The sequence below is a fragment of the Lacisediminihabitans profunda genome (genome assembly GCF_008040105.1).
Taxonomy (GTDB): Bacteria; Actinomycetota; Actinomycetes; order Actinomycetales; family Microbacteriaceae; genus Lacisediminihabitans; species Lacisediminihabitans profunda.
The window spans coordinates 334034-391704 of the sequence record NZ_VRMG01000009.1; the positions used below are offsets into that span (position 1 = coordinate 334034).

The following is a 57671-nucleotide window of genomic DNA, read 5'->3' on the forward strand; positions in this document are numbered from 1 at the left end:
TCTTGTCGTTCCCCGTCATCGTCACGCGGTCCTGTCTCCCTGATTTGCTGCCCGATCGCTCCGACACTGATCTGGGCGTCGGAGCGGTCCCGGCCTCTTCAGTGCTGGACGGTGAGTAGGTCGGCGAGGTCCATGCGGGTGAGGAACTCACGTCGGATCCGGTCGGCGACGTCGGAGACCTCTCCGGAGCCGTCGTTCGCAGGGTCGACGTGCACTCGGAACGGACGCCGCCCTGCAGGCAGCGCGACGATTCGGGCGATCTCCTCGGACACCATCGACGCGTCCGCTCCTTCCGGTGCAAGGGCGGCGAGCTTTCCGGCAACCTGCTCCATGAGGCCTGCATACCTCGCCTCGTACTCTGCTTCCACCGCAGTGTCTGCGGGGCGACCCGAGTGGGCGAAGTGGTTCGTGCCGGAGGTGAACGATCCGGGGACGACGATGGAGGTTTCGACGCCCCACCGGGCTAGTTCTGCGGCGTAGCTGACGGCAAGAGAGTCCATGCCGGCCTTCGCTGCGAAGTACGGGGAGAGGAAGGGCGGGGTGCCTCCCTTCACTGAGGTGCTGGACACCCAGAGCACCAGGCCCACTCCGCGGTGGCGCATTCCCGGGAGTACGGCACGGTTGACACGCTGAGTGGAGAGCACGTTGACGTTGTAGAGCTCGGCGAGTTGGTCCGGCGTGAATGCCTCAGTCGGACCGGTGACCATGTGCCCGGCGTTGTGGATGAGGACGTCGACACGGCCGTTCTCGGTTTCGATGTGCTTGATCGCGGTGTCGACGGACTCCTGCGAGTTCACATCCATCTCAATCGCGTGCAGTTCGACACTGTGCTCGGTTGCGTAGTCCGCTGCGGCCTGGACCTGGGGCGCGTTGCGGCTCTCTGTATCACGCATGCCGGCGTAGACGGTATTGCCGGTGTCGGCGAGGGCGCGGGCTGTGAGGGCGCCGAAACCGCTGGAGGCGCCGGTGATGACGATGACATAACTCATGGTTGTTCTCCTTCGAAGAGGGCGGGTGGGGACGAAGTCGCCGCCTAAGCGAGTCCGCCGTTGGTGAAGATGACCTGGCCGTTGACCCAGCGGGCGGGGCCGGCGAGGAACGCGACCGTCTCGGCGATGTCGTCGGGCTGGCCGAGCCGCTCGAGCGGGACCGCTTTGGAGAGGGTCGCGATGGTGGCCTCATCCTTGCCGTCGAGGAACAGGGCCGTCGCGGTGGGCCCGGGGGCAACGGCGTTGACGGTGATGTCCTTGCCACGCAGCTCGCGGGCGAGAATCAGGGTGATGCTCTCGACCGCTGCCTTGCTCGCCACGTATGCGCCATAGGTGGGGAACTGGGTGCGAGTGACGGAGGTGGAGAAGTTGATGATCGCCCCACCGTTACGCACCCGACGGGCGGCCTGCTGGGAGACCACGAAAGTGCCGCGGACGTTCGTGCGGTGCATCCGGTCGAGGTCGTCGAGGTTCAGCGTCGAGATCGGCGAGAGGATCATGATGCCCGCCGTGTTCACGACGATGTCGATCCCGCCGAACTCCGCCTCCACGGCGTCGAACGCTGCCGACATGGCCTGCTCGTCGGCGACGTCACCGCCGACGGCGATCGCACGACCGCCGTTCCCGATGACCGCGGCGACGGTCTCCGCGGCCTTCGCCTTGTTGCCGGCGTAGTGCACTCCTACGGCAATCCCGTCAGCTGCGAGGCGTTCGACAACGGCGCGGCCGATGCCGCCGGAGCCGCCGGTGACGAGAGCGACCCGTTGGGTCTGGGCGGTGGGATCGGTATCGATTGTGGTGCTCATGAGTGATTCTCTTTCCTGTGTGTTCTGTGTGCCCGCCCGTCGGGCGCGCCGGATAACGCCCCGCAGAGTGGGTGGCGAGCCTTGGTGGTGTGGCGTGTTTTAGTCGGAAGGCGGCTGAGACTGGATGCGTTCCAGCCATTCATCCAGTAGTCCGGCCTCGCGCTCGGAGAACAGAGCACCGGGCATCGCCGAAAGCACGGTGCGCAAGGTGATCGCCGCAATGCGGCCCGATTCGCCAGCATCAGACGCTGGCGCGGTGTCGGACACCAGCGTGCTGTGGACGATGTCGCGCATCATCGTTGACAACGACATATCGGGATAGAGAGCAGGGCGGAGAATCAGGGCGAGAGCGACCCCAGTGTTTGCCGCCATCACCACGCGTGCCGCGAGCTCCGGTGCGACGCGCAACCTCCCCTGCGCCGCCAGCCGTTCGAGCACCACACGCAGCAACCGCATCGCCTCGTCCGCGGACTCCGCTTTGTCGACTGCACCGGACCCGAACAGTAGCCGGTAGGCGTTCGGGTTGGCGATCGCGAACGCCGTGTGGCTGTCCCAGCCCGACCGCAAATCCTCCAAGGGATCGGCGGACTGCCGCGCGGAGCGCTTCATGCCCAGATATTCATCCCAGACATGATCCACCGTGGCCGCGAGCAGACCATCCTTGTCACCGAACAGGCGATAGATGACCGGCTGCTGCACTCCGGCCGCTTCGCACACCGATCGCGTCGAGATGTCCCCACTCGGCGACTGCGCCAACAATTCGGCCGTTGCGAGGATTAGCGTGGATCTGGTGCTCATGTGAGCAACGATAACACCTGATTGTTATCGTTGCAACCAAACAATGGAAAGCGTCGATAACAGCTTTCAGCGCAAATGCCTCGAGTCGTGGTTGGACCGATGACGGAACGGGGGACCCGCCATTCGGCCTGCTCCGGTTGGTCGGTTCTCGACCGAGTGGACAAGCGATCGAAATCAGCGACTGATTCTGGGGCCGTGGCCATTGCGCCATCGTGTGGTGGGCGCGGCTGTCACGGGAAGATCAACACGGGCTTGACGGCGTCCCCGGACAGTGAATCCGCGAGCGCCCGATTGATCTCCCCGAATGGATAGCGGGTGATCAGCTTGTCCACAGGGAGTGCGCCAGACGACATGAGTGCGGCCATCTGTGGGATGAGGAGTTGTGGATGCGCATCGCCCTCGAGAACCATTGACACTCGCCGCCCAGCGCCAAGCGATTGACTTAGATCAAGCGACACTTCTTGTCCGGGGATTGGTGCGCCCACTAACGCCCCATGCCCACGCACGGTCAGCGAATCAAGCATCGCTCGGAAGACCTCAGGTTTGCCGACCGCATCGATCGCAAAATCGACGCCCCGCCCCTGGGTGATCTCGCGGATCAACTCGACGGCATTCGCACCGCTACCGTCTACTGCATGCGAAGCGCCGAGGGCCAGCGACTTCGCCAATCGAGATTTCAGCACGTCGATGAGAATCATCGCGGAGCATCCGCTGAGGCGGGCTGCGAGCAACGCCGACAATCCGACGCCGCCGGCCCCGAAGATTGCAATCGTGGATCCTGGCTTGGGGCGCAGGACGTTGAAGACCGTGCCTACCCCAGTCATGACGCCGCAGCCCAGGGGAGCGAGTACGTCGAGTGCCAGGTCCTTCGGCACTTTCACCGCGAGGTGCTCTGAAACGTTGGTGTGCGTAGCGAACGACGATTGCCCAAAGAAGGAGCCGGCGATGGCTCCGTGGCCGTCGGAGAGAGGGCTCGAGCCGTCGGGTCGGAGTGCGCCGAAGTTGTACTGAGCGGTATGGATACAGTTACCGGGGAAGCCGGCCAGGCACGTTTCGCAGTGCTGGCAGTAGTTGAATCCGAGCACTACGTGGTCGCCCACTTGGAGCGTCGAGGATGAGTGCCCGACAGCCTCCACAATTCCCGCGCCTTCGTGGCCAAGAACGGCCGGAAGGGGGACTGGGTAGATCTGGTCCCGTGCGATGACGTCTGCATGGCAAATTCCCGTGGCAACAAGTCGAACTCGTACCTGGCCAGCGCGTGGTTCCTCGAGGAACAGTGATTCCAGCTCCAGCGGTGCTCCACTGTGTCGAGCTACGGCCGCGACTATCTCTGGCATCGTGCTACTTCAATATGGGCACAGCGAGTGATACTCCGTGCAGATAGAGGGTGCGCTGTTCGGTGAATGTGCGAATGGAGTCGATCCCGCCGAGCCGACCGAATCCTGACATGCCAACGCCACCGAAGGGAACGTGCGGTTCGTCTCCCACCGAGGGGCCGTTGACGTGCACGGCGCCCGCTCTTATCCGATTGGCGACGTTCCACGCGTGGCCGGCATCTCCCGACAGTACGCTGGCGATGAGCCCGAACTCCGTATCATTTGCCTGGCGTATCGCGTCATTCTCATCTATCGCACGCTGCACCGAGACGATTGGCGAGAACGCCTCCTCGTAGAACAACTGCGCCGTCTTGCTCAGGCCGGCGAGCATCACTGGCGTGGCGTAGAGGCCGTCGGTGTCTCCCGATCCGGTGAGCCTCACAGCGCCGGTTGACTCCGCGTCGCGAACAAGGTGCCTGAACTGGCTGGCGGCCCGCTCGTTGATGAGCGGTCCGAGGTCGGTGATCGTCTTGCGCGGATCGCCTACCACCAGACCGTTGGACCTGGCGACCAGTCGATGCACCAGTTCGTCGTAGATGCGCCCGGATGCGATGATTCGGTCGGTTGCCATGCAAACCTGACCGGAATTCGCGAAGCTGCTGAAGACCAGCTGATCGGCGGCGACGTCCAAGTCGGCGTCGTCGAGGACGATGGTCGGATTCTTGCCACCGAGTTCCATCACAGTCGGAGTGAGATGGTTTCCCGCCACTTCCGCGAGTTGTCTGCCAACGAGAGTCGAGCCGATGAAGACAACTCGCCGCACGTGGGGATGGGCAATGGCCGCCCGAATTACCTCCCGACCCTCGCCGGGAGCCGATGTCAGTACGTTGATCACTCCAGAGGGGATTCCCGCGTGCATTAGGGCATCCGCGAGCAGATGACCAGCCGCATTCGGGGATTCTTCACTCGGACGAAGCACCACCGTGTTACCCACCGCAAGTGCGATCGCGACGGATCGTGCGGCAAGCACGAGGGGCGCGTTCCACGGCACGATCGCAAGAACCACACCGGCAGGAACCCGGACGCTCAGATTGCTGGACGCCGGGTCGTGCGACGGAAGCAACTCGCCGGTCGACGTGCTGGTCAGCCCGGCGGCTTCGCGCAGCGTCGCGCAGGCTTCGGCCGTGTTCATCCCCGCCCAGCGGGCCGTCGACCCTGTCTCCGATGCCATTTCATCGGTGATCTCCCCCACGCGTGACTCCAGATAGTCGGCGGCGGTGAGAAGCACCCGGCGTCTTTCGGTGAAAGGCGTGCCACTCCACCTGTCGAAGGCGTCGCTGGCCGCGCGAATTGCATTCTCGACATCGACAAGAGAGGCTGCGGCGACGTCGGCGATGACATCGCCCGTCACAGGTGACAATTTCTGGAAGGTTCGGCCATTCGACGCATCGACGTATTGGCCGTCGACAAGTAGCTTCAGCGAGGCTGTCATTGGGTCACAATCTTGAAGGGCTAGAAAACAAGTACGGGCTTGATGGTGACACCGGCGGCGGCATCTGCGGCGGCGGCATTGATGTCAGCGAACGGGTAGACGCGCTCAAGGCGATCGATCGGGAACAAGCCACGACGGTAGGCATCTATCAACACCGGTATGAAGGTTTGTGGCTCGCTGTCACCAAGCGTGATGCCGCGAATGACACGCCCAGGGAGCATCCGGTTGACGTCGAAGGCCGCCGTCGACCCCGCGCGCGGCGCACCAATAAGCGCGCAAGTGCCGCCGACCGCCAATGAGAGGACGGATGCCTCGAGCACGCCCACGTTACCGGTCGTCTCTACGACGTAATCCACTCCGCGCCCGTCGGTGATGTCGAGAAGGCTGGAGGTCAGGTCATTGTCGGACGTGTCGATGACGTCGCTTGCGCCGAGTTGCTTCGCGAGTTCGAGCCTGGATTGCACGCGGTCGATCACGATAACTCGACTCGCCGGGGTCATGCGCGCGGCCATTGCAGCGGCCAAGCCCACAGCCCCTGCACCGGTCACCGCAATCGTCGAGCCCGGCTCTGGTCGCAGGACATTGAGCACAGCGCCGGCGCCGGTTTGAAACCCACAGCCGAGCGGCGCAAAAATGATGAGCTCATCGTTCGTCGTGTCGCTTGGCAACACGACTATGGATCGCTCGTCGACGACGGCAGTCTCGGAGAATGAGGACTGGCCGAAGAAGTGCGCGTTCAACTCGCCTGACGAATGTCTGAGCGTCGTCGTACCGTCCGCGCGCCGTCCGCCGAACAGATTGAGGATGAGGTGTGAGTCGCAGAGCGCAGGGTGGCCGTTTCGGCATCCGGCGCAGCGGCCGCAAGAGGTGAAACTGAGGAGAACACGGTCGCCCACCTTCGTGCGGGTCACACTCGTGCCGACGGCTTCCACGATTCCGGCGCCTTCGTGACCTAGAACACCAGGAAGCGGGAAGGGGGTACTGCCATTTGCGGCACTCAGGTCGGTATGGCACACGCCGGTCGCGACGAGATGAACGCGAACTTCATCGGAGCGAAGCTCATCGAGGTAAATCTCCTCGAGCGAAAAAGAATCGCCCTCTTTCCATACGATCGCCGCAGTAGGCACTGGCAGGTCCCTTCGTCGAGAGTGCATCATCGCGCGCTCATTCCCGTCACTATACCGAATGCATGTCCTGAATTACAGGTATGTCTTCCTGCATAATGGAGATACAATGAGTTTGCAGTGAAATGGTCTGGCTGTATTCCCGGCTGGATTTGAACTACGTGGTCAATGGAGACAAATATGAACGCCACCCCTCCCACCGAGCGTCCAGTACCGTACGCGCGGTTTCGTCATGGCCGATTCGAATGCACGGTGGTGAGCGACGGGGTGCTGGAAATGGGTCCGGCGCGAGTGAACTTTCCCACCGCAAGCCCGGCCGAAATCGACGAGCTTCTCACCACAAACTATCTTCCTACCGAGAACGTGCGGCTGAACGAGAACATCCTCGTTATCAACACCGGTGACAAGCTCGTGCAGTTCGATTCCGGGGTAGGAGTGGACCCGGCCTTGGGTCGAGGGTTCTTCGGCCCGAAGACCGGCCAGGCTCTCTTGAATCTTCGCGCCGCGGGCATCGATCCCGCTGACATCGACATCGTCGCCATCACCCACACGCATCCTGACCACGTGTGGGGGCTTGTCGACGCCGATGGCGTTCCTGTTTATCCGAACGCGACGATCGTGGTCAGCCGAGAAGACTTCGACTACTGGACGGACCTTTCGCGGGTCGAGACCGCACCCAACGAACACATGAAAGACCACTTCCGCGGGGCGCACAAGAATCTCATGCCCTACGCCGAACAGGGGAGGATCCAGTGGGCGGCCGACGGGGACGAGATCGTCCCCGGCATCACGGTCCTGGCTACCCCGGGTCACAGTCCGGGGCATGTCGTCTACCTCATCGAGAGCGACGGCGAGACCATGGTGTGTTGGGGCGACCTATGCCATCACCAGGTACTGCTGCTCCAGCGGCCCGACTGGGGTTTCCAGTTCGACTATGAGCAGCCCGCCGCGACCGCACAGCGCTGGCGTGTCTACGACATCGTCGAGCGCAATCGATACGCCGTGCTTGCCTATCACTTCCCCTTCCCTGGTCTTGGGCACCTCAAGAAAGACGGAACGGGCTACGCATGGTTGCCGAGCGAACTCGAACGGGAATTGCCCGTCGAGACGAAAGCACAGGTCGGCGCCTGAGCGCCGGCGACTTCGAGGAGGAGATCATGACAAACACGCGCATTGATGTACACGCTCATTTCGTACCCGAGCACTATCGGCATGCCCTGGCTGCGGCGGGCCACGACCACCCGGACGGGATCAAGGCAATCCCCGAGTGGTCACCGGAATTGGCACTTGCCGCAATGGACCGCCTCGGAGTCGCCACTTCGCTATTGTCCATCTCCTCGCCCGGCGTCCACTTTGGTGACGACGCCAAGGCCGCTGAACTCGCCCGCCTGGTGAACGAGGATGCGATGCGCCTGCGCGAGCAGCACCCCGAACGCTTCGGATTCTTCGCGAGCGTACCGCTCCCGGATGTGGATGCTTCGCTGTCGGAAATGAGGTTCGCACTCGACGATCTGGGTGCTGATGGCATCACCATCGAGACGAATCACCACGGCATGTACCTCGGTGACGAGCGGCTCGAACCGATATTCGCTGAAGCATCCGCTCGAGAGACCGTGATTTTCATACACCCCACCTCCCCCCATGGCGCGGGAGAGTTGGCGCTGGGCTACCCGAGGCCGATGCTTGAATTCATGTTTGACACGACCCGGTCGGTGACGAACTTGGTGCTCTCAGGGATGCTCCAGCGTCATCCGGGTGCCCGCGTCATCGTGCCGCACGCTGGAGCTGCACTCCCGGTGCTTGCGAACCGCATCGAGTTGCTTCTCCCGCTGCTCACTCCCGCCGGCGGCGCGACGCCCCCGAGCATTCGAAGTGCGCTTGCTCGATTGCACTTCGACCTGGCCGGTGCACCCGTGGACGAGTTACTGACTGCGCTGCTGTCGGTAGCCGACCCGACCCGGATTCATTACGGCAGCGACTATCCATTCACTCCTGCCGACGCGGCCGTTGGCCTCGCGGAGCGGCTTGAATCGACAACGTCAATCGACGATGACATGCGGCAATCGTTCTTTGTCGATAACGCCCTCGCCTTGTTCCCGCGGCTGGGCGTCCTCGCGTGAGCTCCTGATGGCTAGTCCGGGGATGAGCCGCCCTAAACTGGACGGCGTGGCTGAGACGACCGTTCCGAAGTTGCCCGACAAGCCCAGCGCGTACCGGGAGAGAAACAGTACTGCCGACCGCGCCCTCGACATCCTCGGTCTGTTCACAACTGAGCGCTTGCGGGTTTCCGCCGCCGACGTGGCGGCGGAATTGGGCGTTGCGCGCTCCACGGCCTATCGCTATCTCGTCACGCTTGGCGCTGCCGGCTACGTAGAGGAGGATCCCGGCGGGGGATTCAGGTTGGGCTTGAAGGTGTTTGAGTTGGCTCGCTTGGCCAGGACCTCCTACGGTCTGTCGACGGTCGCGCTCCCTGTTCTTGAGGAGTTGAGCCGCAGCACAGGGGAGACCGCTCTCTTGACGCGGCGTTCTGGGGCCCGCGCAGTCTGTCTTGAGAAGGAAGAGCCATCCGGCCAGGGTATGCGCGTGTCGTACGAGCGCGGAAGCGTCATGACTCTCAACGCAGGCGCCTCGGCCTGGGTGCTCTTGGCTTGGGAGGATCCTGCTGTTGTTCGTGCGCTGCTGCGCGCAGGAGAACTTCCACGATTCACAGATGCCTCCGTAACGTCTGAATCCGCGGTAGAGGCTCGCCTCGCCGGCATAAGGAGAGACGGATACGCAATCTCCTATGGCGAACTCGATCCGGACGCAGTGGGAATCGCTGCGCCTGTGCGGGACGATCAGGATCGCGTCGTCGCAGGCGTCAGCATTGTGGCAATGAGTCGCCGAGTACCGGCATCCCAGGTGAAGCAGCTTGTCGACGCTGTCATGGACGCATCGCGGAGGATCTCCGAAATGGTTGCACTCACCGCTCAGTAGCGGGGCATCTGAATCGCCCGACGCTCCTCGAGGTCGGGCGATTCTTTTTGCCCAAATTCTTGTCCTGTTTAACAGGATCAAAGTCCTCACAAATAGGATATGCTGCTCTACAGCGGACACAGAGGTCCGCAGGAATGGTGTCGATGTGGACAACGAAGCGAAACAATATGACGGCGATGTCATTGTCGTGGGCGCTGGTCCGGTCGGCATGACCGCAGCGATATTGCTCGCCAAGCTCGGGCTTTCAGTTGTCATTCTTGAGCAGCAGGAAACACCGAGTTCTGCCCCGAAGGCGATCAGCCTGGACGACGAATCGCTGCGGACCTATCAGGCCGCCGGTGTCGTGGATCGAGTGTTGTCGATTATCGTGCCCGGCACCGGGACCATGTATTACGGCGTCGACGGCGAGGTCCTCTTCCATGCTCGAGGCCCGGTTCCATATCGACTGGGGCATCCGTTCAAGAACCCATTTGCGCAACCAGACCTGGAGCGCGTGCTGCGCGACGTGATTCTTGAGCAGCCGGGAATTGACCTTCGCTACGGGTCGACCGTCTTCGAGCTGGACCAGGACATCGCCGGGGTCTCTATCGAGGTCGAAACGAGCGGTGGTGTGCGGTCCCTTCGCAGTAGATACCTCATCGGCGCAGACGGCGGACGTTCCACCATTCGCGAGAGTCTCGGGATCACGATGACGGGCAAGAGCCACCCCGAAACCTGGCTCGTGATCGACACTCTCGAAGACGAGCACCAAGAGCGCTACGGCATGCACCACGGCGAGCCGGCTCGTCCGCACGTCATCGTGCCCGGGCTCGACGGACGATGCCGATACGAATTCCTTCTCTTCGATGGCGAAGGAACGGCGGGGCAAGATCCGGGCTTCGAACTGATGCGCACTCTGCTTGCCCCCTATCGTGACTTGCGTCCCGAACAAATCGAGCGCGCAGTGAATTACCGATTCAACGCGCTGAATGCCGATTCATGGAAAAGCGGACGGGCGTTCCTTGCGGGAGATGCGGCCCACATGATGCCGCCCTTCGCTGGGCAGGGGCTTAACTCAGGAATCCGTGACGTCACCAACCTGTGTTGGAAACTGGCCGCGGCGGTCAAGGGACGGCTCTCCGAGATCGCACTCGACAGCTATCAAGACGAGCGAAAGCCTCACGCGCAGGCAACAATCCGACTCTCGGAACGACTCGGCCGGGTCGTGATGACAACGTCGCCACGCCTGGCCGGCTGGCGTGATTCAACGATTCGCACCGCACTCGCGACGCCGGCGGGTCGCACCTATCTGGAAGAGATGCGCTACCGCCCCACCATTCGGTTCGAGAAGGGGCTCATCGTTCATTCGAACAGCCAACCGCGTATCGGCAAGGGCATCTCTCAGCCGCGCGTGTTCGATGCCGAATCGCACCGACCGCGGATGTTCGACGAGGTGGTCGCAGGGGGGTGGTCGATTGTGGGCGTCGACGTCGATCCCGAGGATTGGGTGCTGGTGGCGCAACTTCGCGATCGCGCACACGCTCGCGCCATTCACATTCCTACTAGCGATTCGTTCCCGCGGTTGACCGGTCGGGCCCGTGTGCTCGTCGACCTCGATGGAAGCCTCAACCGTGAATTCGAGTCCTTCGTCGGACATTTTGTACTGATTCGTCCAGACCACATCATCGCGGCAGTCTGGCGTCCCACCGAAACCGAACGGATTCTCCGGCAGACGCGCGAGTGGTTTCCCCACTCGGCGGTCGCGGCACGCCTCGTCGAACCAGAGTCCACCGTCACCACCAGAGCAGGAGTTGAAAGATGAAAGCGGAACGAATTGTCCTTGCCCAGAAAGACGCGGTGGGATCACTCCGGCATACCGCCGTGTCGCACCTGGCCCTTCGAGTACCCGACGTCGCCGCGACGGCGGAATTTTATGGGCGGATTCTCGGACTTGTCGTGCACGAACCTCTGGCGAATGGCGGTCTGCGTCTCGGATGGGGGGTCGGCCATCACGTACTCGACTTGCTCGAAGGTGCACGTGCGCTCGACCACTACGCGTTCGAGGTACGCGACTTCGACGGCGTTGCGGCAATCAGAGATCGGCTGCAGGCCGCCGGCTACACAGTCTCGAGCGTCGATGTCGATCTCATTGACAGCTCGATCGGGCATGCACACGGCATCAGCGTCGTAGATCCCGACGGAAACACCGTGCAGTTTCACTCGCCCGTTTGGCGACAGGGCGAGGGAGCCGCTACCCCCGGGCGTCGTCCGGTGAAATACCAGCACATCACACTCGGCACGACCGATGTCACGCCCCTCGCGGCGTTCTTCACTGACATTGTCGGATTCCAGATCTCCGACCAGCTCGACGATGGGCGTTTCGCCTGGCTGCGCAGCGACAAGGATCACCACACTCTGGCCATCGTCAACGTCGGCGAGGCCGGCAACGTCGATCACTACTCATACGACCTGGCCGAGTGGGAGGACTTCAAGTCGTGGTGCGACAAACTCACCGAATACGACGTCGATGTGGCTTGGGGTCCTGGTCGCCACGGACCGGGAAACAACCTCTTCGTGTTCTTCGACGACCCCGCTGGGAACCACGTCGAGTTGTCTGCGGAGATGGAAAAGTTCTACGACGATCGAGTGACCTATGTGCCGCGGCGGTGGGAGCCACTACCAAAGACCGTGAATCTCTGGGGTGGGCAGACCCCCTCGTGGCGTCGTGTCGGTGGAACGGCCTGAGACGTGTACTACGCCAGCTATTTTCACCGCGGTGAGCCCGGTGTGGCAGAAGTGCGAGACGGCCTTCTCGTTCCTCTCGCCGAACTCACCGAGATCTCCGCCAAGACCAGCACCGATGATCTCGCGAACGCTCGTCGGTTGCCGAGTGACGCCATCTCCCTCGAGTCAGTGACGCTAAGGCCGGTGGTGCCTAATCCCAGGAAGATCATCTGTGTCGGTCTCAACTATCTGGACCACGTTGAAGAGGCGAAGCGGGACCTCCCTGCCTATCCCGTGCTGTTTGCCAAATTCGCTTCCAGCCTGATCGGCCCCGATGACGCCATCATCCTGCCTCCGGAATCGGAACAGGTCGACTACGAAGGCGAACTCGCCGTTGTGATCGGGCGCCCCGGCCGCAGAATCTCGGAGGACGATGCACTGAACCACGTCCTCGGGTATTCAGTTGCCAACGACGTGACGATGCGTGACTACCAGTACAAAACCCACCAATGGCTGCAGGGAAAGGCGTGGGACTCGTCCACGCCTGTTGGGCCGTTCATTCGAGTGGCGAGCACTGTCGACATGGCGAACGCGGTGATCCGGACCACCTTGAATGGGCGAGTGGTGCAGGATTCCGACCTCTCGCATCTAATTTTTTCGATTCCTCGACTCATCGCCGTGATTTCTGATTTCACGGCACTCTCGCCCGGCGACATCATTCTGACCGGCACACCGGGCGGAGTCGGATTCAGGCGAGATCCGCAAGTGTTTCTTCGCCCTGGGGATTCGATCACGGTCGAGATAGACGGAGTCGGCGCGCTTACATCTGGCGTCCGAGCGGAACAGGCGTCACTTTAGCCCTCAATCCGCGCACCACAACGCACCACCTGAAAATCCGCATAGCCGCAATGAAGCGAAGGAGAAATCAGCAACATGAACATCACAGTGAACCCAGAAAGACAGAAGAAGGCCCATCGAGTGGTGATCGCCGCTGCCGTCGTGACAGCGACGGTCGCACTTCTCGCGGCATGCTCCTCGCCGGGATCGCCGCAAGGCCACGCCGCGTCGACCGCCGGCGACATCGTGCAAATCAAGGCGTTCTCATCTGTGCCCAAGCCGGGACCCACGATCGACGTGAACTCCCTCAAGGGAAAGACCGTGTATTGGATTCCCATCACTACCCAAGCCTCCGTGTTCACAGTCGAACAGGCAGCGGCAACTGAGGCTCTCGCCGCCGCGGGAATCAAACTCCAGCTCTGTGATGGTGAGGCAAATCCCGCAACGGTTGCCAAGTGCGTGAACCAGGCGATCGCGGCCAAGGCCGGGGGAATTATCAGTCCTTCCATCCCGCCGGAATTCGCACAGCAGGCGTACGCTTCCGCGATCGCGGCGGGCATCCCACTCGAGTTCGTAAACGCGAAAGACTCCTCTGTCCCGGCGGGCTGGGAGAAGCTTGCGGCCTCGTTCCCGTCGAACTTCGTCGATCAGGCGAAGATCAACGACGATCTGATCATCAAGGACTCTGGCGGAAAGGCGAACGTCCTGATGATCAAGGTGACGGACAGTAGTGTCACCACGCATGCGTTCGACGTCGGGATGAAGAAGTACCTTCAAGACACTTGTGCGGGCTGCGGGATCGACACAGTGGAGGTGGGCAGCACAACCGTGTCAAACCTGTCAGCACAGGTAAGCGCGGCGCTGGTGAAAAACCCCAAGATCAACTACGTGTTCCCCGAATTCGATTCGTTCTCAGCGCCAGTAGTCCAGGCGATTCGCCAGTTGAACAAGAGCTCATCGATAAAGGTCGTCACGATGCTTGGCCAGCTCGATGGGCTCCAGCGCGTGCGTGATGGCGGAGCTTTCGCAGACACGGGCTACAGTCTCGCTGCTCTCGGGTGGAACGAAGTTGACATCATGCTCCGACTGATGCTTGGAAAGACCCCAGACGTCGGCGCCTACCGCACGCCGATCCGCACTTTCACAAGCGCCAACATCGGAAAGTTCGATCTGACCCAGGCGGGCTGGCAGAGCGGGAAGTGGACATCTGACGATGACTTCCGCGCGATGTACAAGTCACTCTGGTCGGTTGGATAGTCCACTACCCGCCCCTTCCTGGGGAGCACCCTCACCAGCCGATGGATTGTGCACTGGAGGCGCAACGCATGACAATATCCACACACGCTGACACCAGCGTCGACCCGGCATTGTTCCGGTCGCGGCTGATGATGTCGGGCATCAACAAGACGTTTGGCCGTAACGCCGTCTTGACGGATGCCGGCATCGAGGTGCTCCCCGGGGAGATCCATGGTCTCTTGGGTCAAAACGGCAGTGGCAAGTCCACTCTCATCAAGATCCTCTCGGGGCTGTACCGACCCGATGGTGAGGATGCCGTGATTCGGGTCGACGGGACCGACGTGGTACAACCGATCACACCGGTCGGCGTCATGAGTCAAGGCGTCACCATCATCCATCAGAGTCTCGGACTGATTCCTGGACACTCGGTGACGGAGAATATCCGGTTAGGGACATTGTCCGGACGGCGATTTGGCCGTTTCATCGACTGGTCATACGAGCGTGAGCAGGCACGACTGACCCTCGAACGCATGCAGTCCGATATCGATCCCGACCGACTTGTCGACCTCTTGCACGTTGGCCAGCGAGCGACCGTGGCAATAGCGCGAGCGCTACAAGTGATCGTGCCCGGATCAGGATGTGTGGTTCTTGACGAATCGACCCAATCGCTGTCTCGAGAGGTGCTTCCTGAGTTCTACGGCACGATCAGGCAACTGGCTCGGCAGGGCACGTCAATTGTTCTTGTCAGCCATCGATTGGATGAGGTCCTCACCCTCGCGGACCGGGTGACAATCCTTCGCGATGGCCGCGTAACTGCGGCCGGCGTCGCTACCCACGGCATGTCGGAAGCGCAACTGTCGAAGGAGATACTCGGCCGCCAGTTGATCGCCTTCAACCGGGTCGAGAAGATGGCGATTCCTGATGCCGAGCCATTTGGCGCCCGAGAGCCCGCGGTCAGGCTCCGTGGAGTGACTGGAGAAGTGCTTCGCGGGGTCGACATCGATGTGCATGCGGGGGAGGTAGTCGGCGTAATAGGAGCGACAGAAGCAGGGCACGAGGAACTGCCGTACGTCATAACGGGGGCTCACTCGTCCACAGCGGCGGGGTCGATCGAAATCCACACCGCGATTCGGGACCTGGCTGAACTCAGAGTCAGCCAGTCTCTGGCCGATGGCGTCGTTCTAGTGCCTACTGACCGGGCGGGCCAGGGTCTCGCACTCGGCGAGACCGCGATCAGCAACGTTTCGTTGCCTCGCGTGCGCGACAAGTCCCGTCATGGAATCCTTCGTGCCGCATGGCAGAAGGAGGAGTTTTCTGCTGCTTGCGCAATGTTGAACATTTCGCCTCCCGACCCCGATCAGCTCGCTGCATCCTTCAGTGGCGGTAACCAACAGAAGCTGCTGTTGGCCAAATGGCTTCTTCAGAAACCTCGATTCTTCGTCCTTCACGAGCCGACTCAGGCCGTTGACGTGGGGGCGCGAGCGGACATACTCCGCGCCATCAGCGCGATCGCCGCGGAAGGGGTACCCGTCCTCGTGAGTTCGATCGAGGCGGAGGACCTGTCCCTGATCTGCGATCGAATCATCGTGCTTCAAGACGGACAGAATTCCCGGGAGCTGACGAGGCCATTCACGCCCGAGCAGGTCCAGGAAGCCATCGGATGACACGTGCCTCTTGGACACTCGCCTCGCCCCCCTGCCCCCGTTCGGAAGGATTGATCAATGAGCACCACACTTAGCGCTTCTCGCCCCCCAGAGCAGTCTGCAGCCAGGAGCTTGCGCCGACGAATCACGTCCCGCTACGGCATCGTCGTCGTCTGGATAGCAATGTCAGCGATCTTCGCGGCGCTCGCGCCCCAGACTTTTCTCACATTCGGCACATTCCAAACGATATTCGGGTCCCAGTCAACCCTGGTCTTCCTCGGGATGGCCGCGGTCTGCATTTTCGTGGTTGGCGAATTCGATCTCTCGATTGCCTCAATGATGGGACTGTCAGCCACCGTTCTCGCAGTTCTCGTGGTGAACCAGGGAGTGCCCGAATGGCTCGCCGTGATCATCGCTCTTGTGGTGGGCGCGGCGGCCGGCGCCGTGAATGGCTTCGTCATCGTGCGACTGGGAATCGATCCGATCGTGACCACATTGGGGATGAGCGTGCTGCTCTTGGGCGTCGCTCAGGCTATCTCCAACCTCGTGGCGGTCACCGGGTTGAGCTTCGGCCTCGCCAACCTGGCCGTGTACAACATTCTCGGCCTCCCGCTCGCCTTCTACTACGGGTTGATAGTGGCAATCATTTTTGCCCTGGTCCTTGCGTTTACGCCCCTCGGACGCCACATGACCTTCGTCGGCGCGAACCGCGAAGTGGCCAGGCTGAGCGGGATTCCCGTGCAGCGAATCCGTTACGGCGCCTACGTCTTTTCCGGCCTAAGTTCTGCTGTGGCGGGAGTTCTGCTCGCAGCGAGCGTGGGCGGCTTCGATTCCAGCACCTCAGGTTCGTATCTCCTCCCTGCCCTCGCCGCAACCTTCCTCGGCACGGCTGTGGTCCGCCCCGGAACCTTCAATCCGATCGGAACTCTGATCACGATCTACTTCTTGGTGACCGGCATCGTGGGCCTTCAGCTCCTTGGCTATTCAAGCTGGGTCAGCAACGTGTTCTACGGGGCAGCTCTGATCATCGCCGTCACGATCTCGACGATCGCGCGCTCTCGACTGCTCCGACGATGACCGGCAACGTCATCGACCCCATCGGCGCGACAGTGCACCAATCTCGACCAAAGAAGGCAGCATCACCAATGAATAGGGAATTCGTCGTCGCGACTCGCGTCGTGTCCGGTCTCGGGGCTCTCGGTGCTTTGCCCACCGAGTTGGTCAAGCTCTCGGCCGAACGCATCGTTGTCGTGGCTGACCAGGGCGTCTCCGACGTCGGACTTCTGGAAAAGATCCTGGCGCGCATACCCGACGGGTTGATTGTGGCTCGCTGTCTCGTCGGTCCGAACCCCGACGTCCACACTGTCGAGCTCGCGTCTGAGCAAGCGCGCCTCGCTCGCGCCGATGTGGTGCTTGCAGTTGGTGGCGGAAGTGCGTTGGGTGCAGCGAAAGCGGTTGCCATCCGGTTGACGAATCCCAGAAGGATCGATGAGTACGAGGGGGTGGGGCGAGTGCCAAACATGCCGGCACCGACCGTCGCAGTCCCGACGACTGCGGGCAGCGGAAGCGAAGTGTCCACTGTGCTGGTGCTGCATGAGGAGGGGCGCGCGGAAGAACTCGTCGTGCGCTCTCCCGGCTGTGAGCCGCGCGTGGCCATCCTTGACGGCACAGTGCTCCGCAATCTTCCGTGGGCTCCCCTGGTGTTCGCCTCACTTGACGCCTTGTCGCACTGCATCGAATCCACCTGGACGCGGCGCCAAACACTCTTCACCGAATCGTTGGCGCTGCGCGCCGCCCAGACGATCATCGATGCGCTTCCGGTCGCGGTCGAAGGTGTCGCTTCCGGGCGAAACGCGAGCGGCGAAAACGACGCCACTTTGCAACTGTTGCTCGAGGCGAGCTGTGCGGCGAATATGGCTTGCGGTAACAGCGGCCTTGCACTGGTGCACGCGTTGTCGACTGCGCCGTCTGTGCACATTGCGCACGGGCTGCAAAACGGGATTCTCCTTCCTCATGTTGCCCTTTTCAACGCGGAAGTGACGACGGCGGCCGCCCGAGTGCTCGTGAGCCAGCTGGACTCCCTGTATGCCCGGATCGGGTTCACCGCGACTTTCAGCGGTGGAGCGGTCGGACCCGAAGAGAGCGAAGCGATGATCGCCGCCAGCACCGGACACCCGTTCAGAAAGAACAACTTGCGAGAGGCGACCGATGACGAGCTTCGATCCATTCTCCGAAACGCAGGTGCCGTCGTCGATCGGCTCAAGGGGTAACACCATGACCGCACATCTTCGGGCAGATCTACCTCCGGGATTCACGCGTTTCACGCACGGAGAGCTGCTCTGCACCGTCGTTTCTGATGGGGTTATCCAACTGGGCGCGGCGAGAGACAGCTTCCCGAACGCGGCGCCTTCGCAGGTTGATGAATTGCTGAGGCGGCACTACCTTCCAACCGACGCCGTGTACCTGAACCAAAACATCCTGGTAGTCGAAGCGGGCGACACGGTCGTCATGTTCGATTCTGGAGTCGGGGCCGATCCGGAGCTTGGGCGCAAGACCTTCGGCGACCAAACGGGAAAGACGATCCCGAACCTTCGTCTGGCGGGGATCGAGCCAGAAGACATCGACGTGGTGGCCCTCACTCACGCACATCCCGACCACGCGTGGGGATTAGCCGCAGCCGATGGCTCACGCCTGTACCCAAACGCGAAAATCGCAGTTGGCCGAGCAGACTACGACTGGTGGACTGACCTGTCGCGTGTGGCCGAACAGCCAACCGAGCACCAGCGTGACCAGATCGTCGGCGCGCAGAAGAACCTCACCGCATACGAAGGCGATCTCATCTTGCTGAATGGAGGAGAAGCGATCGCCCCGGGCATCCGTGCAATCGCGACCCCCGGCCATAGTCCCGGCCACATGGTCTTCGAGATTTCCAGCGGGGACGACACCATGGTCTGTTGGGGCGACCTGTGCCATCATCACGTCCTGCTGCTCGAGCATCCAGAATGGAACTTCGTTTTCGACCACGACGGTGCACGGGCGACCGATCAACGCATCCGGATGTACGACTTCGTCGATTCGCAGCGACACGCGGTCTTCGGCTATCACTTCCCATTCCCCGGACACGGCCACTTGCGCCGTGATCTCAGCGGATTCACCTGGATCCCGTCGGATCTTCCCCGATCCCTGCCGGACGACGCGCCGTGACATCGCCGTCGAGAGACTCGGAGACGCGGCAGCTAGTCGTGCAGGCATGCCGCGTGCTGAAAGCCAATGGCCACGATGACTACATCTGGGGGCATGTCACAGTGCGTGATCGGGCCGGACGCGGAATGTGGATGAAGCCGGCCGGACTCGGATTCGAAGAAGTAGAGGAGGACGACGTAATCCTGATCGCTGGTGATGGAGAGGTCATCGTCGGTGACAGACCGCGACACTCTGAGTGGCCAATCCACTCAGCCATCATGGCGGCACGGCAAGACGTCAACTCCGTTGTCCACTCGCATCCCCCGTACGCGATCGCCCTCGCGGCGGCCGGCCATCGACTGCTCCCTCTCGCTCATGCGGGCACCCTCTTCTACCCGCCCGATGTGCCTCGCTTCGACCAGACGTCGAACCTGATCCTGACGACAGAGCTCGGCTCGTCCCTGGCCGAAGCGCTCGGATCTGAAAACGCCATGTTCATGGTCAATCACGGGATTGTTACGAGTGGCGCTTCCTTGAAGGACGCCGTGGTGCGCGCAGTCCTGCTGGAAAAGGCCTGCCAGCAACAGCTCATCGCTCTTCAGGCGGGCGCCCCTCTAATCTCACCAGGGCCCGAGGCCGCCCGAGAGAAGAGGGCAACAGTCTGGCCTCCCGCTCACCTCGACGCGCTCTGGGACTACTTAGTGCGCACCCTACCTGGCGATTGACCCATCCAAACGAGGAGTTACCCGAATGACCAGCAGACCCGGAACCAACGCGACCCAACCCACCATCCCAATGTGGGTTGGCGGACGGGAGGCGTTCGCCTCCGACGGCGCGACCCTCGACAGCTTCAACCCGGCGACAGGTGAGGTGACGGCGCGGTTCCCCAACGCGACAGCGGACGATGTGGATTCGGCGGTTGCCGCTGGCATCGCGGCAAGTCGAGAGTGGAAGCGGACGACCCCGGAAGATCGTGGCAAGGTGCTCAGTCGCCTCGCGGAAATCATCGAGCGACATGCCGAAGAGCTCGCGCTGTTGGATGTGATCGACAATGGAAGTCCGATCCGCGAGATGCGTCGCGATGCCGGCATGGCCGTGGATGCCCTGCGCTATTACGCCGGACTCGTTCTACATGTTCGGGGCGAGACGGTGCCAACCAGCTTCGACCGGCTGAATTTCACTTTGCTGCAGCCGTACGGCGTGGTTGCCCGAATCATCCCCTTCAACCACCCATTCATGTTCGCGGCTTCAAAAATCGCCGCCCCCTTGGCGGCAGGAAACGCGGTCATTGTCAAGCCGAGCGAGCACACCAGCCGCTCGGCGTTGAGGCTGGGTGAGCTCGCGCGCGGCATAGTTCCGGACGGCCTGCTCAGCATCATCACGGGTGAGGGCAGGGTCGCCGGAGACGCGATTGTCAGGCATCCCGAAATCCGACGACTCGCGTTCATCGGATCGGCGGACACGGGCCGAGCGATTCAGGCAGCTGCAGCGTCAGTCGCGGTCAAGAACGTCACGTTGGAACTTGGGGGGAAGAATCCGCTCGTGGTCTTTCCCGACGCGGACCTTGACCGGGCTGTTCTTGCGGCAAAGCGCGGCATGAATTTCACCTGGCAGGGGCAGTCCTGCGGGTCGACCAGCCGACTGCTTGTCCACCGTGACATTTACAGCGAATTCATCGAGTCGTTGGCAGGAAGCATCGAGGGCATGAAGTCCGGCTCCCCAGTTGACGAATCGACTGAGACCGGGTCGATAGTCAACTCGCTTCAATACGACAAGGTGCGCTCGTATATCGAAATCGCTCACAAGGAAGGGTCGCGATTGGTCACCGGGGGGAACGTGCTGACAGACGGCGACTTCGCGAACGGATTCTTTGTTCGTCCCACGCTCTTCGCGGATGTCGATCCCCAGTCGCGACTGGCTCAAGAGGAGATCTTTGGGCCGGTTCTCGCGGCGATGCCCTTCACCGGCTATGACGACGCATTGGCAATCGCGAACGGTGTGCGTTACGGACTCACGGCGAGCGTATTCACCGAAAGCCTCCGAACTGCCCACCGCTTTGCTCGAGATGTCGAAGCGGGGTATGTCTGGGTGAATGAGGTATCCAAGCATGTTCACGGGACGAGCTTCGGCGGAGTCAAGGACAGCGGGCTTGGACGCGAGGAAGGAATCGACGAGCTCCTGTCCTATACACAGTCGAAAAACGTGCACGTGAACTTCGAGTCGTCCGAGGCGTGACCTCGGCCGGTGGCGGGAGGCCAAGCCACTCGTCCCGTCGGGTCCCACCGACAGTCCCTGCGACTTATCCCGCATTGCGAATGGAAGAAACAGAGTTCGGAATATGAGCAAAGTAATCGTCATCAGTGGAGCCGGTTCAGGATTCGGTGCCCTCGCTGCACGTGCGCTCGCACTCGCAGGCCACATCGTCTACGCCGGCATTCGCGAGTCCGAAGGCCGCAACTTGGCGCGCGTAGGTGAAGCGCGGGAGTTCGCCAAGGCACACAAGGTCAACTTGCGTACCGTCGAATTGGACGTCAGCGACCAGGCTTCGGTGGATGCGGGTATCACATCCATCCTTGCCGAGACCGGCCGTTTGGACGTGGTCATCCACAACGCCGGTCATATGGTGACCGGCCCTGCTGAAGCGTTCACGCCCGATCAGCTCGCCGCGGTGTATGACTCGAACGTGCTCAGCACCCAGAGGCTCAACAGAGCAACGCTGCCTCATCTGCGAGCGCAAGGACATGGGCTTGTGGTGTGGGTGGGCAGCACCAGCACGAGAGGCGGCACCCCGCCCTACCTAGCGCCGTATTTCGCGGCTAAGGCGGCCATGGACGCCCTCGCCGTGAGTTACGCCGCCGAGTTGGTGCGCTTCGGAATCGAAACCACCATCGTTGTTCCTGGCGCGTTCACCTCGGGCACCAATCACTTTGCCACTGCCGGCGAGCCCGCCGACCTCGCGGTCGTAGCAGACTACGACACCAGGTACGCCGGACTGGCCGTTGAGATCGCAGCGAAACTGAGGGCAGCGACCCCGGCGGATGCCAGCGCGTCCATGGTCGCGGACGAGATTGCGAGGATCGTCGCGCTCCCGCGCGGGGAACGACCGTTTCGAACCCACGTGGACCCACTAGACGACGGATCCCAAGAGGTGTCCGACGTTGCCGACCAAGTCCGGGCCAATTTTCTGACCCGGCTCGGGCTTGGAGACCTGCTGAAGGTCGAGAAGTCAAAGTAGCGGACAAGTTCACCTTGTGCGCGCGCCGTCCTCTCACATCCGTTTTCGCTGTGACTCTGACTCGGTAGTGGAGCGCACGGAGGTGTCGAGGTCAACTCGCACGGTGTGCGGATGCTGGGAGTCGACGACGACTGTCGAGTGCGCATAGAGAAGCGCGCCTGATCGACTTGCCCCGAGCAGAACGGTGGCGGTCATGAGGTCACGGTGCAGCTGGATCCCCTCATTTACGGGGAGGTTCATTGCAGTCGAGGGCTCAGGGTTGGGTTCGAATCCCCGGCCCTCCGCGGTGCTTTGAGCCCCCAAAACCCCGGATTACAGGGCGCGTAGACGTCCAGAGTCATGGCGGCAGACGCGTGACCGAGCATTCGCTGGGCTGCTTTGACGTTCGCGCCGGAGCTGATGGCGAGGCTTGCCGCCGTGTGGCGAGGGTCATGCAGGGTCATCGGTTCAAGGCCCGCAGCGACCAGAGCAGTCTTGAACCAGGAGCGGGCTCCGCGCGTGGCGCGGCGAAGGTAGTCGCCCGTTCTGACGGGGCCGACCCGCAGCAGTCGACGACATCTCACCGCGACCGGAGACGGGCTCCCGTTCGACTTCGCTGCCGAGACCCTGGATGCCGGCAGGGATCCCCCTGTGAAAAATCGCTTGACAGCATTCACTCCGGTGCATAGCATTTCTGAAACGATTCATTTCTCTTCTGCCGGTGCCGTCAGAGTTGCGGCACCGGTAGAGCACCGCACCTTGTGACATTCCTTCTAGACCACGATCTAGCAATCGGAGACCTTTGATGAGCATCAGTAGTCGTTTCACCCCCACCAGGCGGTCATTCCTCCAGGGCGCCGGTTTGGTGGCAGCGGCAAGCGCCCTGACCACACAGGCCAGCCAGGCCGCCTCGGCAACGGAAGCCTCGACGTACCGTCTGAAGAACGGCTTCATCAGCCTCTCGGGCGCATACGGGAAGCTCACTGAGTTGGCCTTCGATCCGGCCGGAACCGGAAATTACCAACCGACCGCATTCAGTTCGGTGCTTCTCGGCAAAGCGGACTACTTCGATTCGGGATACAACGGGGGCGTCACCTGGACGTCGACCGCCACGAGGCTCAGTCTGACCGGGATCCAGATTCCCGCACCGGCCAACCTGCGGCAAGGGCAACTCAATGCACCCATACAGCTCAACGCCGGCCAGAGCCTCGGCCAGGCTTTCACTGCGAAGACCGCCGGTATTTCGCGGGTCGGCGGCCAGTTTCCGACCTGGAACAGCTCCACCACTTCCCTGAAACTGACGCTGTATTCGGGAACGCCCGCCATCGGGCTCACCGAGGTCGGCAGCACTACGCTGAACCCGGTCAAGGACAACGGGTGGGGCTATGTCGATGTGCCGCCGCAACCAGCGGGCGTCTATTACCTCGAGGCGTCCGGTGGTACGGGAACTCCGGGCTGGTGGGGTTTTAGCGGCACCCCGACCGTCGACGTGGGAGGGGCGGCCTATGCCAATCGCCAGTCGCTGCCGGGACGCAGCATGACGATCGACATTGTCGGCTACACCGTCGATGGCGTCGCATCCTGGGAACTGGAACTCGACGGGCCGAAGCTGAGCGCCTCCTACGAAATGCACTGGCAGGGCGATCCGCGACCGGACTTCGGCATGACGTTGAACACCTCGTGGGTCAAAGACGGATACTCGGTCGACTATGCGGATGGCGTGTTGTTCAGCCGTTTCGTCGGGGACGCCGGAGATTACCTCCCCTCCCAGCAACTGAAACGGCGCACTTCCTGGACCAATACGGTGTCGGGGGCGCGGTGGGTGGCGGCGACCGGCACGGGGCCGTACGACCTTCGGATCACGGCACCACAGCCAATCCTCAACGGCACCATGACGAACGATTCTTTGTCCCTGTCGTTGAACACCGGCACCACTGTCGCAGCACCGGTGATCACGCGGACGATCGCCATCGATGTCCAGCCCCATACGGATGCCCTGCCAGAGATCTTCCCGGTCTTCCTCGCATCGGATCAGGTCAGGGCGACGCAGCTCTCGACCTTCTACTGGGAACGCGCACTGAGTTTCAGATTCGACGGGCACGCGATGGCCTGGGCCGACTGGAACGGCCGCACGCTGGACTGGACCGGCACGGCGGGCAGGCAGGCGCAGGCGGACAGCCTGCTGAATACCAAGCAGGATGATGACGGCTACGTGTGGGCCTGGTCGAATTCCCCGGGCTGGCCGTTTCCCGACCCGAAACTCTACGACGCGAGGCACTTCACCTCGAACGCGATGTACATCCTCGCGGCGTGGCGTTACTACTCGTGGTCTGGCGACTCCGCCTTCCTCACCACGATGCTTCCGCGACTGAGAAAAGCGATGAGTTTCTATCTGGACTCGCTCGGTGGCAGCAGCGGGATCGTCACAATCGCGTCGCCTGACCACAGCGGGCGAGACGGCGCGGTCAGCTCGAACTACTGGGACATCACCTCATTCGGTCACCTTGACGCGTTTCTCAACGCCTATTTCTACGGTGCTCTCGAGGCCATGGCCCAGCTCGAGGAACACGTGCGGAACATGCAGCAGGCGAAGCAGCTGCGAGCGCTGCGTCCGACGGTTCTGAAACGTTACAACCAACTGTTCTGGAACGATGAAGCCGGTAGGTACGTGCAAACCGTGGACGCGGATGGCGTGAGTCACGACTACGGATCGACCTATGTCAATCTGGAAGCGGCATCCTTTGGGCTGCCCTCAGCCGCCCAGGCCGACCGTATCTTCGACTGGCTCGACCATGGCCACACCGAGCTTCAGAACACCGTCGTGCTGCTCGAGGGCGGCGGCCTTGCGCCAAAGCTCCAGCCGGGTCACACGATGGGAATGAGTTTCACGGCCAACGCGGCCATCGTGAGCGTGGGGGCGCGGTTCGCGACCTATAGTGAGCGCGGAGCCGCGTTCACGATGGCGCTGTATAAGGGCGCGCCAGGCAGCGCGGGGTCGGTGAAGATAGCCGAACAGCAGTACACCGACTGGGGCGATGGTGGGGTGGCTCACATCGACGTGCCGAAACAGGCGCCGGGCGTGTACTACCTGGAGGTCTCGAACGTGACGGGCACCCTCGCCTGGTGGTCGTCGATGACCGTGGAAGGTGGCGCGCTGGCGTACGCTGACGGAGTTCCCGATGCAAACGCCAGGTCGCGGTTCGTCGCGGCCCTCGGTGCATACTTCGAGGGACCGGCGGACATCTACTCGAAGTGGGTCTTCGCCCCGCGGTCGACCACGCGTCGAAACAACTACTGGTTCTTCCTGGAAAACGTCACGATTCCGTGGGGAAACCAGGTGCAGGACGGCGGGGCGATCCTCTATACCTCCGGTTTCGACATCATGGCCCGCTCTCTCTATCGGGGAGCCGACGATGCGTGGTCGCGGATGACCGCCATCCTCGATCGCTGGAAGGATCCAGACCACCTGTGCGGCGGCACTCCACTATTCCGAGGCGAGAGCACGGTCGATAGCGGCACTAAAAACACCTCGGTAGGAACAGACATTCCGTTCCCGGAGAGCGGGCTCGCGCCGGCCAGCTTCCTCTACGCCTTCGTCGGTGTTGAAGCCGAGCCGGATGCGCTGGTGATCACGCCGAAGCTGCCATCGACTCTCAGCCACGTGGGGATGCGAAACATCTACTGGCACGGGGAAAATTTCGAAGTGATGGTGACTCGCGACAGGATCACCATATCGGGAAGCGGAAGATCCGTGTCACGGCCCTACAAGCCCGGACAGTCGGTGCGCTTGGAGTCCAACCAGCTCTTGCACGGATAGCCGGCCCGGGGCCCAGCACAGAATTGTTTCTCCTCCCGGCTTCGCGGCCGGGAGGAGAACCGGTTGCGTGTGGTCCTGCAGCCTCCTCGCGGAGCCAACCCGGCACTGCATCCGGAGAGCTACGAACCCGCTTCATCGACGCCAGTCCCCAGTCGTCGGACAGCCACACGCACGGGTACGGGCGTCGAACCTCGACACAAGAATGGGATCGATCATCACACTGCAACTGCCGCCCGCATTCGAATTCGGCGTCGCGACCAGCGCCTTCCAGATCGAGGGAGCCTGGAATGAAGACGGCAAGAGCCCCTCCATCTGGGACACCTTCAGCCAGACCCCGGGGAATGTGCGCGGCGACGTGCCAGGCAATGTCGCCTGCGATCACTACCACCGCTATCCGGAAGATATCGCGCTGATGAAAGACCTGGGCATAGACACGTACCGGCTGTCGATCAGTTGGTCACGGCTCATGCCAGACGGCGTCGGCGCTGTGAATCAGAAGGGGGTCGATTTCTATAACCGGCTCATTGACGACCTGCTTGCCGCGGACATCCAACCGAATGTGACCCTCTATCACTGGGATCTGCCCCAGGTGCTCGAAGACCGGGGCGGATGGCCAAATCGCGATGTCGCGGACTGGTTCGGCGAGTACTCCGCCAAGTCCTTCGATCTCTTCGGAGATCGTGTGCACCGGTGGGCGACCCTCAACGAGCCCATTGCGCTCTGGGTCGGATACGCCCTCGGCGCCTTCGCGCCTGGGCTGCGAGACGAGAAGCTTGGCAGGCAGGCGATGCACAACGCGATGCTCGCGCACGGCAAGAGTGTGCAGGCGTTCCGCGCGGCCAACAACGCCGACAGTGAGATCGGAATCGTTCTAGACATCTGGAAGCGGCAGCCGCTCACCGAGTCTGCCGAAGATCGGGCGCTTGCCCACGAGGGCGAAGACGATGGCTTCCGATTCTTCCTTGATGCTCTGCGCGGCGGCGGCTACAGCGACCGCCTGAGGCAGCGTCTCGAGAGCACCGGCACCTTCCCTCACATCGAGCCGGGCGATCAGCAGCTCATCGAGACTCCCATCGACTATCTGGGGCTCAACGTGTACTCGCGCGTCGTAGTGGATTCGACTCAGCAGAAACCCGGGGCCTGGGCGGAGAGCCACCCGCAGCCCGGCGGCAACTTCCTCGAGAGCGGATCGGAGTTCTATCCGCGAGCGGTCTACGAGGCGCTCGAGATGGTGCGTGACGATTACGGCTGGAGCGGGCCCATCTTCATCACCGAGAACGGTGTTCCAGACGCCTCGGCTGCGACGACCGCGGATCCCCTCGACGACGCAGAGCGAATCACGTACGTCGCGGGATTCCTGCACTGGATCTCGGTGGCGATCGCCGAGGGGGCGGATGTGCGTGGCTACTACCTGTGGAGCCTTCTTGACAACTACGAGTGGGGAGCCGCGTTCACCTTCAAGTACGGGCTCGTGCGCGTGGATCCGGAGACCCAGGTGAGAACGCCGAAGAAGTCCGCCGGGTGGTACGCGAAAACCATCGCGGATCACAAAAGGGCTATATCGGCCAGCGCCGACTTTTCGCCTGCGCGGTGAGATCACCGACCCCGCGCCGGCAGATGTCGCTTCGGCATCCGTCTCCCCCATCGAGGCCGCCTACATCTCGGGTGGTCACTGCACCATGCTGCTCGCCCGCACGATCAGTTCTGGCTGAAGAAGGTGCCGACCGTGCTTATGGTTCTCGTCTCCAGCCACCTCCTGTTCGAGCAGCTCAAGCGCGGCACGCGCCAACGACTCCCGAGGCTGGCGGATGGTGCTGAGCGGCACCACAGTGGACGATGCGAAGTCGATATCGTCGTAGCCGACGATCGCGATGTCCCGGGGCACCGAGAGCGTGCGATCGAGGACCAGGGTCTGGATCAGGCCTATCGCGAGCAGATCGTTGGCTGCGAAGACGGCATCCGGCCTGTCTTCTTCGCGGAGCGCCAGGATTCGCTCGGCGACGTGCCTGCCTTCTTCAACCGTGAGGTCCTGTGTCTCGATGATGGAGAGCGTCACGCCGGGTGTCTCCTGCGCGGCGCGCGCTGCGCCGGAGACGCGGTCACCGATCTGGGAGAGCGGTCCACCGGCGACGACCAGCCGCCGCCGACCGGTCTCGACCAGGTGACGCACTGCGATGTATCCACCGGCAGCGCCGTCGAGTCCGACCGAACAGACCTCATCCGAGTCGATGTTGCCGTCGAACAGCACCACAGGGGTTCCACTCGCTCTCAATCGGCTCAGCCTCGGAGTGAGACCATGTTGCGGAACGATGAGCAGCCCACGCACACGCTGCTCATCGAACAGATCGATGTAGCGCTGCTCTCGGGCGGCGTTCTGATCGCTCGAGCCGAGCACGACGGTGTGGCCGACTTCTTCTGCCGCCGCCTCGAGTTCGTGGGCGAGGTCTGCGAAGAATGGGTTGGCGATATTGACGGCGACAAAACCGATTGCGGTTCCCCTGCCCATGCGAAGCTGGCGGGCCAGGTCGTTGCGCACGAAGCCGAGCGCCTGCATGGTCTGCTGCACCCTGGCGAGCGTCTTGGAGCTCACTTGATCGGGATGATTCAGCACGTTTGAGACGGTGCCCACCGACACGCCAGCAGACTGGGCAACGTCGCGAATGCCTACGTTGGCCCTCATGGGATGGGTGTCAGACTATTCATTGGGTAGGGTGCAGTATACCTGCGAGCAGGTGTCAGACAGTCCCGCGAAATCCCGCACGATGTCACGCCGTCGCCAGCACGACTGGCACATCCGCGGCGAACGCGTGATGGCCGTGTTCGACGTTCGCAATGTGGGTGCCATCCGGCAGTTCCACCGTCGCCGTAACGCCGATTGGCACCGTCACCTCGAGCTCGAAACGGCCATCGACAATTCTCCAGCCGACCTCGATCCGACCGTACGGGCAGTCGTAGGTGATTCTGCTGCTGTCGAGCCCGGCGCCGGGAACGGGCGCGATTCGCACCGTGCGACACGCCGGCGCGAGAGCGCTCAGGCCGCCGATCGTGCGGTGCATCCAATCCGCCACGGCCCCGAAGGCGTAGTGGTTGAACGACGTCATCTCACCCGGGTTCACGGAGCCGTCGGGCAGCAGGCTGTCCCAGCGCTCCCAGATCGTCGTAGCGCCGAGATCCACGGCGTAGAGCCAGCTCGGAAACGCCCGCGCGGTCAGCATCCGGTAGGCATGATCGGTTCGCCCCGCGATGGTGAGGGCATGCAGCACGAGGGGAGTGCCGAGAAATCCGGTCGCGACAGTGAAGCCCTGTGATTCGACGAGTTCGGCCAGACGCTCTCCGGCGCGGGATCGAACGGCGGCGTCATCGATCAGGTCCCAGGCGAGCGCCAGCGCGTAGACCGTCTGGCAATCGCTCGTGATGCGCCCATTGTCCTGCACATACGCGCGAGAGAAAGCGGACCGGATGCGCGCTGCAAGCGTCGCGTAGTGTTCTGCGTCCTCGGTCATCCCGAGGGCGCCAGCGCTGAGAGCGAGCAGATCTGCCGAGTGGAAGAAGTAGGCGGTCGCAACGACATCGGGGTCGGCCTGGGCCGCCGCTGGTTTGTCCGGTGGGGCGAGTGGATCGAGCCAATCGCCCAGCTGCTCGCCGCCACGCCAGAGCAGCTCGTCGCCGGCGAGCGTGCGCACACGTTCGACCCAGGCGGCCATGCTGGCGTACTGCCGACGCAGAATGCCGACGTCTCCATCGCGCTGGTACAGCACCCATGGGACGATCACCGCAGCGTCCCCCCAGCCGGCGAGGGCGGATTCTTTGGGAAACACCCGCGGAACGGTGGCAGGCACTGTGCCATCCGGCAGCTGGTCGAGCGCGAGCGTATCCAGCCATCCGCCGAGAAATGCTGAGACGTCGAAGAGGGTGGATGCCGTTGGCGCGAACACCTGGATGTCACCACTCCAACCCAGCCGCTCGTCGCGCTGGGGGCAGTCCGTCGGCACGTCGAGGAAATTGCCGACCATGCTGTTGACCACGTTCTGATGGAGCTGTGACAGCGACGGATCGGAGCACTCGAACCAGGCCGTTCTGGTCAGGTCGCTTCCGATGGTCACGGCTTCGATCGAGACTAGAGACCCGGGTGGCAGTCCGGCGATCTCGGCGTAACGGAAGCCGTGATAGGTGAGTTCCGGTTCGAGCAGCTCGTTCGCTCCGCCGGCAAGCACGTACCGATCGGTCGCTTCAGCGGAACGCAACGGGCGGACCGACAGTTCTCCGTCATCCAGAACTTCGGCGTGCCGCACCACGACCGTGGTTCCGGCGGGGGCTGTGACGCGCAGCCGCACCCAGCCGACGAGATTGCGCCCGAAGTCGGCGATGACGATGTCGGCGTAATCCTGCAGCGTCGCGGGGGCGATGGTCTCCAGCTCTCGCACGGGTGGGGCGACGGCGAGATCGAGTCGGCCGGTTTCGTCGTCGAGCCTCTCGACGGGTGCCGCAAGCGATGGTGCCGCCGGCATCCGCAGGTCAGTCGTCTGCCCGTCGTAGAAGTCATTGGCGAGGATCCGCGATGGTGCCGTTCGCCACTCGTCGTCAGTGCCGATCGTGACACGTCGCCCGTCTGCGTATTCGAGCTCAAGCTGTGCCAGCAGGCCGAGGCGGTCACCGTAGGGGCGCCCCCGGTGGATGGGCAGCGAGGCGATCCGGCCGCGATACCAGCCGTTGCCGACCAGCGCGCTGAGTTGGTTGTCACCCTCGTGCAGCAGGGTGGTCACGTCGTAGCTCCGGAAGCGAATGAGGCGGTCGTACGTGGTCCACCCTGGCACGAAGTGATCGCCCGACACCAGGTAGCCGTTGATGCGAGGTGTGACGATGCCGAGCGCGGTGACGTGCAGGCGGGCCCGGATGAGGCCGGAGTCCACCTCGAATGCGGTACCGATGATGGGCGCTGGATCGCTTGGGTCCGCGCCGGTCACGGGTGTGATCCAGCTCGCAGCCCAGTCGTCGGATCGCAGAAGGGAAGCCTCGACCGCGGCCGGCGGACTCCACGGGCTCCAGCCGCCAGGGCCGGAGACGCGCACCCTCAGCTCCGCACGATCGCGTGACTGGAGAGGCCTGAATGGCCAGTCCAGAAGAATCTGGTCGTCACCGTCCAGCCGGGCGATCTGCGTGCTGCCGTCCGGGTACCTCACCTCGACCTCGCTGCCGAGCTGATGCCATCCTGGGGGAGCCGCACTGATCCGCCAGGTGAGACGCGGCGATGAGACGCCAACGAACGTGACCGGTGCGTCGCCCGCGCTCCCTGGTATCGATGGGCTGGATAGCTCGAACCGGATCGGCGCATCGATACGCACGCCGACATGCACCGCGCTCGGCGCGGAGTCCTTGATCAATTTCGCCGCCTACTCTAGGCCGGTGCCGGTGATGCCGCGGGTGAACCACTTCTGGAACACGACGAAAACGACCAGCACGGGCACCATGGCGATGACGGCTGCGGCAAATCCGACGGAGGGCGAGATATTGGAGAACTGGGTGGTGGCGAGCGGAGCGAGCGCGAGGGTCAGCACCCTGGTCTGCTCTCCCGGGGCGACGAGCAGCGGCCAGATATAGAGGTTCCAGGCGGTGAGAAACGTCACAACCGAGTACGCCGCGACGATCGGTCTCGCCAGGGGAAGCGCAATGCTGAAGAATGTCCGGAACCAGCCCGCTCCATCGATGCGAGCGGCCTCGATCAGGCCGTCGGGGAGCGTCGAGAAGAACTGTCGGAACAGCAGCACTCCCACCGAAGCCTGCCCGGCGATCGGAAGAACCAGTCCGAAGAAGTTGCCGACGAGCCCCAGCTGCAGGGTCACGACGAAGGTCGGAATCAGCAGCAGGTTGGTCGGCAGCAGGACGGGGACCAGGAACAGCCCGAACACGATCTTCGAGCCGCGGAACTTGATCTTCGACAGCGCGAACCCCGCCGGCAGGCAGATGGCCAACTGAATGAGCAGAACGCTGCCAACGAAAGCGAACGTGTTGAAGATCGTGCGCGGGGTGAGGTAGCTCCAGGCCTGGGCGAAGTTGTCCCAGATCGGGGTGGTCGGGAACAGCCGCGGTGGGTACTGAGCGATGTCGTTGAACGACATGAGGGAACCCGACAGCAGGTAGAGCATCGGGAAGGCGATGATGAGGCCGAGCAGGATGATCGTCGAGTAGCGGCCGATGCGCAGACGGGTATGTCTCATCGTGAGAATCTCCTGGTGATGAGGCGGCCGAGGCCGATGACAGCGACGATGATGACCATCTGGACCACGGAGAGCACGCTGGCGTAGCCGACATCCTGATTGGAGAATGCCTGCCGGTACGCGTACAGGCTGAGAGCGGTCGTCGCGCCGAGTGGTCCACCGTTCGTCATGATCAGGGAGACGTCGAGAGAGCTGGCCACGTAGTTGACGATTTCAAGAATCGCCACCACGAAGGTCGTGGATGCCACGTTCGGCCAGGTGATCGACCACAGCGTGCGCCACGGTCCTGCGCCGTCGAGGGCGGCGGCCGAATAGATGTCTTCGGGCACGCGCTGCAGGCCGGCCAGATACAGAATGATCACAATGGGCAGGGCGAGCCAGACCATCATCACAACCAGGGCGGGTAAGGCCAGCGTGTCGGTGTGGAGGATGTCGATCGGCGGCAACCCGAGCAGGCGCAGCAGGGCGCCGATCGGCCCCTGCCGCGAGTCGTAGATGAATGCCCAGAGCACCGCGGAGACTGCCACCGAGAGTACGACCGGCACGAAGTAGAGAACCCGGAGGACACCGACGCCTGGCATGTTGGCGTTGATCAGAACGGCCAGCATGAACCCGAGGGCGATGGTGGGAACGACCCCGAGGAGCACGAAGAGCAGGGTGACTCCGAGAGAGTTCCACGCTGCTGAATCGGCGGCGAACTTCGCGAAGTTTGCGAGGCCGATGAATGAGGGGGTGTCGAAGAAGTTCCACTCGTAGAAGCTCAGCCCGACGCCGACGATGGTGGGGATGATGATGAAGAGAATGAAGAGGACGAGCGCCGGAGCGAGCAGCAGCCAGGCCGACGCGGCATCCGCTGCGCGGTATTTGGTCTTGGCACGAAGTTGTGACCGGGAGTGCCGGCGCAGAGCGCCGGCACTCCTTTTGGTCTCTAGAGCGGTCAAGGGTCTATTACTTCAACAGTCCGTTGAGTTCGTCCTGCGCGGCGGTGTACGCCTCTTTGATCGACATGCCCTTCAGCACTACCTGCTGCATAGCGGTCTGCAGGGCGGGTACGACCTTCGGCTGCACGGCATCCGGGATCGCGTTCGGAAGAATCGCGTTCGGAACGGACGCCTTGATCGTCGCGACGAAGCTCGCCGGGACCGGGGCGGCCTCCGTCAGCCACTTTCCGTTAGCGATGCCATCCGTTGTCGCGGGGATGACGCCATCGGGCTGCGCGGTCGTCATGCCGCCCTTGGTGGAGAAGAACCATGCCATGAACTGGTAGGCGCCCTCCTTGTTGTCCGACTTTGCACTGATGGAGAGCGAGTACGAGCCACCACCGGTGGTCGACTTGCCGTTCAGCTTCGGCATCGGGAGGATGTCCCACGCATCTTTGATCTTCTCGCGGAGCCCCGCAACACCAGCCGTCGAGCCGACTCCCATGGCGACCTGCCCGCTCTCGAGGAGGGTGTTATTGGTAGCGAGCGAGTACGGTGAGCCGAACTTGTCGGTGTACGGGGCGAGGATCTTCGTCCAGGCCTCGATGCCGCCCTCGTTCGCGAAGGTGAACTTCTTCGTGGCCGGGTCGTACAGGTTGCTGCCGAGGGCCTTCAGCACCGGATAGAAGGTGAAGACGGGGCTGCCGTCGCCGACCGGGGTCTTGATCCCGAACACCTTTCCGCCCGACTTCTCGGTGATCGCCTTGGCCGAGGCGTACATGTCGTCGAGGGTCCAGTCTTTCGTCGGCACGGGTACACCGTACTTCTCGAAGAGCGCCGTGTGGATCGTGACGATGCCGGTGTCGGCACTCACCGGGATACCGGTGATGGTTTTGCCCACCTTGTACTGGTCGAGGAAGGCCGGAATGAAGCCCGAACCCTTCAGGCCGTCGTGACCGGAGTCGAGCCACGGCTTGATGTCGTAGAGCAGGTGGTTCGAGTTGAGCGTCTGGTTCAGCGAGTCGTAGTTGAAGATGATGTCGGGCAGGGACTTGCTGAGCCCCTGGGTGACGAGCTGCTGGATGTAATCCGGCTGAGCGTCAGGCACCGCCTTCACGGTGACGGTGAAACCCTTGTGGGTCTTCTCGAACTCCTTGGCGTAGCGTTCGAACTGCGGAACCAGACCAGAGTTCATCCCGATGAGGATGTTCTTGCCGGCCTTGGCGTCCGTGTTGCTGCCGCCGCTGCTGCTGCAAGCCGCGAGGCTTGCTGCTAGGACTGTCGCGACGGATAGTGCTGCGATCCGCCCGAAGAGGCGTTTTTTGGTGACCACTATGTCAACCCTCCTGTTACGTCGTTGTGATTGCAGAAGTGGGATCGGGGTCGATCCCGTTCCCGAGTGATTGCGCTCGGATGGATGAAGCATTGATACGTTTCAGTTCATTCCGAGTGTTGCACCCCTCCCTTCCGATGTCAACGACGATTTCGAGGCTGTCTGCCGGATTTGCCCTCCTTCGGCGATCGATCAGATGTGGACGCGGATGAATTCGCTCTCGAGAAACTCGTGGATTCCCGCGAATCCACCCTTCCTCCCCAGGCCGCTCTGCATGTACCCGCCGAAGGGCGCGGCCGGGTCGGAGATCACGCCCTTGTTCACGGCGACCGTGCCGGACTCCAGCGATTTTGCTCCTCGCATACCGGGCCAGATCGCTGGAGAACAGGTACGAGATCGGGCCGAACTCCCAGACGTTCGCCAAGGCGATCGCCTCATCATCCGAGGCGACGGCGACAACGGGAGCGACCGGACCGAAGATGTCCAGGGTCAAGATCGGGTTGTCCGCGTCAAGAGTTAGAACGGTTGCGGGGCAGAAGGCGCCCACTCCGGCGGGTCTTACGCCGCCCGCGAGAACCACTGCTCCGTGGACGATAGACGCATCCACGAGGCTCGCGATCTTGTCGTGTTCTGCGATCGAGACGCTGGCGCCGAGGCCGGCGCCGGCGGTCAATCCCGGAGCCATCCGGATGCTCGCCATCGCCACGGAGAGTCGCCTGGCGAACTCGTCGGCTATGGATCGAGACACGTAAAAGCGATTCGCTGCGGTACCTGCCGCACCGCCATTTCGGAGTTTCGCGATCATCGCACCGGCGACAGCCCTATCGAGATCCGCGTCGTCGAGCACGATGAACGGACCATTGCCTCCGAGTTCCATCGAGGTGCGGATCACCCGGTCCGACGCCTGTTTGAGGAGCAGCCGCCCCACCTCCGTCGACCCCGTAAATGAAAGGTTTCGAACTTGCGGGTCTCGCAGCATCCGTGTCATGCCTGCGTCGCCACGACGCGATTGCGCAGCGTTCCGATCCCCTCGACCGTGAGTTCGACAACATCGCCGGGTTCCAGCCACTTGCTCTGCTCGACGCCTGAACCGTGGCCGACCGTGCCAGAGCCGAATACCTCACCCACCCGTACCAGTTCGTCGCGGGAGGCGTAGGCGATCATCTGCTCGAATTTCCAATGCATGTCGGCGCTCGAGCCGTCGGTCCAGTTCACGCCGTTCACGAACGCGGTCATCCTGAGGGCGTACGGGTCTCCAAGCTCATCCGCCGTCACGACGACAGGCCCGAGCACATGGGCCCCCAGGAAGTCCTTGCCCTTTGCCGGGCCGAGGCCCACCGTCATCTCAGCCTCCTGGATGTCTCGTGCGGAGAAGTCGTCGTAGACGGTGTACCCGAAGATATAAGAAAGAGCATCCTCTTCGGGGATATCGACCCCCGCGCGCCCGATGATCGCGGCGAACTCGAACTCGAGATCCAGCCGATCGGCATAGGTCGGAATGGCCACGTCCTGCTCGTGGGCGCCGACGGCGGAGGGGTTGCCTTTGTAGTAGACCGGGCGGCGATACCACTCATCCGGTATCTCGCGTCCGAGCTTCGGGAAGACGTTGAGGAGGTGCTCTTCGAAGGCCATGAAGTCGCGCAGAAGAGGCGGATCGCTGATCGCGGGGAGATGGGTGATCTCGCTCGCGTCGTAGCGGATGCGTGCGCCGTGTGGATCGCGGTCCCAGCCGCGCTCGAGGGCGGTGGCGAGCGCCTCGTCGGCCAGGCCGCGTGACCTGGCTCCGCCCTCGATGAAACCGAGAAGAGAGCTCGGTACGAGGGCGGCGGCGATTCGCCGCGCACCCTCGTCAGCGATATGTTCCGCGGCCAGCAGAGCTCGGGTCGCGGCACCCAGATCCACGAGTTCGCCGGTGTCGGCGTCGCCAGTCACCAGCGCGCCGAGATGGGCGACCCTGCCATGGTGGCCAGCTGTCTCGAATGAGACGAGCTTCATCCGATCACCTGGCGGTACAGTTCACGCTCCCGCTTCTCGAGCAGTGGCACGATGATGCCTTCGATGAATTCTGCGAAGTGCGGGGTTTCCCGGTGCGCTGCAACCGCATCCTCGTTCTCGTACACCTCATACAGGCAGTACAGGTTCTCGTTCTCGGGGTCGACGTTCGCGTTGTACAGCAGGCACGCTGGCTCGTCCGCCTTTACGCGCTCGGCCATTTTGCGGAGGGTTTCTTCGACACGTGGGGCGTTGCCTGGTACTACGTAGTAGCGGGCGATCAGGGCTGAAGTCATGCTGCGGTCACTTTCTCGTTGGGTGGTGCTGGTTGGGGTCGTTGTCGATAAGGGTGGTGAGCCGCGGCTCCGCGACGAGCGTCGCGAGGTTGTCGCCCATGATGCCCGCGAGCTGGCCTGGCGAGAGGAAGTCGGCGTGCGAGAGCACGGCTTCGATCGACTGTCGGTAGGTGAGATGGTCGCGGGAGGCAGGGAAGTCGCTGCCCCAATAGAGCCGCTCGGAACCGAAGCCGTCCACAATTGCGCGGAAGATCTCCTGGGCCTCCGGATACGGAAACTCCCAGTGTTCAGAAGCGTTGTAGTTGAAGCCCGAGATCTTGACACCGACGTTCGGCAGATCGCCGAGAGCCACGAGGGCATCGAACTCTACCGCCGACGACGGATGCGACATGTGATGGATGAGCACAGGCAGCCCGGGGTTCGCGGCGGCGACGGGTCGAAGGTCGCCGAACCAGGCGGCCGAGAGCGCGAGGGAGGCGATGAGTCCCGAGTCGGCGGCGAATCGAAAGAACTCACCAGCGTCATCGGATGCGAGCCAGCCGTCGTTGGCATCGGGCGTCACATAGTGGGTGAACCCGCCGGCGCCGGTGCGCTCGATCTCGGCACGCAGACGGTCGGCGGCACCCGGGCTGTGATGCTCTTCGCGCCACAGGCAGTCCACATCAACCCACGGCGTGATGCGGTCGGGATGCGCCGCGGCGAACCGCGCGACGTAGTCGTTGTTGTCGTCGTTGGCAAAGCCAGCGCCGCCGGCGCCGCCACCGATGCGGGCACACACCACCGCGGCACGTTCGACGTCGTGCGTGTCCATCTCGTACAGCAGTGCCTCGATGCTGCCGCGTGTCTCCGGATCGGGCACCGCGGTGTCATACGGCCAGCGGCGCCAGGCGTGGCAGTGTGCATCGAAGAGCATCTCAGTTCCCACGGCCGGCAACGACGCGATCGGTGATCTGCGCGCGCGGCTCGATGCCGGCGGAGAGACGCTCCAACTCGTCCACCATGAGAGCGAAGAACCGCGGCTGTGCTTCAACGGTCACCCCGGCGATATGTGCCGAGAGGAACACGTTCGACATCCCCCGTAGCGGAGAGTCGACGGCGAGAGGCTCCGGGTCGTGCGCGTCAAGGCCAAACCACGTGTCGCCCTGCTGCGCTCGCGCTATCAAAGCCCGGACATCCACGACGCTGCCCCGCGAGACATTGACGAACACCGCACCCTCGCGGAGCAGGGCCAACTCGGCCTCGCCGATCATCCCCGTGGTGTGCGGGGTCGCGGGAGCGAGACAGACCACGACGTCCCGCCCCATCACCGTCGCAAGCGAGGCGAAATCGACGCGTTGCGCATCTGCGAGCTCGCGGGGCGCGTACGGGTCATAGGCGATGATCGGGCACTCGAACGGTGCGAGGAATTCGCGCAGGCGCCAGCCGATGTGACCGAACCCGATCAGGCCGACCGTCTTGCCCGTGAGCTCCCGGCCGGGAGGCCTCGTGCGATATTCGCTCTGGCTCATGTCGTGACCTGCGATGATCTCGCGAAAGCGCGCATTCTGGCGCAGCCCTATCAGCATCAGGGCAAGCGCCCACTCGGCGACCGGCCACGACGACGCATGGGTGGTGTCCACGACCAGCACGCCGGCGGCACGCGCAGCGGCAACATCGATGCGGCCGGCGAACCGATCACCCTCGATGTCGCCGACGAGCCTGAGGTTCGGCGCGGCGGCAAAGACGCGTGAGGTCACGCGCGGGGCGCCGTGGAAGACGAGGAGGACGTCTTTGTCTGAGGCGAATTCTGCGAGGCGATCGTCGAGCTCGGGGACGACCGGGATCTGCCCCCAAGGGTCGCCTGGCGCCTCGAAGTCGGCGAAACTGATTTCGGCGATCGTGCCGAGGCGGGTGAGGTCGCCCTGGCTGATGTAGTGGTCGCGGAGGCCGGGGTGACAGGCGATTCCGACCTTGAGCTCCGCGGTCATCGGTATGCCACCGATCCGTCCTCACGCAGAGCAGGGGAGATGGCAAAGACGCCGACGCGAGCACCCACCAGCGCCGCATCATTCAGCTCCATCCCGAGGCCGGGGGCGTCGATGGGATAGAGATAGCCGTCAACCAGCGGTGTGATCCTATTCACCATCGACAGGACCGGCTCAACATCCTGTTCAACATGTTCCTGCACCTCCCAGTTCGGAATCGTGATCCCCAGATGCACGTGCGCCATAGTCGCGACCGGACCGGATGGCACGCAATGTGGAATGACGCCGATGTGGTGCGCCTCCGCCATCGCGCAGATCTTGCGCACGTGAGTGAATCCGCCGGCGATGCCGACGTCGGGGCGAATGAACGAGATCCCGGCATTCTCGATGTACTCCCGGAACTCGTAAATCGTGGTGTTGCGTTCCCCGGCAGCCATCGGAACGGTCACCTTCGCCGACACCTCGCCGAACGCGATTGCACTGTCGGGCGGGATCGGATCCTCGACGAAGAGTGGCCGGAACCTGGCGAGTTCTGTGATCAGGGCGATGGAGTTGCCTGGCTGCATGTTCCTGTGCAGTTCGATGCCGATATCCATTCGATCACCGACAGCGTCCCGGATGGCGCCGAAACGCTCCACGAGGTCGGCGGTGCGCTCGGCATGCCGCATGCCGTGGTGCTCGGGTTGGAAGAGCAGCACCTTGATCGCCGTATAGCCGGCCTGCTGGGCTGCGACCGAGGCGGCAACGACCTCGTCGGTGGTTCCTGTCTGCACCACCTTCATGGCGCGAACACCCTTGCGCGAACGGCCGCCGAGCAACTGCCACACCGGCTCCTCGAAGCGCTTGCCGCGCAGGTCCCAGAGTGCCTGGTCGATCGCGCTGATCGCGCCCCCCAGGGTGATGCCGCGCCAGCCCAGTGCACGGTATATGCGCAGCCAGTGGGCTTCGACATCCATTCCGTCGGCGCCCACCAGGTAGCCGCTGATCGCTTTCAGCACTTCGACGACGGCGAGCGGGAACGCGAAAGCGGTCGACTCGCCGATGCCGGTCAGGCCAGACTCGGTGGTGAGGCGCACGAAGACGGAGGTGTTGGACGCGAAGGTCTCGACCTCGGCAATGCGCATGGATTCGGTCACGATAGCCCCGCCGGGTAGATGTAGTCGGGGGCGAATCGCTCGCTCGGCGGACGGATGAGTTCGACGATCATCGAGATTCCCGGTCGCTGCAAGTAGGCGAACCGACCGTCTGCGCTTGCACCGAACCGGCCGCTTTGGAGGAGTGCGAACCCGCGTTCGACGAGGTCGGCAACGGCGGCCTGGTGATCATCGACGACGGCTCCGACGTGATTGAAGCCCTCCCCGGTCGCGTCGAGCTGGTCGGCGAAGATACTCGGGCCATCGATGGGCTGGACGAGTTCGAACTGCAGCTCGCCCGACATCGCGAGCGCGTGCCTGAAGGCACAGGGCACCGCGGTGCCGTGATAAACCGCGTCCAGGAGGTGGGGCGGCTGCATCGTCCACACTCGCCAGGGCCCGATCCCCAGGTCGTCGGCCCAGTGGCGCACTGCGGCGTCGAGGTCACGCACCACGAACGCGGTCTGGTGGAATCGCAATCGCTCGCTCACCGCGCGCTCGCAGCCAGCGCCTGGTCGATGGAGTCCTGGTAGGCGTGCACCGTTCCGTCGAGCACCTCGTCGACCGTGATCTCGCGGCCGGCCATGCCGGATTCCAGGATGGCGAGCACGACAGCAAGGGCACGCAGGCCACCCGTCCCGTCCACCTCCGGCGCGCGCCTCGACAGCACCGCATTGGCGAAGTCATCGATCTCGACGGCGAGGTAGCCGGAGTCCACGACCGACCACGGCGCCCCCTTGCCGCCCGTTCCGTCCGGACCGAGCACCGCGATGGTCGCCTCAGAGAGCCGCAGGTGATCCCCGACGGCCTCGGCCAGTGCCGCGCCGGTGAGCACGCGGTCGCCCAGGGTGACGACGACGTCACCGTCCGTGCGGTCGGGCGGAATCGACATCGATCCTCGCGTGCCGTGCACCGTGCGTTCGCTGAAGTGGATGCCGGGGCCAGACGGCAGATAGGCGAGTTGCACGTCCACATTCGAGCGTGTGCGCAGCGAGGCGAGAATCGAGTCCTCGCCATCCGCCACTATCGCATCGCCGCCATCGGCCGGGAAGCGCAGTGGCTCCGCGATGATGCCCCTGCCCCACACCCGCTCGACCGGACCGAGCAGGTATTCGATGATGTCGGCATAGTGGATGGCCATGTCGAGCCCGATAGCGCCGCTCGCTTTCAGGTGTCGCCACTTGCTGATGATGACGTTGCTGTCGCCTCCGACGCGTACTTCACGCATGAGATGAACGGTGCCGAGAAGTCCGGCATCGAGCACGGACCTGGCGAGACGGTTCGCGCCGCCGCGCCGGTAGTTCTCGCCGGTGGCGAGAGTCATGCCGGTGCGCTCGGCGGTGTCGATCATCGCCAGGGCAGTGCGGACGGTGAGTGCGAGCGGCTTTTCGCACAGGACGTGTCGGCCTGCCTCCATCGCCTCAATCGCGATGGAGTGATGAGTTCTCGGGTCGGTGACGATGTCGATGGCCTCGACCGCCGGGTCGCGGAGGAGTGCAGCCAACTCGGTGTACACGCTCGGTCGGTGCCCGAGCAGGCGCTCGGCCTCGTCGGCCGCGCGCTCAGCTGTCTGCCGATCCAGATCCAGTATCGCAACGACGTCTGCCTTCGACACTCCGGACGAGTGAAGTGCCGCGTAGCCGTGCACATGGCGAGTGCCCATGAAGCCCGCCCCCACGAGAGCTACGCCGAGCCTTCGCACCGAACGCCTCCTTGCGAATGTCGATGATGCACGATCGTATCTGAAACGTTTCGACTTCGCTACGGAAGATGGATTATCGGCCAGACGTCATCGGGTGCGAGTCACGTGCCGGACAGCATCGGCCGAACATCCTCGGCGAGGGTACGTAGCGAGTCCCCGAGCGGCCAGTCCATGAACCAGCACACGACCTCATCGACGCCGAGTGCGCGATAGGCGGCGAGCTTCGTCGCCACCTCGTCCCGTGTCCCGATAATGAAGTTGTCCAGGCAGGATGTCGTGAAGGCATCGGGATCATCGATGGCGGTTCCGTTCGGAAACATGTCCGAGGTCGCAAATCCGAGCGGCGCACGATCCCGCAACTCGGCCCACCGCGTCATCCAGCCGTCCCAGCCGGACGCGTCGTCGAGCACGAGCACCTGGGTTTCGAGGCTACGCCGGAGCGTCGCTGGATCCCGCCCGATCGCCTGGCACGCCAGGTCGATGCGGGCGGCCTGAGCCGCGTATTCGGTGAGGGAGGCAGGCAGTGCGTTCCAGCCGTCCGCACTCGCTGTGATCAACCGCACGGCCGAATCGCTGAGAGGCCCACCGAGCCAGATGGGAACGTCGTGGGCGGGCACAGGCGTACTCAGCGCGCCCTCCAGCCGGTAATACACGCCAGCGTGGTCGACGGGCCGGCCCGTCCACAATGCGCGAATAACGTCGGTGGCCTCCGCGAGTCTCGCGATCCGGCGGTCTTCATCCGGCAACCAGTCGAATCCGTAGCTCGTGTGCTCCCGCTCGCGCATCCCGTGCGAGATGAAGAGCTCGAAGCGGCCGTCCGCGATCACGTCGACTGTCGCTGCCATCTTTGCGATGAGCGGGGCAGCCCGAAAGCCGATTCCGAGGTGATTGTTGACAAGCCGGATGCGTGTCGTGGCGCCTGCTGCCGCGGCGAGAGTCGTCCAACTCTCGAGGAACTCGCCATCGCGCCCATGAAAGAGGTGGTCAGAAAACCAGACGGAGTCGTAACCGAGCGCCTCGGCAGAGCGGATGGCTTCGAGCGTCTGGGGCCAATCGAGCTTCTCGAGGCTGGGGGTGCGCATGGCCGGGATGCCGGGGGCGGCGAACAGGGGAGCAGCCAGTCCCAGCCGAAGGGACTGCGTGCTGCGGTCCGGGTCAATGGTGGTCATGGCACCCTCTTTCTGAAACGTTGTGGATCGTGATCTGGGGTCGAGATCACCAGGTTCGCGGCGCACTGGTCCAACCGATTCGACCGACGCGGAAGGAGAATCGTCGTGGAACCGGCGGCAGCGGCACGGGTGGCCCCAGCGCCGTATCGAACTCGTCCGTCCAACGGATTCCGACCATGACTTCGACCACTCTCGATCGCCCCTCCCAGCCGTCGAGCTCGACAGCCACGCGATTCCAGGCGATCGGAAGCGGCCGCGCGACCGACTCACGATGCTCGCCGTCAACGCTCGTGAGTCGCATCGCGACGCGCACCGCCCGCCCGACGATCCCCGAGTTGTCGACATCGAAACTCGCGAAGGCGAAGGACGCCTCGGAGAGATCGAGCGGCCCGTCCTGCTCGAGAACGAGCCACTCCGTCTCGCCCGCAGCGAAGTCGGGAATGCTGACGTCCAGCGTCGGCGCGGCTATGGGTTCGTGAAAGACGGGAGTGCAGATGAGATCGGTGTCCGCAACGGACACCGTGGTTTCGCGGTTCACCGTCGTCCACCGGCTGGAGTTGCCGTCGGAGAGCCACACCTCTCCGACATCCGCTCGCTTCTTCGGTGGCCGCGCCACGACCGGTGCCACAGCGGTCGCGCGATATTCGACCGTCACTGCATGCTCCCCGGAACCCACGATGACGAATCTCCGGCCAGAGTCATCCGTCTGTGTCCTGGCGGGTCGGTCGTCGAGCATGACCGCGTTCGCGCCCGGGCAGGTGACCTCGGCGATGCTGCCAACGGGCACGGTGAGTTCGGCCCGGTAGACGCCATCGGCCAGATGCCACGACGCCGTGATCGTGCCGCGTGCCGTCTCTCGACTGAACTGTGAACTCGTTACGGCCGACAGCAGTCGCGGGTCGAGAGCGAACCGCCGGAATCCCGGTTCGAGCAGGCGGAGGCCTGCGACATCCCGCCACACCCAGGCGGCAAACGGCGCCGCGAGACCGATGTGATCGAGCGAGGCTACCCCGATGTTGTCGTTGTCGATCCACCAGGTCTCCCAGAAAGTACCTGGTCCGTCGATGAGCATCGCGCCGATTCCGGGCTGCTCGGTTTGACGCACCGCGGCGAGCAGGCTCGAGCCGCCATCCGCGTCGGCGAGTGCGCGAACGACAGCCTTCGTCGCGGCGAATCCGCTCGCAAGTCGATCGCCCCTGGCGTGCACAGCCGCCGCCAGGCGAGCGCGCAGTCCTGGGATGTCCAACGGGTCGGCGAGCCCCGCGACCAGCGCCACCGCGCTGGACCCTTGGGAGTCGTTGCCCCAGGTGCCTTCGACGGGATCTCGCAATTGCTCTTTCGCCCGCGCGATGACGGCATCCGCTTGCGAACGTCGCGTCGCCGCAGCCTGCGCATTGCCGACAGCCTCCTCGATGTCGCCCAGGGCGCGCAGCGAAACCACGACGGCGCCGGTCTGAAGAAGCACGGGGGGCGTCTGTTCGAGGGCGAGCCAGTCGGCGCCGTAGCTGATGGCGGCATTCCTGACCACTCCGTCGACGAGTGTTCCGAGTTGCCAGTCAGCCCATCGCCGCATCGTGGGAAGAAGCGGTTCGATCTGCCAGGCATCCCCGGTGGTGCGCCAGAGCTGCCACGGGATCTCTGTGATGACCGACCCCCAGACGGGGTCCGGCGGCTGCTCGCCGAATGCACCCTGGAGCTGCGGCGAGATGCCGAGGATGCCGCCATCAGTTTTCGCGTCCAGTGCGACGTCCGCGAGCCAGTTGCGGTACACGCCAGCCATGTCGAGGTGAGAAAGTGCCGCCTCGGCGGAGACCGAGGCATCCCCCGTCCACCCGCCTTGCTCCCGGGTGGGGCAGTCCTCTGGGAGCCCGTGTGTGTTGTTGAGCTGGGTGCGCACGGCGTAATCGACCAGGCGGTCGAGTTCTTCGACGCTTGTCGTCAGGGTGCCCACCCGTTCAACGTCGGAGTGCAGGACGCGTGCGGACACCGCGACCGTCGCCGCGTCGTCGAGTCCCGCGACCTCGACGTATCGGAAGCCATGCACTGCGAACCATGGGGTCGCTTCGACGTGCTCTGAGTCGCAGACGACGGCGAAGACCTGGCGTTCGCGGTGGCTGTCGTCTGGCAGACGGATATTGGTGGTGTCTACCCGGCCGCCAGGGGTGAGCTTCTCGCCCTGGACGGAGGTGATCCGTTGACCGACGCTCACGCCGTCGAGCCTGAGTTCTACGCGCGCGGAGACGTTTTCGCCCAGGTCGAATACGCGGATGCCGAGAGTCGGTCGCCCGATCAGCGACCCGATGACAGTTCGTACGACGCGTACCGGCGGCCCGACGTTCGGAACCACGATCGAGGGGGAGGCCGGTGAAGCGTCATGAGGGACCACCTCCAGCGGAGTACGCACGGCGCTCGGTTGCACGGCACCCGCGTCGTGCTCTTCGAGATAGAACGGTTCATCCACGGCCAGGCTGGTCGGAGTGCTTGTCCAGTCGCGGGATGTGCCGACGACGAGCTCCGTGCCGTCTGCAAACGAGACGCGCAGCTCGGCCAGCACCCGTGGGCGATCGAGCACGAGCCTGTAGTGACCGAGGGATGCGACGACCGACAGCACGAACGGACCATGCGAGGCGACAACCAGGTCGGTCACGTCATAGGTCCTCGCGGTGGCGCGCGATAGCGACGAGTCGGTGGGGTCGAGTTCGTCAGGGCCGACCGCGGTTCCGTCGATCGAGATCCGCGCCGGCCCCCAGCCGGCGATCGAGACGCGGGCCGAAGCCACCGCCGAGGAGGTCTCGGGGCATACGTCAATGCTGGCGGAATGAGTGGGCGGGGGAGCGATCCACTCGGCGTTCCAGTCCGCGAGGGAGTACGCGGCACTGTCGAGGGGAACGACCGGTGCCCAGTCGGAGATCGTTCCGCGGTCATCCCGAATCCGCACCGTCCAAAAAATGCGAGAGTGGGGCGGGATCGGCCTGCCGCCCCAGACAACGCCGGAGTTTTCGACCGAGTCGACCATTCCGCTGTCCCAGACGTCGGGGGATGTTTCCGGGCGATCCTGAGTCGACGCCACGACCTGATACCCGGATTGCTGCAGGCCCGTCCTGGTCAGAGGCACCACCCACGACAGTCGCGGGCTGTCGACAGAGACGATGCTGAGCATCCGAGAGCCCCCGGTGGATGGCGGGAGCGCGTCTGCTCGCAGCCTGACGGGGGCAGGAGCCTCTTGAGGGAGGGGATTCACGAGGGCTGGGCGACGTTACAAAGCTCGAGAACAGCCGGCCCGGTAGCGGTGGGGCTCATCGACACAGCGGGAGACCTCCTCGTCGAGTGCGATTGAATCGTTTTAAGAATCGCAGTGCCGACTCTATGATGGTCGCGTCGCATCCGTCAAGCCGGTCAGCGCGCTGTGCCGCAATTCCGGTCGGAATCGTCCCTTGCGGGCACGGCGCAGCCAGCGAGCGCGGCTGTACCCCTACGAACCGGATGCTGTTCGGGGTCGCAACACGGACCCATGCCGAGCGCAAGAACCACGCCGACGAATCGAGAACAAGCGCGACTGTAGTGCTAGGTCCGCCGCGAACTCTGGCGAACGATCAGCTCTGGCTGGATGACGATGCTTCGCACCGGCAGCGGCTCCGCCGACTCCGCCTGGTCCCTCACCAGATCCACGGCGCTTCGTCCGAAGACCTCCCGTGGCCGACGGACCGTCGACAACGGTACCGCCGCAGACGCGGCGAAGTCGATGTCGTCGTAACCGACAACGGCGATGTCCTCTGGGATGCGGATGTCCGAGCCCGCAGATATCGCCTGCATGATTCCTATAGCCAGCGAGTCGTTCGCGGCGAAAATGCCGTCGGGCAGATCCTGTCGCCCCTTGCTGAGCAGGTGCTCGCCCGCAGCGAGCCCAGCGCGGACGGAGCGCTCGACGGTGGGGATGATCGTGAGCCGGACACCGGAATGCGCGTCGACCGCGGCACGGGCGCCGCGAAGTCGCTCAGCGATTTGATGGATTTGGACCTCGCCCCCGATGAAAGCTATCGACCGACATCCTTGTTCGATCAGATGCGTGACGGCCCGCTCCGCTCCGAGGAAGTCGTCAACGGATGTCGAAGAGAAACGATCGGTCTTGCCGTACGCGTCGACGAGAACCGTCGGGATTCGCCGCGTGAACAGCAAGTCGAGTTCGCGTTGCCGGGTCATCCCCGAGGCCAGGATCACTCCGTAAACCCGCTGTTGGGCGAACATTTCGATGTATTGGCCCTCCCGTTCTGGGCTGCCATTGCTGCTGACGATGAAGAGGAAGAGCCCGTTCTGGGCGGCGCGCCGTTCCATGGCGTCAGCGACGTCCCCGAAGAAGGGGTTGTTCAGCTCGAGTGCGACGAACGCCAGCGTTTTGCTCTCACCCGCGCGGAGCTGTCGGGCTGCCTCGTTGCGCATGTAGCCGAGGTCCTTGATTGCCTTGCCGATGCGTTTTTTCGTGTCGGGCGCCACCCGGTGCGGGGTATTCAGATACTTCGAGACTGTGCCGATGGACACATTCGCACGCGATGCCACATCCCGAATGCTGACCACTGTACCGCTCTCCTGATTAGTGCGACCCGAACGGCCGTCATAGTGACCCGATCATATCGTTTACTCAAACTTCTAGCACTGATTGGACTGCGAGCCGGGCATCCAGAGTGGCCATCAACTGTGATACGTTTCACCGCATGCAGCGCACGCTGACAATGGCGTCAATTGATGAGGACATCACCAGAAATGATTCGACCGAGCGACATTGGCTCCCTCGATCGCGCGGCGTCGAATGCCATCGGCCGTCACCGTGTCAACTCACCCTATGGACTCGTGGCGGACAGACAGTCTGCAGTGCGAGCGACTGGTGAGAAGGACGTCGCGACCGTCGCGTCGAGCACGCCGATGCTCGGGTGGAAAGTTGATCCACGGTTCGGCCTTCTGGGCACGTCGGCATACGAGGTCGAGGTGCATGATGCCTCGGGCGAACTGGTTTGGTGCTCGGGAACAGTCGCGTCAAGCACCGCCGAGGTGGTCGTCGACCGTGAGCTGTCCCCCCATTCGGTTTATCAGTGGCGAGTGCGGGTGGCGGACCGCGGCCGGCAGTGGTCGCAGTGGGCCGGCTCGACCCTGGAGACCGGTCCGTTCGACTATTCGGATTGGCAGGCGCGATGGCTGTCGGTCGCCCATCTCGCCCGGGTCGTGACTCCGTTTCGCCTGTTGCGTCCCGTTGCCAGGGCCCGGCTCTACCTCACTGGCCAGGGGGTTGTGCGCGCCTGGGCGAACGGGGCCGCGGTCAATCCCGACAGGATGGATCCGACGAGAACTGACTTCGTGCGGGCCCTCTTCAGAACCTATGACGTCCTCGAATCCCTCAGCGCGGGGGAGAACACACTCACTTTCGTCGTCGGCCTAGGAGAGTGGGCGCGCACGGCCGAGTCCCCTCGGCTGCTCGCCGAGCTGGTGATCTGGCACGACGATGGCTCGATAACCCGCGTCGTGCCCGGAGTGGACTCCGAAGTGAGCAGGTCGGAGGTCGCGGTCGACGAGCCGTTCTACCTCGAGCGCCACGACCCGATCGCGTCCGCGACAGGGTTGACCACGCTCTCTGCTCCCGTCGTCCTCGAGCCGAAGGTGTTGCCGACGTCTGCCACGACTCCGCCTCTGGATGTTTCATCAGATCCGACCCCGCGGCTGCGTGCAGTCCAAACATTCGTTCCATCGGAAATCGCACGTTCAGCGGGTTCCCGGCTCTTCGACGTTGGTGTGAATATCGCGGGGCGATCGAAGCTCACCCTGCTGGAAAAGCTGCCAGTAGGGACTGTCATTCGGGTGCAGCACGGCGAGCACATCGGCTCCGACGGCCACATTGACACGACGAACCTCACGATGCCGTACGACCACGGGCGTGAACGCCAGGTGGTCGAGTACGTCTCCGGAGGTGCCGTAGGAGAAACGCACGAACCGTGGTTCGCATACTTCGGCTTCCGCTATCTGGAGGTGTGGGGTCTTCCCGATGACGTGCACGTGGGCGTCGCGGCGTACGCGATGCATACGGACCTTGCCTCGTCGGGGTCCATTTCGACCGACAGCCCGACGATCGATCGCCTGCTGACCACGGCGAGAAGGACGCTCCTGAACAACGTCCACGGTGTTCCAGAAGACTGTCCGACCCGCGAACAGGCGGCCTGGACGGGGGACGCGGCGTCTGTCGCCGAATATGAACTCGCGGCCTTCGATAGCGCAACCTTTCTCGACAAGTGGATCGCGGATCTCGAGACGAGCCAGCGGACAGATGGACAGCTGCCGGCAATAGCCCCCGACCTGCACTCGGTCCGCATGCCATCCGACCCGGTGTGGGGTTCGGCCCTGCATAGGATGCTGCACGGTCATCTGCTCCACTACGGAGACGCCCGGCTAGTGCGACGAGCGCTCCCGGCGCTGCGCAGATGGGCAGATTTTCAACTGGGCTGCGCTGATGACGACGGCATCATCTCGCGCTCGACAATCAGCTACGGTCACGACTGGCTTGCGCTCGAGCAGACGCCGCCTCCCATTCATCACACCGCTGCAGTGATCGAATGCCTGCTGGCACTCGCCGATCTCGAAGAGGCAATAGGGGAACCGGATGCCGCGGCACATCGTCGCGCGGCCGCCGACGGTCTGCGCGCCTCCGCCCGCCGCATGTTCTTCGACCCGGTGACGGGAACGTTTGGCAATGGCTCGCAGGGGTCGTACGCCATCGCGGTTGAGTCAGGAATCCTCACCGGCCGAGAGGCACATGAGGCAGGAGCGCGCCTCGTCGGCCTCATCCGGGAGCGGGGCAACCGGGTGTCGAGCGGCTTCGCCACGACCCGCAGCGTGGTTAGGGCGCTCACGAAGTTGGGGAGATCCCAAGTGATCTTCGACATCCTTCTGCAAACCGCGGAACCAGGTGTCGGTGCGATGCTGAGTTCCGGTCCCGGCACGTTCTGGGAATGCTGGTGGATCGATCCGACCAACACTGGCACGGGATCGCTCAATCATGTTGGGTTGGGCGGCCCCTTTGCCGCCTGGGCGTGGGAAGGGCTCGCCGGGCTCCGGCCCACCGCGCCCGGGTACACGAGATTTCGGGTCGCACCACAGTTCATTGACGGCGTAACACGACTTGAGCTTCGGACCGAAACCGTCCGTGGCGAGGTCGTGATCAGCTATTCGCGAGTCGCGTCGCTGGCGCGTGTCGAGGTCACAGTGCCCCCCGGCAGCGAGTGCACGCTGGCAATCGCCGGCCAGGCGGATGTCATCCTTGCGACCGGCAAGCACGCGGTCGAGGTCGAGGCACTGGTAGCCAGCCCTTCGATGCCACCAGGGGAAGTGACGCCGCGGTCCCGTTCGTTCATTGCTCCAGTGTCCGCGGATGTGGTTGGCTCACGTACTCTCCTCAGCGAGTCGGAGATTGTGCCAGGACGGGGCAATCCCACGCTCGAGACGCTTCCAACGCTCAAGTGCATGCCAATTCCGCACGAGCAGCCCGACCACGCTGTGCTCAAGGTGGTCGGTGCGGTTCACGGTGCGGCCGATGTCGCCCCGACGGTGACGGTCAACCTGAGCGCCCCCATCCCTGTTGCAGGAGCCATGTTCTTCTACGCGCTGATCGATCAGTGCATCGAGGGGCCGGATCGGATCGCAACGCCTTTCCTCCTGCTCAAGCTCAGCAATGAGGAAACGCGGCGGAGCTCGTCGCAGGGCTGGCCGGCGGGGTGGAATAGGGTCGCGATCGATACGGCCGGGCTAGACGAGAGCATCGAGGTTGTCTCGATCGAAGTCGGTTTGGAGTATGGCGAAGACCCCCCGAACAACGCGCTTGCCCTCTATCCGATCGAGAGCGGCATCCGTGCGGGATTTCATCTCGGTGAAATCGGATTCAGCACGGTGTCGCGGACATGGTGAGGCGGGAAAAAATGAATCGATTTATCCATGAGATCAACTTGACATTTGGCAAGGACATGAGTCAACATGGTGAAACGTTTTATTCCTGCAATCTCGATGGTGAGGCGATGAACTTGGTGGTAACGCTTGACGCTAAGCCCCGCATGGCATCACCGTTGGTCGGGCCGGAAAAACGGGAGCGGACTCCGCGCAGGCGGGCCTTTCGTTGGTGGGCCTATCTGGCTCTCCTGCCCCTGGCGCTCATCATCGGGTACTTCGCGTACTACCCGGCTCTCTCGGCCATTTTCTGGTCGTTCTTCCACTGGCAGCCGGCCGGGGTGTCGACCTTCATCGGATTTGGCAACTACGTCACGATGCTCAGCGACGGAATTTGGTGGTCATCGTTCAGGAATCTCGGCTTCATCTTCGCGTTCGGGGTAGTCTCCTGGATCTTTCCGCTGTTCGCCGCGGAGCTGCTCATCTCTCTGAAGAACGCACGCTGGCAGTTCGCCATGCGCACGCTCCTCATCATCCCGATGGCGTTCCCGGGTGTGGTCACCGCCCTCGTTTGGGGCTTCTTCTACAGTCCAAATGATGGTGTGATCAACCAGACCCTCAAAGCGATTGGGCTCAGCGGGTTGGCGCAGAATTGGACGGGGCAGAGCAGCACCGCGTTGCTCTCATTGCTCTTCGTCGGCTTCCCCTTTATCGCCGGCTTGCCCTTCCTGATCTTCTACTCGAGCCTGCAGAACATTCCGACCGAGGTACTTGAGGCAGCGCAGCTCGACGGCGTGGGGCGACTCGCGAGGTTCTGGCAGATCGATCTTCCGCTGATGGCAAGCCAGGTTCGCATCCTGCTGTTTCTCGCGATTGTCTCAACGCTTCAGTACGGCTTCGTCGCGTATGTCCTGACCGGAGGGGGGCCAGACAACGCGACGATGGTCCCGATCCTCAGGATGATCAACGTGGCGTTCCAGGGCGGTGACTGGGGTGCTTCAGCGGCCCTGTCCACGACCCTGTTCATTATCACCATCGCGATCAGCGCCGTTGTCGCAACCGCCCGCAGGCGCGGATCGGCAACGACCGACGGGGGTGCGATGTGATGACTTTGCGGTCCAGAGGATCACGCCAGATCGGGTTGAAAACAGTTCTGATCGTCTTGGTCACTGTCTCACTCGCGCCATACCTATTCATGATCATCACTTCGCTCAAAACGAACCAGCAGTTCGCAGATAGTTTCTGGCAAATCTCATTTCCGCTGCACCTTGAAAACTACTCGGAAGCCTGGAATCAGATCGCGCCGTACCTGTTCAACACCGCCGTCGTTGCGTTGATGTCAATCGTCCTAATCCTGTTGATCACGTCGATCTCCGGGTTCGTACTCGCGCGGTACCGATTCGCCGGCAGAAGTTTCATCTATGGCGCTGTCCTCGTGCTCATGATGGTGCCGGGGTTGGCGAACCTCATCCCCCTCTTCATCATCATGAAAGATTTGGGACTGCTCAACACCTACGTTGTCCTGGTCGTCCCCTACACAACCGGCGGTGTAGTCCTCGGCACGATCCTGATGCGCAATTTCGTCGAAGGCATTCCACAGACACTCTTCGATGCCGCACGCATCGACGGGGCAAGCGGAACTCGAATGTATCGGTCGATCATGCTTCCCCTGTCCCTGCCCGTGCTCGGAACGATCGCGCTGATCACGGTAAGCAGTGTGTGGAACGACTTCTTTTGGCCGCTACTTGTGATCTCTGACGACAGCTTGCGCACCGTATCGGTGGGCTTGCAGTTCTTCCAGGGCCAGAATGCGACAGACTACGGACCGCTCATGGCCGGGTATTTGCTCGCAAGCCTGCCCCTCATCCTGCTCTTTACATTTTTGTCGAAGTACTTTCTTGCCGGGGTACAGGGCGGTGTTCCCGGCGCCCACTGAGCCGCGCTCGAACCTGAGCAATCGGACGGCCAACTCTTGGCCGTGAATGAAACGATTTACCACACAGTTCTCAAACTGCATGAAGAAATGAGGAAGTATGCCAGTCACAACGAAGACGTTGCGAACGAGACGGGTTCGCCTTTTGGCGGTCGCGACTGCCGCTGCGTTGACCGCCGCCGCCCTCGCCGGGTGCGCGCCGTCGGCGAACGCGGCAGGGAAGGTGACGATCACCCTCTCCGGCCCCAACCAGTTCACGAGCGACACGAAGACATTCGGCCCCGCGTGGGACCAGTTGGTCGCCAACTTCGAAAAGGACAATCCCAACATCACGTTGAAGACAAACGTGTTGCCGCTTAGCTCATGGGCGGCAACCTCTGCCGCACAGCTGACGGCGGGCACAGCGCCAGAGTTGATCTTCAACCAGACCACACACACGCCAGACCAGGTCCTTTCGCTCGACAGTTACCTGCAGAAGAAGAACCCTTTCTCCTCTACGGGAACCTCCTGGATCGACGACTTCAACGGGAAGTACTTCGGAGGCCCGAACGGTCTGGGTAAGAATCCGGCAGGCAACTACGAGTCGATTCCGTTCAATCTGGTCTCGGTCGGCATCTACTACAACAAGGACATCCTCGTCAAGGTCGGAGTGGATGTCTCGAGTCTCTCAACTTTCGACGGGTTCACCAAGGCCTGTGGCGTGCTTAAGAAGGCTGGCTACGCGCCGCTCGCAACCGACAGCGGAAACCTGCCGGTGGGTTGGACGGTGACCGCGCTGGGCTCCATGCTGCTCAATTCCGAGCTCGCTAGCCTCAATCAGTTCGGCTCTGACGGCACGGCGGGCACGAGCACCCCGGTAACGAAAAAGAGCGTGGCACACGCTTACCTCACCGGTGAGCTCAATCTCGAGACCGACCCGGGCGTCGCTGAGACGCTCAAGGTTCTCAAGTCGTTCTACGACGACTGCGCGACACCGAACTGGTCGGGAATCCAGTCGCAGGGTGCCTTCACCGGAGGAACGGACTTCCCCGGCGGCAAAGCGGCGATGGCCTGGGGAACGAACTTCGCTTCTACCAGTCTCGCAACGGCGAACTTCAAATACGGCACGCTGCCCTTCCCTGAGGTCTCCACGAGTGACTCGACGGTCGCGACCGGCACGCCAGCGCAGTTTGGTGTCAACAACGGCGGAACGGCCTACATGATTCCGGCATACATCAAGGGCAAGCAACGGGATGCGGCGATCACCTTGCTGGAGTACATGTCCAGCCCCAAGGTGCAGACCTGGCTGGACAAGACGGGCGGAATCCCGGCGATCACTGCACTCAAGGCACCCCCTGGACTCGACGCGTTGAACAGCGGACCCTGGGCAACCCTCTCCCTCTTCGGCCAGAACGGCGGGCTGTTCGGTGCCCCCGCGGCGATCGCCGCCCAGAACAAGTACGAGGGCTACCTCCTCGGGACAACCAAGCTAAAAGATACGTTGGCCCAATTCCAGTCAAATGCCGTGGCGTGGTCCAAAGAGCAGGCGACGCAAGCCAAGTGGACCGAGAGCTGGGCGACGAAGTAGTACGCACAGAATAGCGTTTCGTGCAGTAGGGGCGGCCGATCGGCGACGATCGGCCGCCCGGTCACCATTGCCAGCTTCAACGAAGAAGAGGATGCCATGAAGAGAAGACTTATTGCTGCGCTGGCCGCCGGCGCACTCGCCGCTCTCGCGTTGACCGGAATCAGCCAACCGGTGTGGGCAGCCAACACAACCTTCTATGTGAACAACCAGGCCGGTTCCAACTGCAGTGACGGGGGACCGGCATCGCTCGCACAGCCCTGGTGCACGTTCACCCCGATCAACTCGCACGGCGCGTTCGGGCCAGGTGACACAATCCTTCTCGCGAAAGGAGGTACCTGGAACCAGCAGATGAATCTCTCAGGTTCCGGCACCTCCACCAATGCAATATCCGTTAGTGCGTATGGAACCGGCAATAACCCGAAAATCAGCCGAAATGGCTCGGTCGATGACCGGGGGATAAAGCTCGTAGACGGGGACTACTGGAGTTTCAGCCACCTTGAAGTGGCCAACGCTGCCTCGGGCATCCTGGCCTACTACGACACCACAGGCCACAACGGACTGAACTTCACCGACATCTATGTCCATAACATCAATGGCCTCATTTATTACACGAATGGGAGCACCAGCACACAGGTGCCCAGCGCGATCGCGGATAACGTGCGCAACTCCTCCGGCATCCAAATCACCGGCAAATACACCACCTTCTCGTCCACCGACTACTTCCTTAGCGGAGTTCGGATGGATCAGATCAGCGGCGACCACAACCTCAACACCATCGGCATCGACATGCTCGCACCGAACGACCAGGTCCAGTCCAACGTCGGAAACAGCGGTGGCGCCGGAGCAAACATGGTGCAAAACGTCGTAATCGATCATCTTGCCAGTCATGACGACAACTGGGAGTGCGACGAGGCGCTTCGCCTCTTCACCGTCAAACACGCGGTCATCATGAACTCAGCGCTGAACAATGAGGCGCCCTGTTGGAATGTCGGCGGCACAACCGCCGTGATTCTGGGGCACCTGGAAGACGTGTCGATCGTGAATTCAATATTCTCGAACGTCACGAACACCGGTTCGAACGACGAGGATGCGCTCGACTTCGAAATCTTCAACAACAACGTGAGGGCCCGGAATTCGCTCTTCGAGAACACTCCAGGTTCAGCGTTGTCGTTCCTGCGCCTCGGAGGTCGCACCGGCGACTATTCGACAAACAACGAGTCATCCTCCAATGTGATGATCAACAACGGGGTCCAGAAGGGTTACGGCCCGGTACTCGTCCTCAATCAAGTCAGCGCGGCGTCTCCGATCACGGGAACCATTCAGGACAACATCAACGTCAACGCAAACTTCCTTTACGACCAGGGCAACGGCTTCGCGGGGTTTTCAACGACCAATAACCAGACGCTCTCGAACGGATCGGGGAACGTCTATTTTTCTGCCGCCGACTTCAGCGGGACTCAAGGTCTGAATGGCTGGTCATACCAGTCGTTCAACGGATCCTCCTATTCAAACCTCGTCTATGACTCCGTTGCCAGGAAGTGGACTCCATCCGGGCAGTCGGTTCCTGAGATCACTCAGTTCGACCAACATCCCGACACCTCTACGGCCGACTGGGTCGCGAGGGCATGGACTGCGCCGAGCACCGGTTCAGTGAGTCTGCGAGGGCGTATCCTCAAGTCCGACAACGCTGCGGGCGGAAACGGAATCCTCGCCCGCATTACTAAGAACGGTGTCCAAATTTGGCCCGCCAGCGGCACGCAGACCATCGCTGCCGGCGACGAATACACGGGCGTGCCCTATGTCCTAGACAACGTAGCGGTCACCGCTGGCGATGTCATTCGGTTCGAGACGAACGAGAATGGTGAATCGTCGTATGACAAGGCTAGTTGGACGCCGAGTGTCGCGTACACCTCGATATCAAGTCAGGCATACAACTGGGGCTTCAACGGCGGCCAAGAGCAGGGATGGACGATCAATGGCGCGACTGCAACAACCGCAACCGGATCGGATTTCAACGCGCTTAACCTGACCTCGACTGGAATTGACCCGCAAATAGTTTCGCCTGACCAAGTGCACCTCAATGCTGCTGCAGCCACGACGGTGACTGTGAGGATGAGCAACGCAACCAGCAACACTGTGGGAAAGATCTATTTCACGACTCCCGCGTCGCCGACGGCGAGCGAATCTATGTCTGTGTCGTTTGCAGTGGCGCCTAATAGTGGGTACACCACCTACACGGTCAACATGGCGTCGAATGGCCTGTGGACTGGCGAGATAAAGCAGCTGCGGGTCGATCCGATCGAGACGACTGGTGCAATAGACATTGACAGCATCGTGGTGTCTGGCAGTGGGGCACTTTATGTGAACCGATTGCTTGATGGCAGTTTCGAAGATCCGTCAGCGAACTTCTACACCTATAACCCGACGAGTGTCTGGCAGTTCCTTGGTTCCACCGGGGTGCAGCGTAACTCCAGTTCCTTCAGCGGCACACAAGCAGCGGCCGATGGGCAGCAGACGGCGTTCATCCAGGGAACGGACTCGGCGAAACAAACGCTGAATCTCTCGGCCGGATCTCACACCGTGAAATTCTCCGCCGCCCAGCGCACGAACAACGGCGGCGCCCAGGCGCTCGACTTCTATGTCGACGGCACCAGGATAAACGTCTCGGCATTCGCTCCACCCGCTGGCGGAGCGTTCCAGAGCTTCATCTCGCCGAGCTTCACGACGACGAACGGATCACACACCATCGAGTTCAAGGGAACGAACGCGGGAGACACCACGGCATTCCTGGACAAGGTCACCATCCAATGACCGGCCGGGGCGAGTACATGCGATGGTCGGCCGTGGCCCACGAACACCGTCACCGGGATGAGGAGTGACACGATTCCGTCCCACTGTGTCGCGACCATCGACTTTCCGCAGGAGTTCCAGGGCCTGATGGTTCGAGATTCCGACCAGTAGTCCTCCGAGTTGCACAGCGCTTCAACACTGCACATGAGAAAGTCGAGAAATGACCAACCCTGACATCCTGGCTCCTCTCATCGACGTCATCCGCAGTCTCGAAGACGGCACATCTGCCCCCGATCCGAGAACGGACATCGACACGGCGTCCCTCGTGGCGCGATATCCGGAGCTCGGGACCGTGACTATCCGCGACGTCAGCATTCCGACGCGACACGGCGACATTCCGGCTCGCCTTTACCGGCCCGAGGGAATGCCGAAAGGCGGATTGGTCTGGGCCCATGGCGGGAGTTTTATCGGCGGTAATCTCGACATGCCCGAGGCTCATTGGGTCTCCCTCGCTGTGGCTTCCCGTGGCTTTGCGGTGCTCTCGGTCGAATACACGAAGGCACTGCACGGGGTGCACTTTCCCGCGCCGTCCATCGACCTTCTTGA

The 57671-nt window shown here is 62.8% G+C and carries 47 protein-coding genes and 1 pseudogene (2 of these 48 running past the window's edge); 22 read left to right on the plus strand and 26 right to left on the minus strand.

Going from position 1 to position 57671, the window contains the following annotated elements; all coding sequences use genetic code 11:
• The 7 genes from FVP33_RS20105 to FVP33_RS14965 form a co-directional block, all read right to left on the minus strand.
• Positions 1-25, minus strand: partial view of a hypothetical protein gene (locus FVP33_RS20105; RefSeq protein WP_281289401.1) — the 5' portion only. The gene continues 110 nt to the left of window position 1, outside the view; only the first 25 of its 135 coding nucleotides appear in the window; the start codon lies at positions 23-25; its stop codon lies off the left edge, out of view.
• Between the two features lie 73 nt (positions 26-98).
• Positions 99-989 (minus strand): SDR family oxidoreductase, encoded by an 891-nt coding sequence (locus FVP33_RS14940; RefSeq protein ID WP_147784474.1) that lies wholly within the window; start codon positions 987-989, stop codon positions 99-101.
• 44 nt (positions 990-1033) lie between these two features.
• Positions 1034-1795 (minus strand): SDR family oxidoreductase, encoded by a 762-nt coding sequence (locus FVP33_RS14945; protein ID WP_147784475.1) that lies wholly within the window; start codon positions 1793-1795, stop codon positions 1034-1036.
• A gap of 99 nt (positions 1796-1894) precedes the next feature.
• Positions 1895-2593 carry a TetR/AcrR family transcriptional regulator gene (locus tag FVP33_RS14950; RefSeq protein WP_147784476.1) on the minus strand — a complete coding sequence of 233 codons (699 nt, stop codon included), beginning with the start codon at positions 2591-2593 and terminating at the stop codon, positions 1895-1897.
• 230 nt (positions 2594-2823) lie between these two features.
• Positions 2824-3930, minus strand: coding sequence for an NAD(P)-dependent alcohol dehydrogenase (locus FVP33_RS14955; RefSeq protein WP_147784477.1), 1107 nt, complete (start codon positions 3928-3930; stop codon positions 2824-2826).
• 4 nt (positions 3931-3934) lie between these two features.
• Entirely contained in the window at positions 3935-5401 is a 1467-nt protein-coding gene (locus tag FVP33_RS14960; RefSeq protein ID WP_147784478.1) for an aldehyde dehydrogenase family protein, read from the minus strand.
• A gap of 20 nt (positions 5402-5421) precedes the next feature.
• Entirely contained in the window at positions 5422-6528 is a 1107-nt protein-coding gene (locus FVP33_RS14965) for an NAD(P)-dependent alcohol dehydrogenase (protein ID WP_222706736.1), read from the minus strand.
• Positions 6529-6705: 177 nt separating this feature from the next.
• Between FVP33_RS14965 and FVP33_RS14970 the strand changes: the two genes are divergently transcribed.
• The 4 genes from FVP33_RS14970 (at position 6706) to FVP33_RS14985 (ending at position 11302) form a co-directional block, all read left to right on the plus strand.
• Positions 6706-7656, plus strand: coding sequence for an MBL fold metallo-hydrolase (locus tag FVP33_RS14970; RefSeq protein WP_147784479.1), 951 nt, complete (start codon positions 6706-6708; stop codon positions 7654-7656).
• 26 nt (positions 7657-7682) lie between these two features.
• Positions 7683-8645 carry an amidohydrolase family protein gene (locus FVP33_RS14975; RefSeq protein WP_147784480.1) on the plus strand — a complete coding sequence of 321 codons (963 nt, stop codon included), beginning with the start codon at positions 7683-7685 and terminating at the stop codon, positions 8643-8645.
• Positions 8646-8691: 46 nt separating this feature from the next.
• Entirely contained in the window at positions 8692-9501 is an 810-nt protein-coding gene (locus FVP33_RS14980) for an IclR family transcriptional regulator (protein WP_222706737.1), read from the plus strand.
• 145 nt (positions 9502-9646) lie between these two features.
• Entirely contained in the window at positions 9647-11302 is a 1656-nt protein-coding gene (locus tag FVP33_RS14985; RefSeq protein WP_222706738.1) for an FAD-dependent oxidoreductase, read from the plus strand.
• Positions 11303-11343: 41 nt separating this feature from the next.
• Here FVP33_RS14985 and FVP33_RS20020 read toward each other — a convergent pair whose 3' ends face one another.
• Complete coding sequence (locus FVP33_RS20020; RefSeq protein ID WP_246142364.1) at positions 11344-11490, minus strand: hypothetical protein; 147 nt, start codon at positions 11488-11490, stop codon at positions 11344-11346.
• Between FVP33_RS20020 and FVP33_RS14990 the strand changes: the two genes are divergently transcribed.
• The 10 genes from FVP33_RS14990 to FVP33_RS15035 all read left to right on the plus strand — a co-directional run bounded on the left by FVP33_RS14990 (position 11422) and on the right by FVP33_RS15035 (position 22338).
• Entirely contained in the window at positions 11422-12225 is an 804-nt protein-coding gene (locus FVP33_RS14990; RefSeq protein WP_246142362.1) for a VOC family protein, read from the plus strand. The genes FVP33_RS20020 and FVP33_RS14990 overlap by 69 nt on opposite strands.
• A 3-nt stretch (positions 12226-12228) precedes the next feature.
• Positions 12229-13062 carry a fumarylacetoacetate hydrolase family protein gene (locus tag FVP33_RS14995; RefSeq protein ID WP_147784482.1) on the plus strand — a complete coding sequence of 278 codons (834 nt, stop codon included), beginning with the start codon at positions 12229-12231 and terminating at the stop codon, positions 13060-13062.
• Positions 13063-13137: 75 nt separating this feature from the next.
• Positions 13138-14298, plus strand: coding sequence for a sugar ABC transporter substrate-binding protein (locus FVP33_RS15000; RefSeq protein WP_147784483.1), 1161 nt, complete (start codon positions 13138-13140; stop codon positions 14296-14298).
• Between the two features lie 68 nt (positions 14299-14366).
• On the plus strand, positions 14367-15941 hold the full coding sequence (locus FVP33_RS15005; protein WP_187270736.1) for a sugar ABC transporter ATP-binding protein: 1575 nt from the start codon (positions 14367-14369) through the stop codon (positions 15939-15941).
• 57 nt (positions 15942-15998) lie between these two features.
• Positions 15999-16997, plus strand: coding sequence for an ABC transporter permease (locus tag FVP33_RS15010; protein ID WP_147784485.1), 999 nt, complete (start codon positions 15999-16001; stop codon positions 16995-16997).
• Complete coding sequence (locus FVP33_RS15015; RefSeq protein ID WP_147784486.1) at positions 16994-18190, plus strand: iron-containing alcohol dehydrogenase family protein; 1197 nt, start codon at positions 16994-16996, stop codon at positions 18188-18190. Before FVP33_RS15010 ends, FVP33_RS15015 begins: the two co-directional genes overlap by 4 nt.
• A 4-nt stretch (positions 18191-18194) precedes the next feature.
• Positions 18195-19124: an MBL fold metallo-hydrolase gene (locus FVP33_RS15020; RefSeq protein WP_147784487.1), complete on the plus strand. Its 930-nt coding sequence runs from the start codon at positions 18195-18197 to the stop codon at positions 19122-19124.
• 38 nt (positions 19125-19162) lie between these two features.
• Entirely contained in the window at positions 19163-19828 is a 666-nt protein-coding gene (locus tag FVP33_RS15025) for a class II aldolase/adducin family protein (RefSeq protein WP_281289402.1), read from the plus strand.
• A 25-nt stretch (positions 19829-19853) separates the two neighbouring features.
• The gene (locus FVP33_RS15030) at positions 19854-21338 is read left to right on the plus strand and encodes an aldehyde dehydrogenase family protein (protein WP_222706741.1); all 1485 of its coding nucleotides are present in this window, start codon (positions 19854-19856) and stop codon (positions 21336-21338) included.
• Positions 21339-21441: 103 nt separating this feature from the next.
• Positions 21442-22338: an SDR family NAD(P)-dependent oxidoreductase gene (locus tag FVP33_RS15035; protein WP_147784489.1), complete on the plus strand. Its 897-nt coding sequence runs from the start codon at positions 21442-21444 to the stop codon at positions 22336-22338.
• 33 nt (positions 22339-22371) lie between these two features.
• On the opposite strand, the gene FVP33_RS19575 is transcribed toward FVP33_RS15035, so the two are convergent.
• A complete protein-coding gene (locus FVP33_RS19575; RefSeq protein WP_187270737.1) occupies positions 22372-22533 on the minus strand; it encodes a hypothetical protein in 162 nt (53 codons plus the stop codon).
• 41 nt (positions 22534-22574) lie between these two features.
• Positions 22575-22829, minus strand: a pseudogene (locus FVP33_RS20110) (tyrosine-type recombinase/integrase); the annotation flags it as partial.
• A 293-nt stretch (positions 22830-23122) separates the two neighbouring features.
• Here FVP33_RS20110 and FVP33_RS15045 point away from each other — a divergent pair.
• Positions 23123-26134, plus strand: a complete 3012-nt coding sequence (locus tag FVP33_RS15045) for an MGH1-like glycoside hydrolase domain-containing protein (RefSeq protein ID WP_147784491.1) — start codon at positions 23123-23125, stop codon at positions 26132-26134.
• A 202-nt stretch (positions 26135-26336) separates the two neighbouring features.
• Positions 26337-27728, plus strand: a complete 1392-nt coding sequence (locus tag FVP33_RS15050; protein WP_147784492.1) for a GH1 family beta-glucosidase — start codon at positions 26337-26339, stop codon at positions 27726-27728.
• Between the two features lie 75 nt (positions 27729-27803).
• On the opposite strand, the gene FVP33_RS15055 is transcribed toward FVP33_RS15050, so the two are convergent.
• The 16 genes from FVP33_RS15055 to FVP33_RS15130 all read right to left on the minus strand — a co-directional run bounded on the left by FVP33_RS15055 (position 27804) and on the right by FVP33_RS15130 (position 47430).
• Complete coding sequence (locus FVP33_RS15055; RefSeq protein WP_147784493.1) at positions 27804-28814, minus strand: LacI family DNA-binding transcriptional regulator; 1011 nt, start codon at positions 28812-28814, stop codon at positions 27804-27806.
• A gap of 85 nt (positions 28815-28899) precedes the next feature.
• Positions 28900-31515: a family 78 glycoside hydrolase catalytic domain gene (locus FVP33_RS15060; protein WP_246142358.1), complete on the minus strand. Its 2616-nt coding sequence runs from the start codon at positions 31513-31515 to the stop codon at positions 28900-28902.
• Positions 31516-31524: 9 nt separating this feature from the next.
• On the minus strand, positions 31525-32349 hold the full coding sequence (locus FVP33_RS15065; protein ID WP_147784494.1) for a carbohydrate ABC transporter permease: 825 nt from the start codon (positions 32347-32349) through the stop codon (positions 31525-31527).
• Positions 32346-33290, minus strand: a complete 945-nt coding sequence (locus FVP33_RS15070) for a carbohydrate ABC transporter permease (RefSeq protein WP_147784495.1) — start codon at positions 33288-33290, stop codon at positions 32346-32348. Before FVP33_RS15070 ends, FVP33_RS15065 begins: the two co-directional genes overlap by 4 nt.
• Before the next feature lie 7 nt (positions 33291-33297).
• The gene (locus FVP33_RS15075) at positions 33298-34602 is read right to left on the minus strand and encodes an extracellular solute-binding protein (protein WP_187270738.1); all 1305 of its coding nucleotides are present in this window, start codon (positions 34600-34602) and stop codon (positions 33298-33300) included.
• A 16-nt stretch (positions 34603-34618) separates the two neighbouring features.
• Positions 34619-35590, minus strand: coding sequence for an aldehyde dehydrogenase family protein (locus FVP33_RS15080; protein WP_222706742.1), 972 nt, complete (start codon positions 35588-35590; stop codon positions 34619-34621).
• Positions 35587-36597, minus strand: a complete 1011-nt coding sequence (locus FVP33_RS15085) for a fumarylacetoacetate hydrolase family protein (protein ID WP_147784497.1) — start codon at positions 36595-36597, stop codon at positions 35587-35589. Before FVP33_RS15085 ends, FVP33_RS15080 begins: the two co-directional genes overlap by 4 nt.
• The gene (locus FVP33_RS15090) at positions 36594-36890 is read right to left on the minus strand and encodes a putative quinol monooxygenase (RefSeq protein WP_147784498.1); all 297 of its coding nucleotides are present in this window, start codon (positions 36888-36890) and stop codon (positions 36594-36596) included. The genes FVP33_RS15085 and FVP33_RS15090 overlap by 4 nt, the downstream gene beginning before the upstream one ends.
• Before the next feature lie 7 nt (positions 36891-36897).
• A complete protein-coding gene (locus FVP33_RS15095) occupies positions 36898-37803 on the minus strand; it encodes an amidohydrolase family protein (protein ID WP_147784499.1) in 906 nt (301 codons plus the stop codon).
• 1 nt (position 37804) lies between these two features.
• Positions 37805-38857, minus strand: coding sequence for an NAD(P)-dependent oxidoreductase (locus tag FVP33_RS15100; RefSeq protein ID WP_147784500.1), 1053 nt, complete (start codon positions 38855-38857; stop codon positions 37805-37807).
• The gene (locus FVP33_RS15105; protein WP_147784501.1) at positions 38854-39990 is read right to left on the minus strand and encodes a mandelate racemase/muconate lactonizing enzyme family protein; all 1137 of its coding nucleotides are present in this window, start codon (positions 39988-39990) and stop codon (positions 38854-38856) included. Before FVP33_RS15105 ends, FVP33_RS15100 begins: the two co-directional genes overlap by 4 nt.
• Entirely contained in the window at positions 39987-40478 is a 492-nt protein-coding gene (locus FVP33_RS15110; RefSeq protein ID WP_187270740.1) for a VOC family protein, read from the minus strand. The genes FVP33_RS15105 and FVP33_RS15110 overlap by 4 nt, the downstream gene beginning before the upstream one ends.
• A complete protein-coding gene (locus tag FVP33_RS15115) occupies positions 40475-41689 on the minus strand; it encodes a Gfo/Idh/MocA family protein (RefSeq protein WP_147784503.1) in 1215 nt (404 codons plus the stop codon). The genes FVP33_RS15110 and FVP33_RS15115 overlap by 4 nt, the downstream gene beginning before the upstream one ends.
• A 101-nt stretch (positions 41690-41790) precedes the next feature.
• The gene (locus tag FVP33_RS15120) at positions 41791-42858 is read right to left on the minus strand and encodes an LLM class flavin-dependent oxidoreductase (RefSeq protein WP_187270741.1); all 1068 of its coding nucleotides are present in this window, start codon (positions 42856-42858) and stop codon (positions 41791-41793) included.
• Positions 42859-42904: 46 nt separating this feature from the next.
• Positions 42905-46018 (minus strand): family 78 glycoside hydrolase catalytic domain, encoded by a 3114-nt coding sequence (locus tag FVP33_RS15125; protein ID WP_147784505.1) that lies wholly within the window; start codon positions 46016-46018, stop codon positions 42905-42907.
• 404 nt (positions 46019-46422) lie between these two features.
• A complete protein-coding gene (locus tag FVP33_RS15130) occupies positions 46423-47430 on the minus strand; it encodes a LacI family DNA-binding transcriptional regulator (protein ID WP_147784506.1) in 1008 nt (335 codons plus the stop codon).
• 186 nt (positions 47431-47616) lie between these two features.
• Here FVP33_RS15130 and FVP33_RS15135 point away from each other — a divergent pair, with 186 nt between their 5' ends.
• The 6 genes from FVP33_RS15135 to FVP33_RS15160 all read left to right on the plus strand — a co-directional run.
• Positions 47617-50799, plus strand: coding sequence for a family 78 glycoside hydrolase catalytic domain (locus tag FVP33_RS15135; RefSeq protein WP_484140799.1), 3183 nt, complete (start codon positions 47617-47619; stop codon positions 50797-50799).
• Between the two features lie 11 nt (positions 50800-50810).
• The gene (locus FVP33_RS15140) at positions 50811-51881 is read left to right on the plus strand and encodes a carbohydrate ABC transporter permease (RefSeq protein ID WP_222706743.1); all 1071 of its coding nucleotides are present in this window, start codon (positions 50811-50813) and stop codon (positions 51879-51881) included.
• Positions 51882-51970: 89 nt separating this feature from the next.
• A complete protein-coding gene (locus FVP33_RS15145) occupies positions 51971-52711 on the plus strand; it encodes a carbohydrate ABC transporter permease (protein ID WP_222706744.1) in 741 nt (246 codons plus the stop codon).
• 142 nt (positions 52712-52853) lie between these two features.
• Positions 52854-54275, plus strand: coding sequence for an ABC transporter substrate-binding protein (locus FVP33_RS15150; protein ID WP_222706745.1), 1422 nt, complete (start codon positions 52854-52856; stop codon positions 54273-54275).
• Between the two features lie 96 nt (positions 54276-54371).
• Positions 54372-57086, plus strand: coding sequence for a hypothetical protein (locus tag FVP33_RS15155; RefSeq protein ID WP_147784510.1), 2715 nt, complete (start codon positions 54372-54374; stop codon positions 57084-57086).
• A 199-nt stretch (positions 57087-57285) separates the two neighbouring features.
• On the plus strand, positions 57286-57671 hold the start of the coding sequence (locus tag FVP33_RS15160) for an alpha/beta hydrolase (protein ID WP_147784511.1). 553 nt of this gene lie beyond the right edge of the window; only the first 386 of its 939 coding nucleotides appear in the window; its start codon is at positions 57286-57288; its stop codon lies off the right edge, out of view.

What these genes read in the sequence shown, in the direction of transcription:
- FVP33_RS14940 (WP_147784474.1), bottom strand. Translation starts at nt 989, where the DNA reads ATGAGTTATGTCATCGTCATCACCGGCGCCTCCAGCGGTTTCGGCGCC.
- FVP33_RS14945 (WP_147784475.1), bottom strand. Translation starts at nt 1,795, where the DNA reads ATGAGCACCACAATCGATACCGATCCCACCGCCCAGACCCAACGGGTC.
- FVP33_RS14950 (WP_147784476.1), bottom strand. Translation starts at nt 2,593, where the DNA reads ATGAGCACCAGATCCACGCTAATCCTCGCAACGGCCGAATTGTTGGCG.
- FVP33_RS14955 (WP_147784477.1), bottom strand. Translation starts at nt 3,930, where the DNA reads ATGCCAGAGATAGTCGCGGCCGTAGCTCGACACAGTGGAGCACCGCTG.
- FVP33_RS14960 (WP_147784478.1), bottom strand. Translation starts at nt 5,401, where the DNA reads ATGACAGCCTCGCTGAAGCTACTTGTCGACGGCCAATACGTCGATGCG.
- FVP33_RS14970 (WP_147784479.1), top strand. Translation starts at nt 6,706, where the DNA reads ATGAACGCCACCCCTCCCACCGAGCGTCCAGTACCGTACGCGCGGTTT.
- FVP33_RS14975 (WP_147784480.1), top strand. Translation starts at nt 7,683, where the DNA reads ATGACAAACACGCGCATTGATGTACACGCTCATTTCGTACCCGAGCAC.
- FVP33_RS20020 (WP_246142364.1), bottom strand. Translation starts at nt 11,490, where the DNA reads ATGGCCGACCCCCCATCCGAGACGCAGACCGCCATTCGCCAGAGGTTC.
- FVP33_RS15000 (WP_147784483.1), top strand. Translation starts at nt 13,138, where the DNA reads ATGAACATCACAGTGAACCCAGAAAGACAGAAGAAGGCCCATCGAGTG.
- FVP33_RS15005 (WP_187270736.1), top strand. Translation starts at nt 14,367, where the DNA reads ATGACAATATCCACACACGCTGACACCAGCGTCGACCCGGCATTGTTC.
- FVP33_RS15010 (WP_147784485.1), top strand. Translation starts at nt 15,999, where the DNA reads ATGAGCACCACACTTAGCGCTTCTCGCCCCCCAGAGCAGTCTGCAGCC.
- FVP33_RS15015 (WP_147784486.1), top strand. Translation starts at nt 16,994, where the DNA reads ATGACCGGCAACGTCATCGACCCCATCGGCGCGACAGTGCACCAATCT.
- FVP33_RS15020 (WP_147784487.1), top strand. Translation starts at nt 18,195, where the DNA reads ATGACCGCACATCTTCGGGCAGATCTACCTCCGGGATTCACGCGTTTC.
- FVP33_RS15030 (WP_222706741.1), top strand. Translation starts at nt 19,854, where the DNA reads ATGACCAGCAGACCCGGAACCAACGCGACCCAACCCACCATCCCAATG.
- FVP33_RS15035 (WP_147784489.1), top strand. Translation starts at nt 21,442, where the DNA reads ATGAGCAAAGTAATCGTCATCAGTGGAGCCGGTTCAGGATTCGGTGCC.
- FVP33_RS19575 (WP_187270737.1), bottom strand. Translation starts at nt 22,533, where the DNA reads ATGACCGCCACCGTTCTGCTCGGGGCAAGTCGATCAGGCGCGCTTCTC.
- FVP33_RS15045 (WP_147784491.1), top strand. Translation starts at nt 23,123, where the DNA reads ATGAGCATCAGTAGTCGTTTCACCCCCACCAGGCGGTCATTCCTCCAG.
- FVP33_RS15050 (WP_147784492.1), top strand. Translation starts at nt 26,337, where the DNA reads ATGGGATCGATCATCACACTGCAACTGCCGCCCGCATTCGAATTCGGC.
- FVP33_RS15055 (WP_147784493.1), bottom strand. Translation starts at nt 28,814, where the DNA reads ATGAGGGCCAACGTAGGCATTCGCGACGTTGCCCAGTCTGCTGGCGTG.
- FVP33_RS15065 (WP_147784494.1), bottom strand. Translation starts at nt 32,349, where the DNA reads ATGAGACATACCCGTCTGCGCATCGGCCGCTACTCGACGATCATCCTG.
- FVP33_RS15080 (WP_222706742.1), bottom strand. Translation starts at nt 35,590, where the DNA reads ATGACACGGATGCTGCGAGACCCGCAAGTTCGAAACCTTTCATTTACG.
- FVP33_RS15085 (WP_147784497.1), bottom strand. Translation starts at nt 36,597, where the DNA reads ATGAAGCTCGTCTCATTCGAGACAGCTGGCCACCATGGCAGGGTCGCC.
- FVP33_RS15090 (WP_147784498.1), bottom strand. Translation starts at nt 36,890, where the DNA reads ATGACTTCAGCCCTGATCGCCCGCTACTACGTAGTACCAGGCAACGCC.
- FVP33_RS15095 (WP_147784499.1), bottom strand. Translation starts at nt 37,803, where the DNA reads ATGCTCTTCGATGCACACTGCCACGCCTGGCGCCGCTGGCCGTATGAC.
- FVP33_RS15100 (WP_147784500.1), bottom strand. Translation starts at nt 38,857, where the DNA reads ATGACCGCGGAGCTCAAGGTCGGAATCGCCTGTCACCCCGGCCTCCGC.
- FVP33_RS15120 (WP_187270741.1), bottom strand. Translation starts at nt 42,858, where the DNA reads ATGACCACCATTGACCCGGACCGCAGCACGCAGTCCCTTCGGCTGGGA.
- FVP33_RS15125 (WP_147784505.1), bottom strand. Translation starts at nt 46,018, where the DNA reads ATGCTCAGCATCGTCTCTGTCGACAGCCCGCGACTGTCGTGGGTGGTG.
- FVP33_RS15135 (WP_484140799.1), top strand. Translation starts at nt 47,617, where the DNA reads ATGATTCGACCGAGCGACATTGGCTCCCTCGATCGCGCGGCGTCGAAT.
- FVP33_RS15140 (WP_222706743.1), top strand. Translation starts at nt 50,811, where the DNA reads ATGAATCGATTTATCCATGAGATCAACTTGACATTTGGCAAGGACATG.
- FVP33_RS15145 (WP_222706744.1), top strand. Translation starts at nt 51,971, where the DNA reads ATGATCATCACTTCGCTCAAAACGAACCAGCAGTTCGCAGATAGTTTC.
- FVP33_RS15155 (WP_147784510.1), top strand. Translation starts at nt 54,372, where the DNA reads ATGAAGAGAAGACTTATTGCTGCGCTGGCCGCCGGCGCACTCGCCGCT.